This window comes from Kitasatospora sp. NPDC051702, assembly GCF_040681575.1.
Taxonomy (GTDB): domain Bacteria; phylum Actinomycetota; class Actinomycetes; order Streptomycetales; family Streptomycetaceae; genus Kitasatospora.
The window spans coordinates 1-42,674 of the sequence record NZ_JBFAZB010000064.1 but is presented as its reverse complement, the minus strand read 5'-3'; the positions used below and the strand labels follow the sequence as shown (position 1 = coordinate 42,674).

At 73.2% G+C, this 42,674-nt stretch carries 37 protein-coding genes and 3 pseudogenes; 23 read left to right on the top strand and 17 right to left on the bottom strand.

What is annotated here, in order from left to right; genetic code table 11:
• Both AB0N04_RS35190 and AB0N04_RS35185 read right to left on the bottom strand, forming a co-directional pair.
• The coding region (locus tag AB0N04_RS35190) for a DEAD/DEAH box helicase (protein ID WP_360218826.1) at positions 1-848 on the bottom strand (848 nt) is incomplete at its 3' end.
• Between the two features lie 376 nt (positions 849-1,224).
• Positions 1,225-1,428 (bottom strand): cold-shock protein, encoded by a 204-nt coding sequence (locus tag AB0N04_RS35185; protein ID WP_030916923.1) that lies wholly within the window; start codon positions 1,426-1,428, stop codon positions 1,225-1,227.
• A 408-nt stretch (positions 1,429-1,836) separates the two neighbouring features.
• Here AB0N04_RS35185 and AB0N04_RS35180 point away from each other — a divergent pair, with 408 nt between their 5' ends.
• On the top strand, positions 1,837-2,049 hold the full coding sequence (locus AB0N04_RS35180) for a hypothetical protein (RefSeq protein WP_360218823.1): 213 nt from the start codon (positions 1,837-1,839) through the stop codon (positions 2,047-2,049).
• A 48-nt stretch (positions 2,050-2,097) separates the two neighbouring features.
• Here the strand turns inward: AB0N04_RS35180 and AB0N04_RS35175 are convergent, their stop codons facing one another.
• Positions 2,098-3,147 carry an aldo/keto reductase gene (locus AB0N04_RS35175; RefSeq protein ID WP_360218820.1) on the bottom strand — a complete coding sequence of 350 codons (1,050 nt, stop codon included), beginning with the start codon at positions 3,145-3,147 and terminating at the stop codon, positions 2,098-2,100.
• A gap of 123 nt (positions 3,148-3,270) precedes the next feature.
• Between AB0N04_RS35175 and AB0N04_RS35170 the strand changes: the two genes are divergently transcribed.
• From AB0N04_RS35170 to AB0N04_RS35145, 6 genes are all read left to right on the top strand, one after another.
• Complete coding sequence (locus tag AB0N04_RS35170) at positions 3,271-3,741, top strand: MerR family transcriptional regulator (protein ID WP_360218817.1); 471 nt, start codon at positions 3,271-3,273, stop codon at positions 3,739-3,741.
• 262 nt (positions 3,742-4,003) lie between these two features.
• Positions 4,004-5,542: a site-specific integrase gene (locus tag AB0N04_RS35165; RefSeq protein ID WP_360218814.1), complete on the top strand. Its 1,539-nt coding sequence runs from the start codon at positions 4,004-4,006 to the stop codon at positions 5,540-5,542.
• Positions 5,539-7,425, top strand: coding sequence for a hypothetical protein (locus AB0N04_RS35160; RefSeq protein ID WP_360218811.1), 1,887 nt, complete (start codon positions 5,539-5,541; stop codon positions 7,423-7,425). The genes AB0N04_RS35165 and AB0N04_RS35160 overlap by 4 nt, the downstream gene beginning before the upstream one ends.
• Positions 7,422-9,575, top strand: coding sequence for a site-specific integrase (locus AB0N04_RS35155; RefSeq protein ID WP_360218808.1), 2,154 nt, complete (start codon positions 7,422-7,424; stop codon positions 9,573-9,575). Before AB0N04_RS35160 ends, AB0N04_RS35155 begins: the two co-directional genes overlap by 4 nt.
• Positions 9,572-9,997, top strand: coding sequence for a hypothetical protein (locus AB0N04_RS35150; protein ID WP_360218805.1), 426 nt, complete (start codon positions 9,572-9,574; stop codon positions 9,995-9,997). Before AB0N04_RS35155 ends, AB0N04_RS35150 begins: the two co-directional genes overlap by 4 nt.
• 78 nt (positions 9,998-10,075) lie before the next feature.
• Entirely contained in the window at positions 10,076-10,636 is a 561-nt protein-coding gene (locus AB0N04_RS35145) for a S1 RNA-binding domain-containing protein (RefSeq protein ID WP_360218802.1), read from the top strand.
• A gap of 56 nt (positions 10,637-10,692) precedes the next feature.
• Here the strand turns inward: AB0N04_RS35145 and AB0N04_RS35140 are convergent, their stop codons facing one another.
• The 3 genes from AB0N04_RS35140 to AB0N04_RS35130 all read right to left on the bottom strand — a co-directional run bounded on the left by AB0N04_RS35140 (position 10,693) and on the right by AB0N04_RS35130 (position 13,248).
• Positions 10,693-11,181 (bottom strand): DUF4265 domain-containing protein, encoded by a 489-nt coding sequence (locus AB0N04_RS35140; RefSeq protein WP_360218799.1) that lies wholly within the window; start codon positions 11,179-11,181, stop codon positions 10,693-10,695.
• Between the two features lie 7 nt (positions 11,182-11,188).
• Complete coding sequence (locus tag AB0N04_RS35135) at positions 11,189-11,479, bottom strand: hypothetical protein (protein WP_360218796.1); 291 nt, start codon at positions 11,477-11,479, stop codon at positions 11,189-11,191.
• A 263-nt stretch (positions 11,480-11,742) separates the two neighbouring features.
• A complete protein-coding gene (locus AB0N04_RS35130) occupies positions 11,743-13,248 on the bottom strand; it encodes an FAD-dependent monooxygenase (protein WP_360218793.1) in 1,506 nt (501 codons plus the stop codon).
• 156 nt (positions 13,249-13,404) lie between these two features.
• On the opposite strand from AB0N04_RS35130, the gene AB0N04_RS35125 reads away from it, so the two are divergent.
• From AB0N04_RS35125 to AB0N04_RS35115, 3 genes are all read left to right on the top strand, one after another.
• Complete coding sequence (locus AB0N04_RS35125) at positions 13,405-14,391, top strand: AsnC family transcriptional regulator (protein ID WP_360218790.1); 987 nt, start codon at positions 13,405-13,407, stop codon at positions 14,389-14,391.
• 597 nt (positions 14,392-14,988) lie between these two features.
• Positions 14,989-15,684 (top strand): hemerythrin domain-containing protein, encoded by a 696-nt coding sequence (locus AB0N04_RS35120; RefSeq protein WP_360218787.1) that lies wholly within the window; start codon positions 14,989-14,991, stop codon positions 15,682-15,684.
• A gap of 982 nt (positions 15,685-16,666) precedes the next feature.
• Entirely contained in the window at positions 16,667-17,311 is a 645-nt protein-coding gene (locus AB0N04_RS35115; protein ID WP_360218784.1) for a GAP family protein, read from the top strand.
• A gap of 188 nt (positions 17,312-17,499) precedes the next feature.
• On the opposite strand, the gene AB0N04_RS35110 is transcribed toward AB0N04_RS35115, so the two are convergent.
• A complete protein-coding gene (locus AB0N04_RS35110) occupies positions 17,500-17,655 on the bottom strand; it encodes a hypothetical protein (protein WP_360218781.1) in 156 nt (51 codons plus the stop codon).
• Positions 17,652-18,257 (bottom strand): TetR/AcrR family transcriptional regulator, encoded by a 606-nt coding sequence (locus AB0N04_RS35105; protein WP_360218778.1) that lies wholly within the window; start codon positions 18,255-18,257, stop codon positions 17,652-17,654. Before AB0N04_RS35105 ends, AB0N04_RS35110 begins: the two co-directional genes overlap by 4 nt.
• Positions 18,258-18,610: 353 nt before the next feature.
• On the opposite strand from AB0N04_RS35105, the gene AB0N04_RS35100 reads away from it, so the two are divergent.
• From AB0N04_RS35100 to AB0N04_RS35090, 3 genes are all read left to right on the top strand, one after another.
• The gene (locus tag AB0N04_RS35100) at positions 18,611-20,707 is read left to right on the top strand and encodes a PQQ-binding-like beta-propeller repeat protein (protein ID WP_360218775.1); all 2,097 of its coding nucleotides are present in this window, start codon (positions 18,611-18,613) and stop codon (positions 20,705-20,707) included.
• A gap of 48 nt (positions 20,708-20,755) precedes the next feature.
• Positions 20,756-21,166, top strand: coding sequence for a hypothetical protein (locus AB0N04_RS35095; RefSeq protein WP_360218772.1), 411 nt, complete (start codon positions 20,756-20,758; stop codon positions 21,164-21,166).
• Between the two features lie 200 nt (positions 21,167-21,366).
• Complete coding sequence (locus AB0N04_RS35090; protein WP_360218769.1) at positions 21,367-25,077, top strand: WD40 repeat domain-containing protein; 3,711 nt, start codon at positions 21,367-21,369, stop codon at positions 25,075-25,077.
• Between the two features lie 95 nt (positions 25,078-25,172).
• On the opposite strand, the pseudogene AB0N04_RS35085 reads toward AB0N04_RS35090, so the two are convergent.
• Positions 25,173-25,525: pseudogene (locus tag AB0N04_RS35085) on the bottom strand (ornithine decarboxylase); the annotation flags it as partial.
• A gap of 431 nt (positions 25,526-25,956) precedes the next feature.
• Between AB0N04_RS35085 and AB0N04_RS35080 the strand changes: the two are divergent.
• Positions 25,957-26,316, top strand: a complete 360-nt coding sequence (locus AB0N04_RS35080) for a hypothetical protein (RefSeq protein WP_360218766.1) — start codon at positions 25,957-25,959, stop codon at positions 26,314-26,316.
• A 556-nt stretch (positions 26,317-26,872) separates the two neighbouring features.
• Complete coding sequence (locus AB0N04_RS35075) at positions 26,873-27,034, top strand: hypothetical protein (protein WP_360218763.1); 162 nt, start codon at positions 26,873-26,875, stop codon at positions 27,032-27,034.
• 178 nt (positions 27,035-27,212) lie between these two features.
• Here AB0N04_RS35075 and AB0N04_RS35070 read toward each other — a convergent pair whose 3' ends face one another.
• Complete coding sequence (locus AB0N04_RS35070; RefSeq protein ID WP_360218761.1) at positions 27,213-28,430, bottom strand: YbdK family carboxylate-amine ligase; 1,218 nt, start codon at positions 28,428-28,430, stop codon at positions 27,213-27,215.
• A gap of 150 nt (positions 28,431-28,580) precedes the next feature.
• Between AB0N04_RS35070 and AB0N04_RS35065 the strand changes: the two genes are divergently transcribed.
• Entirely contained in the window at positions 28,581-28,925 is a 345-nt protein-coding gene (locus AB0N04_RS35065) for a hypothetical protein (RefSeq protein ID WP_360218759.1), read from the top strand.
• 79 nt (positions 28,926-29,004) lie between these two features.
• Positions 29,005-29,535, top strand: a complete 531-nt coding sequence (locus tag AB0N04_RS35060; protein WP_360218757.1) for a DUF6328 family protein — start codon at positions 29,005-29,007, stop codon at positions 29,533-29,535.
• 41 nt (positions 29,536-29,576) lie between these two features.
• Here AB0N04_RS35060 and AB0N04_RS35055 read toward each other — a convergent pair whose 3' ends face one another.
• Positions 29,577-30,107, bottom strand: a complete 531-nt coding sequence (locus AB0N04_RS35055; protein ID WP_360218754.1) for a MarR family winged helix-turn-helix transcriptional regulator — start codon at positions 30,105-30,107, stop codon at positions 29,577-29,579.
• 62 nt (positions 30,108-30,169) lie between these two features.
• On the opposite strand from AB0N04_RS35055, the gene AB0N04_RS35050 reads away from it, so the two are divergent.
• Positions 30,170-32,299 (top strand): MMPL family transporter, encoded by a 2,130-nt coding sequence (locus AB0N04_RS35050; protein WP_360218751.1) that lies wholly within the window; start codon positions 30,170-30,172, stop codon positions 32,297-32,299.
• A gap of 84 nt (positions 32,300-32,383) precedes the next feature.
• On the opposite strand, the gene AB0N04_RS35045 is transcribed toward AB0N04_RS35050, so the two are convergent.
• The 6 genes from AB0N04_RS35045 to AB0N04_RS35020 all read right to left on the bottom strand — a co-directional run bounded on the left by AB0N04_RS35045 (position 32,384) and on the right by AB0N04_RS35020 (position 36,032).
• Positions 32,384-32,671, bottom strand: a complete 288-nt coding sequence (locus AB0N04_RS35045; RefSeq protein ID WP_360218748.1) for a hypothetical protein — start codon at positions 32,669-32,671, stop codon at positions 32,384-32,386.
• Positions 32,668-33,414 (bottom strand): SDR family NAD(P)-dependent oxidoreductase, encoded by a 747-nt coding sequence (locus AB0N04_RS35040; RefSeq protein ID WP_360218745.1) that lies wholly within the window; start codon positions 33,412-33,414, stop codon positions 32,668-32,670. Before AB0N04_RS35040 ends, AB0N04_RS35045 begins: the two co-directional genes overlap by 4 nt.
• Positions 33,415-33,524: 110 nt before the next feature.
• Positions 33,525-33,809, bottom strand: coding sequence for a hypothetical protein (locus AB0N04_RS35035; protein WP_360218742.1), 285 nt, complete (start codon positions 33,807-33,809; stop codon positions 33,525-33,527).
• Positions 33,810-34,060: 251 nt separating this feature from the next.
• Positions 34,061-34,231, bottom strand: coding sequence for a hydrophobic protein (locus tag AB0N04_RS35030; RefSeq protein WP_360218739.1), 171 nt, complete (start codon positions 34,229-34,231; stop codon positions 34,061-34,063).
• A 124-nt stretch (positions 34,232-34,355) separates the two neighbouring features.
• Positions 34,356-35,276, bottom strand: a complete 921-nt coding sequence (locus AB0N04_RS35025) for an NADP-dependent oxidoreductase (protein ID WP_360218736.1) — start codon at positions 35,274-35,276, stop codon at positions 34,356-34,358.
• Positions 35,277-35,459: 183 nt separating this feature from the next.
• A complete protein-coding gene (locus tag AB0N04_RS35020; protein ID WP_360218733.1) occupies positions 35,460-36,032 on the bottom strand; it encodes a hypothetical protein in 573 nt (190 codons plus the stop codon).
• A 193-nt stretch (positions 36,033-36,225) separates the two neighbouring features.
• Between AB0N04_RS35020 and AB0N04_RS35015 the strand changes: the two are divergent.
• From AB0N04_RS35015 to AB0N04_RS34995, 5 genes and pseudogenes are all read left to right on the top strand, one after another.
• A pseudogene (locus AB0N04_RS35015) lies at positions 36,226-38,012 on the top strand (thiamine pyrophosphate-requiring protein).
• Positions 38,013-38,036: 24 nt separating this feature from the next.
• Positions 38,037-38,243 (top strand): annotated as a pseudogene (locus AB0N04_RS35010) (glycoside hydrolase family 15 protein); the annotation flags it as partial.
• Between the two features lie 143 nt (positions 38,244-38,386).
• Positions 38,387-40,570, top strand: a complete 2,184-nt coding sequence (locus AB0N04_RS35005; RefSeq protein WP_360218730.1) for a catalase — start codon at positions 38,387-38,389, stop codon at positions 40,568-40,570.
• 261 nt (positions 40,571-40,831) lie between these two features.
• Positions 40,832-41,551: an RNA polymerase sigma factor gene (locus AB0N04_RS35000; protein WP_360218727.1), complete on the top strand. Its 720-nt coding sequence runs from the start codon at positions 40,832-40,834 to the stop codon at positions 41,549-41,551.
• Positions 41,548-42,597, top strand: coding sequence for a CU044_5270 family protein (locus AB0N04_RS34995; RefSeq protein ID WP_360218724.1), 1,050 nt, complete (start codon positions 41,548-41,550; stop codon positions 42,595-42,597). The genes AB0N04_RS35000 and AB0N04_RS34995 overlap by 4 nt, the downstream gene beginning before the upstream one ends.
• Positions 42,598-42,674: the final 77 nt, after the last annotated feature.

Here is a 42,674-nt window from a genome sequence, read left to right as displayed (position 1 = left end):
ACGTGGTGCTCCATGGTGCTGACCGCAGCCGCGGACGGGTCCACCGAGTGCGTGACCGGGTCCTTCAGGAAGCGCCGCACCAGGCGGTCGACGTTTCGGTCCAGGGTGGCGGAGAAGAGCATCGTCTGCCCGTCCGCGGCGACCTGTTCGAGGAGTTCGGTGACCTGGGGCAGGAAGCCCATGTCGGCCATCTGGTCGGCCTCGTCGAGCACCGTGATGCCGACCTCGTCGAGTCGGCAGTCGCCGCGCTGGATCAGGTCCTTGAGCCGGCCGGGGGTGGCCACCACGACCTCCGCCCCGCGGTTCAGCAGCCAGGCCTGGCGGCTCATCGACGTCCCGCCGACCACGGTCGCCAGCCGCAGGTGGACGGCCCGGGCGAACGGGCCGAGGGCGTCGGTGACCTGCTGCGCGAGCTCGCGGGTGGGGACCAGCACCAGGGCCAGCGGGCGGCCGGGTTCGGCCTTCCGGCCGGCCGTGCGGGCCAGGACGGCGAGGCCGAACGCGATGGTCTTGCCGGACCCGGTGCGGCCGCGGCCCAGCACGTCGCGTCCGGCCAGCGAGTTCGGGAGCGTCGCGGCCTGGATCGGGAACGGCGCCGTGACGCCCTGCCGGGTCAGGGTGGAGAGCAGGGCCTTGGGCATCTCCAGCTCGTCGAACGCCTCGACAGCCGGGAGCGCCGGAGTGGTGCTCACCGGCATCGAGAACTCGCCCTGGGGGGAGCCACCTTGACGGCTGCTCCGGCCGCCTCCGGAGGGCCGGTCCCCGTAGAAGGAGCTGCCGCGGGAGCGGGAGTCGGCGTTCTGGTACGAGGAGCGGGTTGAGCGGGTGGGACGGCCGGAGCGATTCATGCGGTTCATGCGGAACCTTCCTCAGGGCGGCGCGTCACGAGGAAGGCTCCGTGGCGCGGGGCGCCGGTGGAGACCGCAAGGGAACGGGCCGGGAGTGTGACGGGCTGGGCCTGGACGGTGGAACCGTGCGGCACGTCACCTGCGATCGGCGCCCGCCGAAAGGAGCGGGAGCGGAGAACCCGGACCGTGGACCGCCGCGACGGGGCGCCGACCCGGGCGCGGAGCCGTGCGGCTCGCGAGGGGATGGCGGCGGGTGACGGAGTCAAGGGCTTGAATGGCCGGGGTGCGTCGTGACGCGAATGCCGAGGGGCCCGCACCGGGCATCGTGTACGCGGTGCGGGCCCCTCGCTGCTGGGCGGGTGCCGTGGCAGAAGTACTACAGCGGGCGGATGTTCTCGGCCTGCGGGCCCTTCTGGCCCTGCGTGACGTCGAACTCGACCTTCTGGCCCTCGAGCAGCTCGCGGAAGCCGCTGGCGTTGATGTTCGAGTAGTGGGCGAAGACGTCCGGGCCGCCACCCTCCTGCTCGATGAAGCCGAAGCCCTTTTCCGCGTTGAACCACTTCACAGTGCCATTAGCCATAGAGAAATCTCCTTAGAGGGGCTGTCCGGAGCACGCACGGCGCGTGCTCCGAGTCGCCGCGATGAGCGCCCACCCGGGGAAGAGCCGGGACACAAAAATGCGCCTGCGAAATACATCAGCAGGCGCACACAAAGTTCATGGGAACCACTACTGCAACTGATAACGACTCTAGCAGGCCCGGGCCCGGAACGCGTGGACATTCCACCCCGGGTTCCCGGGAGCCCTCCCCGGCCCGGCCCTCGTCCCGGCCGTCAGGGACCACCCGTCCGTGCCGGCCGGGACGGCGGGGTGGCCGACGCCGGTCCGCGAGCGGTCGGCCTGCCGCGCGACCGGGCTCTCCGGGCCGACCTGCCCCCGGTCACGAACGGACGAGGATCTTGACGGCGCCGTGACGTCAACACGCTGCTGTTGCACCAGGTCTTGGCCGAGCCGAAGTGGGCGGAGAAGCTCAGCGCCGAGGACCGGCGCGGCCTGACTGCGCTGTTCGGGTCCAACGTCAACCCGTACGGCACATTCCGCCTCGACATGGACAAGCGGATCGACTTCGGCCTACGGCTCTCCGTGCCGCACCCCCGTACCCCTGCGGACGCCGGCGACCGGCCCCGGGCGGAGAAGCGATGAGTGCCAGCGCCGCCCGGGTGAGGAACCCGTTCACCACGATCACGTCACTCAGGCCGCGGCGCGTTCAGCGAGTGGGCGGCGCCGCAAGGCGGTGTCGGTCAGTGATCGCGGAGGGAGGGAGGCGTACGGGTTGTACAGGTTCACCCCGGGCGGCACGATCTCGTCAATCCGGTCGAGCGTCGCGTCGTCGAGGGTCAGCGCGGCGCCCTTGAGGAGACCCTCCAGCTGCTCCATGGTCCGCGGCCCGATGATCGCCGAAGTGACGGCCGGGTGGGCCACGGTGAAGGCCACGGCGAGCTCCGGAAGGGTGCAGCCGATGCTCGTCGCGAGTTCGACGAGCTGCTCGACTGCGTCGAGCTTGGCGGCGTTCGCCGCAATCGCGGGATCGAAGAGTGCCGGCCGGATCGCGGCACGGCCGGTTTCCAGGTCGATCGGCTGGTTCTTGCGGTGCTTGCCGGTGAGGAACCCGAAGGCGAGCGGACTCCAGACGAGTGCGCCCATGCCGTGGCGCGCGACGGCGGGCAGAAGCGAGGCCTCGATCCCGCGGGCCAGAATCGAGTAGGGCGGCTGGGCGGTGCGGAAGCGCCCGAGGCCGCGCCGCTCGGAAACGTGGTGTGCTTCGACGATCTCATCGGCCGGGAAGTTCGAGCAGCCAAAGGAGCGGATCTTCCCCTGGCGCACGAGGTCGCTGAGAACGGACAGCGTCTCCTCGATGTCCGTGGTGTGGTCGGGGAAGTGGACCTGGTAGAGGTCGATCCAGTCGGTGTTCAGACGCCTCAGGCTGTCCTCGACCGCCTTGAGTATCCACCGCCGCGAGTTGCCACTGCGGTTACGGCCCTCGCCCATCGAGAAGTGCACCTTGGTGGCGAGCACGATGTCGTCACGGCGCCCCCGCAGCGCCTTCCCCACGATTTCCTCCGACTCGCCCTGTCCGTACATATCGGCGGTGTCGACGAAGTTGATCCCCTGGTCGAGGGCGGCGTGGATGATGCGGACACAGTCGTCGTGGTCGGAGTTACAGCCGTCCTGGAACATCATCGTCCCGAGGCAGTGGACGCTGACCTCGATACCGGTTCTGCCGAGGGTGCGGTAGCGCATGGTGATGCTTCCTTACTGGGTCAACGGATGAGGCGGACCGACAGAGCGTCGATCGCACGAGGCACCCTAGGAACTAGAGTCCCCTCTAGATCAACCCCCGATCCCCCCGGATACCCTGGTGGCATGGTTGCGGTCACAACAACTCTGAGCATCGGAGAGGTCTCCGAGCGCACCGGCTTGAGCGTGCACGCGCTGCGCTTCTACGAGCACGAGGGCCTCTTCATCAACACCGTGCGACGCGGACCTGGCGGGCGCCGCGTCTACGGCCAGGAAGACGTGGCCTGGCTGAACGTGTGCATCATTCTCCGCGCCTCAGGCATGCCCTTGACCGCGCTCCGCCGGTACGCCGACCTCGTCAGAGACGGCGCAGGCAATGAGGAACAGCGACTCGCGCTCATGCGCGAGCACCAGGAGCGCGTCACCACCGAGATCGGCAGGCTCACTGAGTCCCTGGACCTGATCAGGTTCAAGGTCGGAGTGTATGAGGACCTTGTCGACCAAGGCAGCGCCGTCGCCCACCGATGTCACGCCCCATCCCCTTCGGCTCACGAAGAACGCACGCCATTGCTTCGCCACAAAGCAGTGGTCCAGTAAGGGGTCCCAGTAGGAACGGACCGGAGAGTTCGGGTTGATGTCAGAACTTTTGACGCTCCGTCATCCCGTCGGCCAGGATGCCCTGGTGAGCGATGACCCGACGATCGGTTCCTGAAGGCGGACGTGGCCCGGTCCTGCGCCGGCCTGGACGAGCTGGCTCCGGCGGGCAGCGCGAAGCCGTAGCGGCCCAGCTTCTCTAGCCATTTCGGGTGTTGCCGCATGTCGTGTTGCAGGTCGTGCAGGCTGCTGACGCTACGTTGTGGTGGTGATCACCGAGGGTGTTTCGTCGGGTTGGCGGGTGTGCTTCGCCGATCCCGGGCGCCGCTGGCCGCAGTTCTCCGATCCCGTCGCGGTGAAGTTCGTCGCCCGGCTGCCGGAGCTGCAGCGCGCGCACGGCCGGCGACCCGGGCAGCCGTTCCTGCTGGGGCCCGGCGGCAGGCCGGACGGGCGGGTGAACGCGTTCTTCACGACGTACCCGATGACGTCGCGAGACCCGGACACCTGGCGCAAGTACGCGTACGCGCTCGGGCTGTGGCTGAACTTTCTGGCGGCGCGGGGGCAGGGCTGGCAGCAGGCGGTGGCCGCCGACGTGGAGGCGTTCAAGTTCTGGCGGATGGCTGACCCAGCCAATCCGCAGCGGGTCGCGGCCGGGACGTTGAAGGGCGACCTGGTGGCGGTGAACGTCTTCTACGGTTGGGCCGCGCGTCACCACGCGGTGGTCAGCCCGGTGGAGATGCGCGAGGTCCGCGCGCCGGCCCCGCGCGGGTCGGTGGAGGAGATCGTGGCCGGGCCGGTGGGGATCCGCAGCCGGGACGTGAAGTGGTTCACCCCGGCCGGCTACCGGCGTTGGCGCGACATCGGACTGCGGGGCCTTGGCCTGGACGGGTTGGAGGACCCGCGCTGGCGTGGGCGGGGAGAGCAACGCGACGGCGCGTTCGCCGACGGTCTCTTCGAGACCGGTCTGCGGCTGAGCGAGTGGGCCAGCGTGCTGGACATCGAGCTGCCGGGCGATGATCCGGACCGCGCCTTCACAACGCGCTGGCTGGCGGACGCCTGCGCCAAAGGTGGCCTCGGCCGGCGCTACTGGCTGCCCCGAAGCGCGCTGCTCGGGGTGCTGTCCTACAGCGAGGGGGCCCGGGCCCGGGCGGTCCGCCGCGCTCAGCGGCAGGACCGGTACGCGGCAGTGCCGGGCCGGGTCGTGGTCGAGCGGGTCCACGCGAACCGGCGCCTGACCGTGCGCGACGCCTGTGGAACCGTGAGTTCGGTGTCGCTGGACACCTTGGACCCGCAGGCTCGGCAGAACCTGTTCCGAGAGGGCGAGGCGGGGTTGGAGCCACTGGCGGTGTGGTTGAACGAGGACGGGTTGCCTCGTGATCCGCACGGCTGGCAGCACACCTTCACCACCGCCAACGCCCGGATCGCTGCCCTGGGGCTGGACGGGTTCTCGTGTTCGGCCCACCGGCTCCGCCATTCCTTCGCCCTGCGCTGGTATTCGGTGGGCAAGCTCCTCTACGACGCCCGGTTCGCCCACCTGGACCGTGAGGAACTGCGTGATTTCCGGGTGCAGTTCGGCGACACCTGGCAACTGGTGCAGACGATGCTCGGTCACCGAAGCGTCACCACCACGATGGACGTGTACTTGGAGCCCTTCCGGCACCTGGACGTCGAGCTGCTGCTGGAGCAAACGGTCGGCGTCCCGGTCGCTGCCCTGCTGGACCAGGTCTGGCACCAGCACCCCAAGGTCGCAGCCGACCCGCTGGCCGACCGGACCGGGCCTGGATTCGCGGAGATGCTTCGATGAGGGGCCGACCGGCCGCGCTGCCGGCGCCCGGCTACCAGGCGCCGGACCGGTTGCTGCTGGACGAGGGCCGCTGCACGGTCAGGTTCACCAGCGAGGACGGGCGCGTCAGCCAGGACTACGACTTCACCTGCATGCCGGTGGACCGGGAGTTGCAGGTCGCCTTCGCCCGGGCCTTCGACCGCCGCACCGGGCCGTCAGGCACCTGCAAGAGCGTCAGCTCCGCGAACGGCTGCTACTACGGGCTGCGGACCTTCGCCCAGTGCCTGGCTGGCCTGCCGTTCCCGCCGAGCCGTCCGGACCAGCTGCGGCCCGCTCACCTGGAGAGCTACCGGACCAAGTACGCGGGACAGCGCACGCTCGCGCAGCGCGTGGGCGGCGTCAAGCGGACCCTGCGGGCCGTCGAGGGCACCGGCGACGCCTTCACCGCGGCGCTTCGCAGCGGCGGGATCACCCGGGACCGCGCCCCGACGGTGTCCAGCTACAGCCCCGAGGAGTTCCGGCGGATCATGACCGCCGCCCGCAGCGATGCCCGCGCCACGGCGGCCCGCATCCGCGAGCACCGCGAACTGGTCGAGCAGTGGCGGTCCGGGATCATTGATCGCGAACTGGATTCGGAACGCTGGCAGTTGGGGCAACTGCTGGACCACGTCGAGACCACCGGCGATGTCCCGCGCATGCACCGCAGCAACGGCAACAGCTACCTGCCCTACGACCTCGCCAAGCGCTGGACGGTGCGTGACCTGATCCCGATGGTGCTTCTCACCTGGCGCGACGCGATGCCGTTCCTTGTCCTGCTGGTCGGTCTGACCGGGCAGAACGGCGGCACGATTATCGACGCCCCGGCGGCGGTGCACCGTCCGGACGGCGGCGCCGGCGGCACGGCGAGCGGCATCGTGGAGCTGGTCAAGCCCCGACGCGGACACCGCAGCCACATGCCGGTCGTGCTGGCAGACCTGCCGGACTGGCTCAGCACCGGCGAGCGCGACGAGGAGAGCGGACCGAGCCTGAGCGCGCGCGACGAACTGCACACCCCGCTGGGCGTCTTCCTCCTGACGCGCGAACTGACCGAGCCCGTGCGGCGGATCACCAGCAGCGACCGGCTGATGGCGGTCCGCGGACGCAAGGGTTTTCGCGTCGGCCGACCGTCCGGCGCCGGTCTGCTCGGCACGGCGGTCGCCGCCTGGAGCCGGCGCGCCGCACTCACCTCCACCTTCCCGGACGGGGCCGAGATGCCGCGCGACGGCGAGGTCAGCCTGCCCCGGCTGCGGCTGACCGTCCTGGAACAGCGGCAGCAGGCCATCGCGCACACCGACCAGGTCCTGGCGAACGAGTACCTCGGACGGGACCGCGGAAACATCACCGTCTACCAACAACTCGTCGCCCGGGTCCTGGACGACCAGGTCGTCCGGGCCAGGGCCAGCGCGCTGATGCCGGTGCTGACCGTCGCCGATCTGGAGCTCGCCCGCGAGCGGCCCGGGGACGTCGCCGCCCGCTACGGAGTGGAGGCCCCGGTCCTCAAGCGGATGCTCGCTGGTGAGCTGGACACCGTGCTCGGGGCCTGCGTCGACCACCGCGGCGGCCCCCATGCGCCGCCCGGTCAGCCCTGCCGGGCCTCGTTCATGCGTTGTCTGGACTGCCCGTGCGCTCGTGCGACACCCCAGCATCTGACGGTGCAGATCCTGGTCCTGGACGGTCTGGAGGCCCATCGCGCCGAGATGCCGCCGGCCCGCTGGGCCCAGCGGTTCGCGCTCCCGCACGCGCAACTGGCCGAACTTGTCTCCCGGCATTCACCCGCCGCCGTCACCCGCGCCCGCGACGAGGCCACCGATGCCGACCGTCGCCTGGCCGAGCGGTTCCTCGCCCGAGAACTGGACCTCACGTGACCGCCGAGTACGCACCTGCGCCGCTGACCTCCGTCGATGGTCTTCCCCACCCGGGGACCCCGGTCCTGATCAACCGGCCGATCAGGCCGGGCACGGACCCCGCCGGCCTGTCGGTGTTCGGCGAGGAGCGCTGGGAGTTGACGCCCGCCCTGTTCGAGGAGCACATCGCGACGACCAGCCTGAACTTTGCCCTGGTCCCCGGACCGCTGCGGCACACCGCCAAGAACTACGTCTGGCAGCTGCTGAACTGCCCGGAACCGCCCGCTCTGCGGCGCTTCACCCGCACCCGCCTGGCCGTCCGCTCCATCGTGTCGCTGTTCTCCTCGCTGACCGTGTTCCTGGTCTGGCTGGATGTCCGCGGCATCACAGCGCTGGCCGATGTCGGCCCCAATGACCTGGACGCCTATCTCGCCGACCTGCTGGAGAGCGGCACATCCCGCGACACCTTGGGCGAGCGGATCATCACCGTCCGACGGCTGTGGGCCTGGCGCGAGATGCTGCCGGCCTACGGCCGGCTCCCCGAGGCACCGCCCTGGCGCGGAGCGGACGCCGACGAGCTGATCGGACGCAAGCGACGCAGTGGGGAGAACCGCACCCCGCGCATCCCGCCGGCGACCATCGACCGGCTGATGCTGTGGTCCCTGCGGTTCGTCGAGGATTTCTCCGCCGACATCCTCGCGATCCGCGACGAATACGCCACTCTGGCTCCGCGAAGCTTCACCGACCGGCGCCGCCACGGCGGACGCCAGGGCCCGCGCACCCCCGAAGTGTTCCACGCTGACCTGCAGTCGCTCCTTCAACGCATGGCCCGCGACCGCACGGCACTGCCGGGCAAGCCCGGCCCCGACGGGCATCCGGTCCTGGACCGGCAGCACCTCGCCCGGCTCCTGAACTGCCCCACTCACTGGCTGAACCGCAACGCGAACAAGGCGGCGCTGGCCGCAAGCGGCCTGCCCATCGCCGACGCCGCCTACCTGAGCGCCCCGATCCGCTGCCAGTTGGGCGGCGAGCCGTGGCGGCCCGGGCCGATCACCTTCGCCGAGGCCCCGCACCTGATCAGGCATCTGTCCACGGCCTGCGCGGTCGTCCTGGCCTACCTGTCCGGCGCCAGACCCGGAGAAGTGCTCTCCTGGCGGCGCGGATGCGTCCGCCACGATCCGACCGCTGACCTGTGGCTGATTCAGGGCCGCAAGTGGAAGGGGGCGATCGACGAGAACGGCGAGAAGAAGCCCCAGGGCGAGGAGCGCACCGATCCGTGGGTGGTGGTGAAGCAGGTCGCCGACGCGGTGGCCGTGCTGGAACGGCTGCATGACCGGGATCTGCTGTTCCCCACGACGCTGTTCGACACCCGGGTCGCTGACGTCCTGGCCCAGAGACGGCTCGGCAAGGCCCGCACGACCCAGGTCCTCGCCCACCACATCGACCTGTTCACCGCCTGGATCGATGACTACTGCACGGCCACCGGCCGCGACGAGCGCGTCCCGCCCGACCCCAGCGGCCGCCAGATCTACCCCGTCCGCTTCCGCAGGACCCTGGCCTGGCATATTGTCAGGCGCCCGCGCGGCTTGGTCGCCGGCGCCATCCAGTACGGCCATCTCCATGTCGGAGTTACTCTCGGTTACAGCGGGACCTATGCCTCCGGCTTTCCCGACGAGCACTCCTTCGAGACCTGGCTGCTGCGGCTGGAGGAACTCGCCGACGCCGAGCACCGCCTGCGCGCCGGCGAGCACGTCAGCGGCCCCGCCGCCCCGACTTACACCCAGCGCGTCCACCAGGCGTCCCGACAGTTCGCCGGGCGCGTCCTGACCAACACCCGCCAGGCCCGTGACCTCCTCGACAACCCAACCCTGCAGATCCACGAGGGCAAGGGCATGACCTGTGTCTTCGACCCGGCGAAGGCCAAGTGCCGCCTGGGTGGCGACGAGCAAGTCCGGCGCACGCCGGACCTGACGGACTGCCAGCCCGGATGCCAGAACATCGCCCGCACCGACCGCGACATCACCGTCCTGCGGGGTCAGATCGCCGAGTTGGAAGTCCTCGTGGCCGATCCACTCAGCCCCAGTCCCCGCCAGGAGCGCGAGCGCCACGAACTGGCCCGGATCGCCGCGCTCGTCGCCGACCACGACCGGACCCGGCCGGTGACACCATGACACCCACCGCCGACGCCGACCGAGACGCCATCCGGGCCGCCGCCGACCGACTGCTCGACGGCACCCCTCTCCGCTCCACCGGCGAACTCACTGTCGTCCAACTGGCCGCCGAGGCCGGAGTCAAGCGCTGGCTGCTGACCCACAAGCACCGCGACCTCGCCGAGCAGTTCCAGGCCCGCGCCCGCCTCCTCGCCGGTGACCCACCGCCGATCGCGGCCCTGAAGAAGAAGATCGGCGACCTCGAAGACGCCAACGCCGAGCTCAGGGCGGCGGACGCCGAGCGGCAGGCGTTGACGGAGTTCTACGCCCATCTCATCAACGAGCTCTCCGTCGAGCTCGACCGCGTCACCGCCGAACGCAATGACCTCCTCGGCAACGTCCGCTCCATCTCCATGGCCCCCAGCCGCAGACCCCTCGACTGAACCCTCCCGAACCCACTTGCCGCTGGCAGCGGCCAAATCCGTCCCCGAAGCGAAACCGGTGCGTGCCATGATCGGCGCATGAGCGAGTACCTCTGGCCCGCCGACGGCATCGAAGTCGGAGCACGGGCCCAGGCGACGTGGTCCGCGACATGCCAGGCACTGCCCCTTGGAACACAGATCACTGGCGAGGTCATCGGCCGCCAGCCCTTCGGTGCCTTCCTCCGCATCGAGCACCACCCAGACGCCGTCGGACTGGCCGAGATCACCGCCATGCCCAGATGCGCGACCCTCCCGCACGTCGGTGAGCAGGTGTCGGGCGAGGTGATCTGGCATGCAGACCACAACCACCAGGTGAAGATCAAGCTCACCGAGTGGACCCTGCACGAAGATCTGCTGCCGCAGTTCGCCGCCCGCATCGGCCAGATCACCACCGGACACGTCACCAAGCTCGCGCCGATCGGAGCGTTCGTCCGCATCGCCGACTGCGTCGAAGGGCTCGTCACCCTCGCCGAACTGTCCGACGAACCCATCGAGGATCCCGCCCAGGCCATTCACGAGGGCCAAGAGCTGTCCGTGAGAATCCTCAACGTCGACCTCGAACGGCGCCGGTTCAGCCTCTCAGCGATCCGAATGCCGTAGTCCGGGCAATGATCCGGGTCCGCGGCGGTCTCACTGAAACACCGCCCGCGCGTCCCTCACCCTGAGGCAGCGGCCTCCCAGGCGGCCGTGACACATCCTTCCTCCCAGTGCCACCACTCCTTGGCCACACCATGCTCCAGGAGCTTCCGAATCCTTGGGAGGTCCGCATCCGGTGGGACGTCCAGCGCGACCATCCGATATTGCTCGATCCCCTCACCCGTCGTGCCGAGTTTGTGAAAGACCTCCAGCACGCTCTGTCGGGCGGCGGCCGAGCCGCCCTCCTTCAGCACGATCAACCGGATCGTGCAGTTCTCCGACGCCTGGACAGTCTCCCCGGCCCAGCGCACGCCCTCCTCGTCGATCTCCACCCGGATGACGTCCTCGCAGGCGATACCGCGCACGAACCAGGGGGTGTTGTCGAGCCGCACCGTCCCATCACCGAGGTCGACTGCCCACAGACTCTCGACACTCGCCGGCGGCCAGCCGTCCTCGTCCACGTCCATCCGGAAGTGGACCTTCACATGGTCGTCGCTGATGTTTGTCACCGCGCCATCATCCAGCCCGGCACGACAACATCTCCACCTCTCGCTGACCCCCGACTGGCACTGGAGACAGCATGATCAACAACACCTGCAGACCGGCGAGAGAACCGTGGAAGTTGATGTGGGCGAACTTCAGCGGGGACAGGCGGGCGATGTCGACGTCGCCGACGTGCAGGCCCTCGGCGCGCATCTCCCGGCGGATCCGGGTGGCCGCCGCCGTGTCCCGGGCGCGGGTCGCCTCTCGCAGGAGCACCCGCAGGTCCGCCAACCGCGCTTCGAGCTCATCGATGGTCTCGGCCATGGGGGAAGCCAGCGCACCAAGTCCCAGGAATTCCAAAGTAATCCAAACTTGCCCGAGATTGGGAGGCGGCCGCTGCAATCCGCGCGCTGCCACCGCCGGCTCTCCCCGGTCGGACACCTCTGTCCAGAGCCGCCCGGGTGCGGCCGGTCGGTCGGCGACGCGAGCTGTCGAGGGGGACGTGGGCGGCGGACTGGGGCCACCACCGCTGATCGACCCTGACCGCCCGGGGTTCCGGGGGCCGGAGCCCTCGGAACCGCGGCCCTTCACCCGGCGGCCGAGGCCCGGTCCGCCCCGAGGCCCGCGCCCAAGTCCGCACCCGCACCTGCGCCCGGTGCGCCGAACCAGTGCGCGAGGGAGCGGCGCAGGCTCTCCGGGCTGCCCGCCACCCAGCAGGCGTACCCGTCCGGACGGACGAGCAGTGGTTCGGTGCCCGCGGCCCGCTCCACGACGTCCACCCGGTCCCGCCAGGGGGCGGCGGCCCCGGCGAGGGTGCCGTCCGGGTCGAGCAGGAGGCCGCGGCCGGTCCGCAGGAGTTCGTACAACCGGGCCGGGCCGAGGTCGGCGTCCGGCACGGGCAGGCCGAGCAGGGGGTGGGAGCCGGCGTCGGGCATCGGGTAGCGGGTGGCCGTGCCGGCCAGCCGGTCGCCCAGGAACCGCTGTACGGAGGGGAGTTCGGCGAGGGCCGCGAAGAGCTCCCGGGTGGCGGCCACGTCCGGGTCGCCGCTGCCCGTCCAGTCCATCAGCAGGCTCTGCGCCTGGACGTCGCGGAGCACGGCGGCCCCGGCCAGGTGACGCTCGGTGTGGTACGTGTCGAGCAGGTGCCGGGGCGCCCGGCCGCGCACGACGGCGGCCAGCTTCCAGCCGAGGTTGAAGGCGTCCTGCATCCCGGTGTTCATCCCCTGGGCGCCGAACGGCAGGTGGACGTGGGCGGCGTCACCGGCCAGCAGGACCCGCCCGTGCCGGTACCGGGCCACCTGCCGGGCCGCGTTGGTGATCCGGCGGGCGTAGCACAGCTCCAGCAGTGCGACCGCGTCGCCGAACACCGCACGCAGGCCCTCGCGGACCTCCTCCTCGGTGACCGGGACATCCCTGGGCAGCGACCGGCCGGGCCCGCCCAGGGCGAGCCGGCGCAGCGGCCTCCCCAGTCCGTCGGTACCGAGGGGGAACACCGCCGCCCAGTGGCCGTCCGCCCCGCGGGTGTGCGGGGCCGGGAGGTCCGCGCCGCTCAGCCGTACGTCGGCGGCGACGGCGGTCGCGGTGCCGGCCCGGCCGGGGAAGGCGGCCTTCAGCAGCGATCGCACGGTGCTGTGGCCGCCGTCCGCGGCGACGAGGTAACGCGCCCGTACGGTACGGCCGTCGGCGAACGTCGCGGTGACCGCGTCGGCGTCCTGGGCGAGGCCGACCAGTTCGTGGCCGCGCCGCACGACCAGCCCGCGCGAGGCCAGGTGCTCCTCGAGGAAGCCCTCCAGCACGGCCTGCGGCACGGCGCGCCAGGGCTGCCGGGCGTGCGCCGAGAAACCGGTCGGCGCGGGGATCCCGGCGAAGTGGCCGGTCCCCGCCGGGTGGTCCCCGCTCGCCAGCAGTGGCTCCAGCAGGCCGCGCTGGTCGAGCGCCTCCAGGGTGCGGGTCTGCACGCCACCGGCCCTGGAGAGCGGGCTGCGCTCCGGCAGCCGGTCGACGAGCACGGTCGCCACCCCCGCCAGCAGCAGTTCGTTGGCGGCCGTCAACCCGGTCGGTCCGGCGCCGACGACGAGTACCTCGGTGTCCATGCTTCTTCTCCCCGGTGGTTCGGTTCGACGGCGCCGCAGGGCGGTCGGCCGCAGGGCCGGCTCCCGGCCCCGGGACCAACGCTCCGGCCGCCGCGGGCTGCGGACCACTGAGCGGCCCGGTCCTGTCGAGATCCGACGCCGACTACCCTCGGCGGAGTGGAATCCGACTTCGACCTGTTGGACCGTCAGCTCGTGCACGCCCTCGCCGTCGACGGCAGGGCCCCGTTCAGCACCATCGCCCGGGTCCTCGGGGTTTCGGACCGCACCATCGCCCGCCGGTACGCCAGGCTGCGCTCGACCGGCGCGGTCCGGGTGGTCGGCGGCGTCGACCCCACGGCGCTGGGCGCGGTGCTATGGCTGCTGCGGGTGCGGTGCGCCCCGTCCGCGGCGGTCGCCGTCGCCGAGGCGCTCGCCCGGAGGCCCGACACCGCCTGGGTGAACCTCACCTCCGGCGGCGCCGAGATCACCTGCACGGTGCGCACCGAGAGCCCGGCCGACACCGAGGCGCTGCTACTGGCCCGGCTCCCGCACACCCCGCGGGTGGAGGGGGTGAGCGCGTACTCCGTCCTGCACACCTTCTACGGCGGCCCGGACAGTGTGATCGGCAAGCTCGGCCCACTGGCCCCGGAGGCCGTCGCGGCCCTGCGGCCGCGCCGGCTCCCGCACCGTCCCGGCCCGGTGCGGCTCGACGACCACGACCGCAGGCTGCTCGCCGCGCTCGCCGCCGACGGACGCGCCGACTACGAGCAACTGGCCGCCGCGACCGGCTGGTCACCGCCGACGGTCCGCCGACGGATGACCGAACTGCGCGAGCGCGGCCTGCTCTACCTGGACATCGACTGCGACGGCCGCCTGCTCGGCATCGGCCCGCGCACCCAGCTCTGGTTCACGGTCGCGCCCGCCCGGCTGGCGGAGGTCGGGGAGGCGCTCGCCACCCACCCCGAGATCGCCTTCGCCGCCGCGACCACCGGTCCGACCAACCTCTACGCCAGCGCGCTCTGCCCCGACCAGCGCACCCTGTACCGGTACCTGACCACCCGGGTGGCCGCCCTGCCGGGCGTCACCCGGCTGGAGACGGGACAGATCATCCGGACCGTCAAGCAGGCGGCGAGCCGGCCGCCGGGGCCGCCGCGGCGGCCGTAGGAGCCCGGGCACGGACGGCGGCGGCGCGCCCGCAGCCCCAGCCGCCGGCCGCCGGTGCTGCGCTACCGCTGCTCGGCGGACGCTCCCGCCCCGGTCAGCTCGTTCGGCGGCTTCCTCCGCCAGGACCTCGAAGCCGTCACCGCGGGCCTCACCCTCGAATGGAGCTCCGGCAGGGTCGAAGGCAACGTCAACCGGATCAGAACGTTCAAGAGAGCCCCGGAGGTCGCTATCTCGTCTGCACCCGGACATCGCACGACGGGCCTGCCTCAGAGCAACTCGAAACCACCAGTGCTGACGAAGCGGCCGTCATGGCAGAACGACTGGTGCACGCCGGCGGCTGACCTCAGCGGCCGAGCCGTGGCATTACGCCCGTTCACGGAACAGCGGTCAGAACCTCGAATTCCCCCGGCCTCGCTCTCAACTCCTCAGACAGTCGCCCGTCGAAGCGAGTGAGGACTTCAGCGAGCAAGGGTGCAGGCGCTCGGCTCGCACCACAGCGGGGGCGACGAGCTCGGCCTGATTGCGGGTAGCAGGGGCGACGTCACTATGCTGCGGCTTTCAGGAATGATCACTGTTCCCTCGCCGAAAAGGACCCTGATGCCCGCCACCGCCCACCCGGCCACCGCCAACGAGCGTCTGGACCCACAAGAGATGGTCGTCCTGCACCGGGTCTTCCGCCGCGAGATACCGCTCCTGGCCGGCCTGATCGAGGCTGCCGTCCCCGGCGACCGGCGGCGCACCGCTGTGCTCGCCGACCACCTCGACCTGGTCCTCGGCGCCCTGGGCGAGCACCACGAGGGCGAGGACGACCTGCTGTGGCCCAGACTGCGCGAGCGCGCCGCTCCCGGCGACGACGTGGTCGCGCGGATGGCCGACCAGCACGAGGCCATCGCCGGCGCGCTCGACACGGCTGCCGAGCTGTCGCGCCGCTGGCGCGCCCGGGCCGACCGTGACACCGCCCTGCGCCTCGCCGAGGCCCTGCGGGTGCTCGACCGGCACGCCGCCGACCACATGGACGACGAGGAGGAGCACCTCCTGCCCCTGATGGCCGACCACATCACACCCGGCGAGTGGTCCGAGGTCGGTGAACGCGGACGTCGCAGCGTGCCCAAGGCCAAGCTCCTGATCTTCCTCGGCGCGATCCTCGAGGACGCGACCGCGCAGGAACGCCGGCTGTTCCTGTCGCAGATGCCCGCCCCGGCCCGCGTGCTGTGGCGCACCGTCGGCACCCGTCTCTACGACCGCACCACCACCCGCGTCCGCCGGAGCGACGCCTTGGCCCCGCAGGTGTAGCGCCGATCCCACGGGTGGGAGGGCGGGGTTCGAGGCCCTCCCATCAGCACGGCGGGGAATCGCGCGGGCAGCTCTGAGGAACACCCGAGCGTGGGGTGGGGATCCTCGACACCGCCCGCACCAACCGGCTCACTGAAGAACCGCGGAAGAGGCCTGCCGGCCGGCCCTCCGCCGCCCGCGCCGACCGTCCCCCAAGCAGACCAGCGGCAAGAGGAGCGCCTCCCCTCCCCGCGAAGCGGACCAGGGCCACCGGCAAGCGCCAGCAGCTTCGCCCGGCGGACGTGGTCGGCCACACCCCGGCGGGCCACACCCCCGGCGCACGCTCTCGGCGTGCGCTGCTACCGTCCCAAGACCCGAGCGACCGGCTCCTGCCGCCAACCCGGCCTACGTCTGCGGACCTTGGCAGACGTGTTCGCCTACGTGCAGGCCGACGGCGTGGTGCTGCGGCAGTCGGCCCCACCCGGGGGTTGACGGGGTGGAGGTGCTCGTGCGGTGGCACTGGCTCCGCGCCGAGCGGGCGCGGGGCCGCGCGCTCAGACGGTGTCGTCGCGCATTCGGCACGCCGGGCGACGGACGGGAGACCGCGGGGTGTCGGCCCCGTCCCCGCGGAGCATGAGCAGCGCGGCGACCGGGTGCTCGCGGACACATACAGGGCGAGATCAGCGGCCGTCGGGCCTCGTGCAGGGAGGTGCGAAAGCTGCAGCACACCCGCGACGACGACGAGGTCGAAGAAGAGTTCGGTCCAGGAGGCGTGCCGCTCCACGCCACCTGCCGACTCGGCGGAGTTCATCAATGTTATGAGGCGATCATCGGTCATGCTCGGCCGCGAACGGGCCGTCGGCGTGGCCTGCTTGACCTGCGGGGTCGGTCCCCGCAGAGTCGGAGCGCGGTGACGTGAGGCCGCGGTGGTCCGCCGCCGCGTCCGTCGAAGCCGCTCCGGGCTTGCCGGGCGGGGTATCGACGTGAGGGAGCGGATGGTCCGGTGGTTGCCGACTTGCTCGTGATCGGTACGGCCATCACCCTCGGACCGTTGCACAACACCGCCTTCATCCTTCTGCTCTCGTCACGGCGCGGCGTCCGCAAGGGCCTCGCCTTCCTGCTGTCCTGGCTGGCCAACCTGGTGGCGGTCATCGCCTGCGTTCTGCTGCTGACCGGTGGGACACCACCTGTCCACCACAGCTCGCCATCGAGTGCGGCCCTCGCCGCGAAGCTCGTGATCGGCGTCGGCCTGGTCCTGTTCGGCGGCTACCGGAGTCGGCAGCCTCCCCACCCCTACCGGCCGCCGAGCTGGACGGGACGCGTTGACAACGCCGGGCTCGGGACCGCCGCCGGACTCGCCTGGCTGCTCCAACCCTGGGCCCTGGTCGGAGCCGGCGCCGCCACGGTCGTCGATGCCGACCTCTCCTCCCTCTCCACCTGGCTCGACCTGACCGGCTACTGCGTGCTGGCCACCCTCAGCCTCCTCGTGATGGAGTTGTACTCCGTCTGGGCCCCGGAAACCTCCCACGCCCGGCTGAGCGCCCTGCGGACCTGGCTCGAGCAGCGCCAGGACCAGCTGATCATCACCCTCTCCCTCCTGGCCGGCCTCTGGCTCACCGCCAGCAGCATCTATTACCTCGTCGCCTGAGCGGCGGACCCGTCAGGCGGCCTCGAGTTCGTCAAAGGCCGACTGACGCAGGCCAGTCCACCCCCGCCGAGCACATGGCTGCGGCACGTCACGCTGAGCTGCGAGATCAAATCCGTTCATTCGCAGCTGAGTTGATCCCCTCAGGGCGTCTCGCCGCAGCGTGGGTCCGACGGCCGCCGTTCCGGTCCCTACGTGGCCCCCGACTCGCGCGCTTCGATCAGGAACCGCAGCGCGGCGGGGCACCGGACGGAGGAGCGACGCAGGTGCCGACCGGACGTCTCGACGGCCGCGACTTCGCGCACGTTCTCCAGCGAACCGACGGCGAAGGACCGTCCAATCGTCACTCTGAAACGATCAGGCAGTCGCGTCGGGGGTACGCCACGTCCAACAGGCCCTGGATGAACCGGTCCAGATCGTCGAGGCCCGCGCTGGCGAGGGTGGCTGGGCCGGCGTCCAGCAGGTGGGGGATGGCGGCGTGCAGGGCGAGGGTGACGGTGGCGGCCCGAAGCGGGGTTACGGGCAGTCCAGCGGCTCGCTGGGCGTGCTGGAGGCCGGCGAAGTCGGCGGCGGCGATCTGGTCGAGGACGGCCGACAGCCAGGGCCGGCGGGCTGCCTCGGCCTGCAGCTCGAGGTAGGCGAGCATTCTGGTCCGGCCTGGTCCGGAGACGTTCTCCAGTAGCCCTCGGAGCATGGCTGCCAGGCCTTCGCGGTCGGTGGGGCGGGCTCCGGAGGCTGCCAATTGCGCCGCGACCGCGCGGTACTGTTCCGCACATCGCTCGGCGACCGCGCCGAGTAGGGCGTCGCGGGTCGGGTAGTAGTTCTTCGTGGTGCCCAGCGGCACCCCGGCCTCGGAATCGACGGCCCGGTGGGTCAAGCCGCGCCCGCCCGCCCCGGCCAGTACCTCGATGGCCGCGTCGCGAAGTCGATCTCTTCGGTGCTGATTCACAGTCAGTTCTCCCTGCATGAAAGCTACTTGTCCATTCTACCCCGGCCGTGGTACCACATCTGTGGTGGCCCGAGCGGCGGGGGCGGGCAGTCCGGGGAGGTGCTGTGGCCGGAGTCGTCGCCAGCGGCGGACCGGGGGCGGCGCAGCGGTCAGGTCGCGGGCAGCGGTGCGCTCGAGTTGCCGGCGTGCTGCTCCAGCGGGCGGCGAAGGGGAAGCGGTGGACACACGTCTCGGCGGTCGCCGGAGAATCGGCCGGCCGACCCTGCCCGAGCATGACGGTATGTCGGCACGTGGTCTCGAGGGAGTGCTCGGGTGGCAGCTTCGCGGTGCAGTGATCGACCAGGGGTGAGGCGATGATCCGCATGGGGGTGGGCGAGCCGAAGCGGCTGGGGCCGTACCGGCTGGTGGGGCGGTTGCCCGACGGCCCGCTGGGCGGCCCGGTCTACCTGGGCCGACGTCAGGGAGGCGTCCAGGCGTCCGTCATGGTGGTGCCGGTGGCGCTGGCGCGGGACCTGCGGTTCCGAGCGGACGTGGGTTCGGCCCTGGCGCTCACCGGCGCGGGCCTTGCGCCGCTGCTGGGCGCCGATCTGGACGGTCCCGTGCCATGGCTTGCCGATACCTTCCTCCCGGCGGTGACGCTTCGTCAGGCGGTCGAGCAGTACGGCCCGTTGCCGTGGTCGAGCCTTTCGGTGCTGGCACCGGGGCTCCTGGAGGCACTCGCGACCGTGCACTCGGCCGGGTTCGCGTACGGCCTGCTCACTCCTGGCACGGTCCTGCTCGGGGTACGCGCGCCGGTCCTGGCGGCCCGGGTGTCGGGGGCGGCGGCGCAGGCGGACGACGTGCCGGATCTGGCGGCCGTTCTGGAGTTCGCGGCCGGTGGGTACGTCGCACCGGCGAGCGTCCTGCTGCCGCTGCTGGAGGAAGCCGTCGACGAGCTCCGGTCCCATTCCGGTCCGGAACCGCTCGAGCGGGCCGCCGTCGGGCGCCTGGTCGACCTGCTCGGCGGTCCCGTCGCCGCTCCGGGTGGCGACTGGCTGCCGGCGCCCGTCGCCGCGGCGGCTGCAGCTGTCGCGAGGGTCCCCGGGCCAAGCCGTCGTACGTTGCTCGTGGGTGCGGTGGGCGGGGCCCTGGCAGTGGGCGGCCTGGCGACCGCGCTCGCCTGGCCGAGCGGCTCCGGGGACGGTGCACCGGCGCCCGCGCCCGTCGACGCGTCCTCGGGAGGCTCACCTTCGGGCGCGTCGCCTTCTCGCGGCTCACCTTCGGGAGGCTCACCTTCGGGTGGGTCGCCGGTAGGGTCGCCGTCCACGGCCAGGGAGGTCCGGGTCGACCTGGCGGGCGTGCAGCCGGCCACGGCCTGGCAGGTCGTCCTCCAGGACGAGCCCAGCGACCTGGCGGCCTCGGACACGGTCGTCGCCCTCGCCTCGCAGAAGTCGACCCTGTTCGTCGACCGTGACGGCAGGCAGGTGTTCAGCCCGCACTCCCTGACCGTGTTCCCGACGTCATCCGGACTGTCGCGGATGACGTCCGCCGACGGGGTGTTCTACGTCCTGGGCGACGTCCGCGGCCGAGAACCGGCCCTGGCCGCGCTGGACGCGCGCACCGGAGACCCGAAGTGGGCGATGTCGCTGCCGGCCCTGCTGGGCGCCGAGAACCGGCCGGCCGCCGTAGCGGTGGCGGGAAGGACGGTGTACGTGGCCGCGGGCAAGCTCTCGCTGGGCGCCGACATCAACACCCCGTCCACCTACACCGGGGTGCTCGCCGCGTTCGACGTCGCCGACGGCACGATGCGGTGGAAGACCACCGGCACCGATCTGAGCAACATCCTGGTGCCGCCGAGCGGGAACCTGCTCCTGGCGGCCAGCGCCGTCGACAAGCCCGACGGACAGGTCGTCATGCTCGACGCGGGGGCGAGCGGTGCCCGCGGCTGGAAACAGACCGTGCCGAACGGCCGGTGGTACTACCAGCCTGGCCCCGCGATGACCTGCTACGCGGGCGGTCTGTTCGTGTTCGGCGCCGACCGGATCGTCGCGGCCGACCCGGCGACCGGAAAGCAGGTCTGGGACCTGCGGGCCGACGAGCAGCCCGACGTCCGCTTCGGCACTCCCTTCGCCAGCCCGGACGGCAGGAGCGTCTACGTCCCGGTCGGCCAGGACCTGGTCGCCCTCGATGCCGCGAACGGCAAGGCCAGATGGGTGGCCACCCTCCCCAAGCACGTCCTGTGGACGGCCGGCCTCTCCCTCAACGGCGTCCACGCCCGGTGTTCGGCCGACACCGTCATCGCCACCGACTCCCAGCGGAACCTGTGGGCGATCGACGCGGACACCGGACGGGCCCGGTGGAAGTACAACGACCCGGCCGCCCCGCCGGTCGGGTTCCGCTGGACCGTCGCAGGCGACCGGGTCTACGTCTCCTCCAACCTCACCCTCACCGCGATCGCCACCCACGGCTGAAGCTCGGCCGAAGGCGCCCGCACCACCCACTCGGAAGGGACACCGCACATGGTCGACCTCGCACTGGCCGCACTGGCCGCAGCGGCTGCCGGCAAGCTCGTCGAGCTGCTGACCACGGACGGCTGGGAAGCAGCCAAGGCGTCGGTCCCCGCGCTGTGGCGGCACGCGCGTGCCGAGCAGGTGCACTCGGACCTCACCGACACCCGGCTTGCCCTGACCCAGGCCACGGACGAGGGCACCGCGGTGCAGCTGCGGGTCCAGCTGGCGCAGGAATGGCAGGACAGGTTCGCCCGCCTGCTCGCCGACCGGCCGGAGGCCGCCGAGGAGGTGCGCCGGGTCGTCGACGCGCTGAACGCGCCGGCCGCGCCGCAGGTCACCATGCGCATGGACGTGTCCGGCGGGGGCGACGGCTACATGGCCGCCCGAGACATCACGGTCAACCGGCGCGACCAGACGTGAGCGACCCGGACCGACCGACACCGGATCCCCCGCCCGGCGGCCCCGCGGCCGACGGCGGGGAAGGGCCTGCCACACCGCCGGCCGGCCTGCACCTGGAGGTCACGCACGGACGCGACGGCTACCTCGCAGGCCACGACATCGTCGTTCAACACTTCGGCACGGGGGCCCGTCCTGCGTTCCGGACGGGCCGGGACTCAACCGTGTGCCCCTACCCGGGCCTGGCGCCGTTCGGCGAGCAGGACGCACGGTGGTTCCACGGCCGGGCCCACGCGGTGGAAGCCGTCTGCGCCCGGCTGGAGGCCCGGACCGGCACCGCCACCGGCCCGCTCGTCGTGATCGGCCCGTCGGGCTCGGGCAAGTCCTCCCTGCTCGCCGCCGGCGTCCTGCCCGCGCTGGCGGCCGGCCGGCTCGCCCGTACCGGGTCACGCGACTGGGCGCACGCCACGCTGACGCCGACCGCGTCCCCCGCGCTCGCCCTGGCCGCCGCCGCCGGGCTGGACCCGGAGGAGGCCCGGTCGGCGGCAGCCGACTGGCTCGGCGACGCCGAGCGGTGCGCCCGCGAGTTCACCGCGCGCGCCGGCTCGACCGGTCCGACGGCGCCGGGCGGCCTCGTGGTCGTGGTGGACCAGCTGGAGGAGCTGTTCACCCTGGGCGCGGACTACCCGGAACGCCAGTGGTTCATCGACGTGCTGGACCTGCTGTCCCGGCCCGCCGCCGGCCGGCCCCGGGTCCTGGTGCTGCTGGCCGTACGGGCCGACTTCTTCTCGGCCTGCACCGACCACCGGCAACTACGCACCGCTCTGCGCGCCGACCCCGTCCTGCTGGACCCCATGACGACGGACGAACTGGCCGAGGCCATCCGCAGACCCGCCGCGGACGTCGGGCTCGCCGTCGAGGACGGCCTCGTCGACGTCATCCTCGCCGAACTCGACGGCGCAGCGGCCCCGCGCGACCCGAACAGCACCTGGAACACCGCGGCCCGGACCAGTCGACTGCCGCTGCTCGCCCACGCACTCTGGGCCACCTGGTTCGCCCGCGACGGGGACGTGCTGACGATCGGCGGCTACCGACGCACCGGAGGGATCACCGGAGCCATCCGCGACACCGCCGACGCACACTACCTGGGGCTGTCGCCGAAGGCGCGGGACATCGCCCGCCTGGTGTTCCGGCAGTTGGTCATCGTCCGGATGGACGCCGATGACGCCCGGCGGAGAATGCGCTACCAGGACCTGCTGGACGTCCTCCCGGACCCCGAAGCCGGCGCCGAGGTCATCGAACTCTTCACCAACGCCAGGCTGCTGACCCAGGACCAGGACCACGTCGTCCTGACCCACGAGGCCCTGATGCGGGCCTGGCCGACCCTGCGCCAATGGATCGAGGACGACCGGGCGGGCGCACTGGTCCGCCAGGACCTGGAGGAGTCCGCCGCCGCCTGGGCGCGTGAGGGACGGGAACGCGCGGCTCTGCTCCGGGGCACCCGGCTGGAGGCGGCCGACACCTGGTCGACCGCACACCCGAACGAGCTGAGCCCGGGCGCGCTCGCCTACCTGAACACGGCCCGGCGGCAGGAGCGCCGCGCCCGAACCCTGCGGCACGCCGCGGTGGCCGTGATCACCGCACTGGCCGTCCTCGCCTCCACAGCAGCCGTCGTCGCCATCCGGCAGGACGCCGGCGCGCGAGCGGCCGCCGCCCGCGCCCTCAGCGAGCGGAACCGGGCTGTCGAAGCCCAACTGGCCGCCGAGACCCTCCAGTACGCCGCCACCGACACCGCACAGTCCTCGCGACTCGCACTCACCGCCTACCGGCTCTTCCCCACGGCGCAGAGCGCGTCGAGGCTGCTGAGCACGCAGAACACTCCGACGTCCACCAGGGCACGGGCGCCCGGGGCGAGGGACTCCGTCAAGACGGTCGCCTACAGCCCGGACGGCCGGACCATGGCGGCCGGGAACCTCACGGAGCCGACGGTGCGGCTGTGGGACGTCACCGACCCGGGCCGGGCCGTGCAACTGGGGGAGCCGCTGCCCGAGGATCCCGGCGTGGACTCGATCCGATCGGTGGCCTTCAGCCCCGACGGCCGCACCCTCGCCGTCGGCGGCCACAGCGGCGACCACACACGCGACGGCATCACCGGCGAAGGCGTCCTCGACCTGTGGGACGTGAGCAACGCCGCGCACCCCCATGCCCTCGGCACGGTCCAGCAACTGCCCTGGGGGGCCGTCGAGTCGGTGGCGTTCAGTCCGGACGGGCGCGTGCTGGCCGCGGCGGACTCCGGCGGACAGGTCCGGCTCTGGAACCTCACCGGCCCCGGCCGACCCGAGCCGATCGGCACCCCCCTGTCCGGCCCGGAGCATCCGGTCCGGTCCGTGGCGTTCGGTCCGGACGGGCGCGTGCTGGCCGCGGCGGACTCCGGCGGACAGGTCCGGCTCTGGAACGTCGCCGATCCCGGCCGACCCGCACCGGTCGGCGTTCCCCTGGCCGGCCCGGAGTCCGCGGCGACCACCGTGGCGTTCAGCCCGGACGGGCGCACCCTCGCCATCGGCGGCACGGACGCCGCCGTCCGGCTCTGGGACGTCACGGAGCCCGGCCGAGCCGCGCAGATCGGCGCACCCCTGACCGGCCCGGCGAACGCGGTCCTGTCGGTCGCGTTCAGCCGCGACGGGCGCACCCTGGCCGCCGCGAGCGCCGACCACGCCGTCTACCGGTGGAACGTGGCCGCGCCCAAGCGGGCTCTCCCGCTCGGACAGCCGCTGGCCGGCCCCGGCGGCGCCGTCCTCTCGCTCGCATTCAGTCCGGACGGACACACCCTGGCGGCCGGCAACATCGACGGCGCGGTCGACCTGTGGCACCTCCCGCCGACCCTGCTGGCCGGTGCGGGCGGCAACGTCAACGCCGCGGCGTTCAGCCCCGACGGCCGACTGCTCGCGGTGGGCAGCCAGAGCGGGACCGTCAACCTCTGGAGCCTGGCCGAGCGGGAACGCCCGGCTCCGCACGGCAAGCCGCTGACCGGTACCACCGCGGCCGTGGACTCGCTGGCGTTCAGCCCCGACGGGCGCCTCCTGGCCGCCGGCGACGGCGACGGCACGGTACACCTATGGGACATGTCCGACGAAGCCGGGCCCACCGCGATCGGAACCCCGTTGTCCAACCCCGGCGGACGAGCGATGTCGCTCGCCTTCACCCCTGACGGCCACACCCTCGCGGTCGCGGCCAACGGCACCTCGCTCACCGGCGTCAGCCTCTGGAACCTGTCCGACCCCCGCAAGCCCATCTCCTCCGGCGGTATCACCACCGACGGCACCCGGAGCGTCTTCACCGTCGCGTTCGCCTCCGACGGACACACCCTGGCCACGGGCGGCGACAGCAGCAGCAGCCAGATCGGGCTGTGGCGGGTCCGCGACAGCGAGTCCGTCCGCCTCGGGCAGCCCCTCCAACAGCCCGCCGGATCGGCGCTGTGGGCGACCTTCAGCCCCGACGGCCGCACCCTCGCCGTAGGCAGCAGCCAAGGTGTCGTCACCCTCTGGAACACCGCCGACCCCGACCACCCGGTCCCGCTCGCCAGCCCCCTCACCACGACCGGACCCGTCTGGGCCGTCGCATTCAGCCCCGACGGCCGCACCCTGGCGGCCACCCTGCACGCCGCGACCGGCGCCCTCGTCCGCTGGGACATCAGCGACCGGACCCGGCCCACCCCGATCGGCGATCCCCTCACCACCAGCACCGGGCCACTCACGGTCACCGCCTTCAGCCCGGACGGCCGTACCCTCGCCGCCACCACCGACGGCGGCGCGGTAGGTCTGTGGAGCCTCGACGCCGAGCAGGTCGCTGCGCAGGTCTGCGCGACCTCCGGCCCCCTGGACGACCAGCAGTGGGCGCACCTGGTGGCCTCCCTGCCGTACACCAGCACGTGCTGATTCATCGGGTCCCGCCGTGGCCGGAGTGGACAGTCCGGAGCGGCCTCGGAGATCCCAGGGGCGCGGGCGGGTACGACCTCGACGTGGTCAGGGGTGTCCCACTGCTGTTCGACCCGGACCGGCCGGATGCCGGCCAGGATGAGGCCCGCGATCACCGCCTTTGCGCGTCCCGGCCTACCAGCAGTTTCTCGTGCGGTCCGGCGACGGCCAGCATCGCGGCCTTGACGGACAGGGAGCTGCCGCAGGTGGAGAAGAACGTGTGGTCGGCGCCGACGGCCTCCGCCATCAGCTCCTGCGCGTGCCGGAGGATGCCGCGGGAGTCGGTTCGGTCGTCCAGTCCGCCGGTGGCCAGCACGTCTGCGCGGAAGACGTCCGCGCCGAGCGTCCGCAGGACGCGGGGATCGCTGCCCCGGCCCTGCTTGTGGCCCGGTGGGGTGAACACCGTCAGCGGGTCGGCGTGGAAGGCCGCGAGGGCTTCGAGTGCCGGTGCCTGGGACTGGTCCGTGCCGGCCGCGTCTGCCCGGCGGCCCGAGCAGGAAACGGCGGTAGCGGCGGCCCTCGCCGTCTCCTGCCTGCCGAGCCCGCGGGCTCAGGAACCGGGCTCCGGCTCGGGCTCGTCGGACGTGTTCGGGCGGACCGTCGGCCGAGGCGCCCCGGCGCCGCAGCGCGGTGCCCGCTGCCGCACCGCTCCCACCTGCGTCGATGCCGGTGAGGGCGGGGGCGCGTTCACGCACGAGGATCCGCCGCTGTGTCCGGGTGTTCCCGCGGGCCGGGGGGAAAGACGCCTCAGCGGGTGGCAGCAGCGGGGAGAGGAGTGCGGTGGGTATGGCCGGCAGGCGGAGAACACGTGGCCCGCGGCGGCACTCGCGGCCGCCGGGGATGGACGACGCGACGGTGGCGGCCCTGGGGCTGCTGTCCGAGGCACTGGAGACGACGGAGCGGGCACGCGGGCGCCTGTACGACTTCCACCAGCTGACCGGCGGCGCGGACAAGGCGGTCGGAGAGGCGGTCCGGCTCCTGCGGCAGGCCGGCCACGGCACGGAGGCCGACCTGGTCGAACGCGAGGTGCGGGGCGCCGACGTCCTGCCGGGGATGTGGACGTTCGAGATCGTGGAAGCCTACGACGACGGCTACCACCAGCGGTTCCTCGAGGTCGAGCAGCAGGTCCGCGAAGCCCTCGCGGGGGATCGCGACCACATCGCGGAGGCCGAGATGAAGCAGCGCCGCGAGACGACCTGAGGGGCCCGCCGGCTCGGCTCTGCGGCGAGGCATGGAGCTCCGAACGTGGGCGCGCTGAGGCCGACCGCGTGCGGGCGGACGTCACCTCCGGGCGGTTGCCGCCGGTGTCCGGCGCTGCCGGCGCCCGGCGCCGGCGGTACGGCGTCCTACCGGGCCGCCCGAGAGCCGTCGCCGCAGCCGGCGCAGGGCCCACGTGGCCAGCACGGCGCTCCACGGGCCCGGGACGAGCCCGAACGGCCTGAGCGCGATGGTTGCGAGTCTCACGACGCCGGCCTCCCTTCGGTACGAGGCGAGCACGAGTCCGCTGCTCGGCGCGTGCCCGGCAGTCGGAGCGGCAAACCGCTGGGTCCCGTTCGGCCTCCGGCGCCGAGGTCACGCCGTCGGTGCCGTACGTGGCGACGCTGACCGGCCGCACCTCGACCACGGCGTGCGTCGGGTCGCGGAACACGGGTACACGCGTGGGCCCGGCGGTGCGGTGGAGGGCGGACGCAGCCGCCGGCACCGCTGGTGGCCGCGCATCACAGGGCCGGCCGAGTCGAGGGAAGGGAGCCCCACCATGAGCGTGTTCCTGGCGTTGACCTTGATCGCCGTCGTCCTCGGGCTGGTAGGTGTCGTCGTCCACGGAGCGCTGTACCTGCTGTTCATCGGCATCGCGGTGTTCGTGGCCGGCGTGGTCTACCTCGGCTTCGCGGCCTCGCGCGGGCGCTCTGCCCGGTGACTGTCCGGACCGCCCCGGCCGGCCCCGGCCGGTGGTAGGGCGGTGGAATGGTGGGGCAGCCGGGGCGGCGTCCCGCGCGCTGATCGATGCCGGGCGACCCGCGGGACGGGCGGCCCGGGCAGCGGGTCGGTCCGCGCTCGCGGAGGCTGCCCGGTGCGACGGCCACCGTCGTCCCCGCTCAGACGATGACCGCCTTGCTGCCGGGGCGGCCGGTACCGGTGGCGACAGAGGGAGCCGCGACGGTACCCGGGTCGGCGGTGCGCTGGGCGAGGTCGTCGACGACGTCGGTCAGCGCGCGGCGGTGGGCGAAGACGGCGCGCTGCCGGTCGGCGCCCGTGCCGGCGGTCAGGCGCGCGTGGACGAGCGGGCGGGCGAGTTCGAGGTCGCCCGAGCCGGCCAGGGCGGGTGTGGCCAGGTCCAGCAGGTCGCCGACGAGCACGGGCATCGGCAGGCGGCATCCGGTGGACGGGTGCGTGCCGGTGCCGGTGAGCCCGCCGAGCGCGGCCTGCCGGTGGGCCTCGCGCAGGACCGCGCCGGGCATCCGCGGCGGAGGTTCGCCGTGCCGGTGCGCGGACAGGAACGTGCGGGCGAGGGCGCGGAGCAGGACGGCGAGCAGGAGGGGGGTCGTCACGTCGGCGTTCGTGTCGGCGATCCGTACCTCCAGGGTGGGCAGGTGTTCGGAGGGCCGGGCGTACCAGTACAGCATTCTGCGGTCGAGGATGACGCGCCGCGCGAGCAGTCGCTCCACCGTGCGCTCGTAGCCGTCCGGGTCGAGGGCGGGTGCGGGTCCGCAGGTCGGCCAGGCCAGGTAGCGGCCGGCGCGGGCGCTCGCGGCGCCGTTGTCCCGGCCTTCGCAGAACGGCGAGTTGACGCTGAGCGCCTGCAGGACGGGCAGCCAGGGTCTCAGGTGCGCGCTGATCGCCAGGGCCTCGGTGCGGTCCAGGTCGCCGAGGTGGACGTGGCAGCCGCAGATCTCGCCGCCCCGTTGGTCCGCGGCCCGGTTCACGTGGAGGGCGACGCGCTGGTAGCGGTCGGTGGGAGTGACCGACAGCGGGTGGCGGCTGGGCAGGACGGGGGTGCCGGTGGCCACCAGGCGGCACCCGGCGTACTCGGCCGCCGCCCCCATGGCCCGGCGTGCGGCGACCAGCTCCGCGAGGAGACCGGCGGCGCTGGTGACGGGCCGGGTGCACGCCTCGACCTGCGTGGCCAGGAACTCGTGCTGGGCCCGGGCGCCGAGCGTCCGGGCGGCGTGGGGCACCACGAGGTGCGCGCGGGGTGAGGTGGTCCGGGTGGCCGGGTCGACCAGCAGGAACTCCTCCTCGACGCCGAACTTGAGGACGGGGGCCGCGGCGCCGTCCGACCGGGCCGTGCCGTGGGCGGAGCAGGTGTGCGTCATGAAGCTGCGCTCCCGGGACAGGGGCTGTCGCCCCCGCGTATGTCCTGCGGGGGCGAGCGGAAACTGCCGGAGCCCCGGCCGGGGCGTCGTCGCTGCGCCGTTCGCCCGCGTCCGGCGGCGCGGGCGGGCGCCGCGGCGTAGGTTGCGGGCATGACCAGTGACGAGACGGCGGCCCCGGTCGTCGGGGTCCGCCCGCTGGACGAGGTGTTCGAAGCGATCGAGGCCGCCAACGGCTCACCGCAGCCCTGGTCCGGTTTCGAGCACGGCGTCCTCGGCGCCTACCGCTGGGCCGTGGGGGCTCAGGTCGCGGCGCCGGCCACCGCCGCCACGGCGCTCGGGGCGACCGGGCCGTGCCGGGCGCAGCTGCTGGCCGAGTGCCAGGCCGTCGCCCTCCGTCTGCGGGAAGCCGTGAGGACCGGTGCGGACACCGCATGCACCCTGGGTGCCTACCAGGCGCTGGCCTGGCTGTGCGGCCACCACGAAGAACGCCCCTGATCCCGACCGACCCCGGGGGGTATCACTCCGTGCCCAGCCCCGACAGCCGGCCCGCCGCCCGTAGCCGGGAGGATCCGTGATGAACGACGACGGTGGCCCCGGCCGGGACGAGACGCCCCAGGAGCGCGCCGACCGCCTGTGGACCGACATGCTCCAGGAAGTGCGCGTGTGCCAGACCGGCGCGCAGATCCTCTTCGGCTTCCTGATCGGCGTCGCCTTCACCCCGCGCTTCGCCGCCCTGCCCGCCTTCGACACGAACCTCTACACCGCCACCGTGGTCCTGGGCGCGGTCGCCACCGGCGCCCTCGTCGCCCCGGTGGCCTTCCACCGCCTCTTCGCCGGCCACGACATGAAACCCGAACTCATCCACGTCGCGGGCCACCTCATCGCCACCGGACTCGTCACCCTGGCTCTGACCATCGCCGCCGCGCTCCTGCTCCTGCTGCGCACCGCGACGGGCAACCCGACCGCTTCGTGGATCATCAGCGCCGCCGTGCTGCTGTGGTTCACCACCACGTGGCTCGTCCTGCCGCAGGTGGTGCTGCGGCGTACGGCCGCCCGCCAGGCGGCCGCGCGCGGCCGCGGAGGGGTGGGCGGCGACCCGCGGTGACAGCCTGCCGGACACCGCCGCAGGGCGGGTGCCCCGTGCTGCTACCCGGCGTCCTGGGCCAGGTAGCTGCGGTAGGCCGCGGACACGTTGTCGAGGTAGCGCTTGGCGGCCGCGCGCTCGTCCTCGGTGAGGTCCGTGGACGCCTCGTGGAGGAGGCCCAGCAGCGGGGCGAGTTCGCCCATCACGTGGGTGAGGCCGCTGTCGGTGACGTCCAGGACCTGGCGGCGGCGGTCGCTCGGGTGGGGGCCGCGGGTCATGTGCCCCTCGGCGACGAGCCGGTTGACGGACTGCGTCCCGGCGGCGCTGGTGACGCCGAGGCGGCGGGACAGCTCGACCGGGCCGATCGGCTCGTCCGCGCCCCTGGCCATGACCACGTGCTCGACCGCCTCGACGTTGGTGAGCGGCATGCCGAGGCGCTCGGCCAGGACCGCGCGGGCGAGCTGGGTCAGGGTGAGCACGTCGCGCAGCGCCCGGGAGAGGTCGTCGCCGGGCGGGGCACCGTGCGGGCGTGCGGTTCCGCGCAGGCCGGAATCCGAATCCGGTGCGGCTCCGAAGGGCTGGTGTTGCGCCATGCGCATCAGTCTGACACGGTAAGGATCGCTAAGTTACTTAACGACTTCGAGGGTGCGTTCCCGTGTCCCCTTCCCTGACCCGGCACGCCGGGCCGCCGTCCACCGATCGCCCGGCTCCGACCGGCCGTCCGCTCCGGAGGCCGCGGGCAACCGCCTGGCTGGTCCTCCTCCTCACACTCGTCGGGCTCGGCGCCGCGTTCGCGCTCGGCCCCCGAGACGCCACCACCACCAAGGCGACCGGGACCGGCCTGCCCGCCTCCTCGCAGTCCGCCCGGGTCGCCGAGATCCTCAAGGGCTTCCCGTCCGGTGCCGCCGCCCCGGCTATCGTGGTCTTCAGCACCACCGACGGCAGCCCCCTGACCGACGCCCAGCGAGCCGTGATCGACCGACGCGCCACGCCGCTGGGCACCCTGGGCCTCGCCCCGGAGGCCGCGACGCCCCGACTCGTCGACGGCAAGGTCGCCACCGTCGCCGTGCTGCTGCCCACCGCCGCCGGGGACGCCGCCAACACCGCCGCGATCGACCGGATCCGCAGCACCGCCACGCAGGACCTGCCCGCGCCCCTGCGCGCCGAGGTCACCGGAGGACCCGCGTTCCGCGCGGACATCGGCAAGGTCTTCGCCGGCGCCGACACCAACCTCCTGATCGCCACCGCCTCGGTGGTCACCGTGCTCCTCCTGCTCACCTACCGCAGCCCGATCCTGTGGCTCGTCCCGCTCCTCGTGGTCGGCGCCGGCGACCGCGTGGCCGGCATCCTCGTCGGCGTCCTCGCCCCGCACGCCGGCGTCCAGGTCGACGCCTCCGCCGCCGGGATCCTGTCCGTGCTGGTCTTCGGCGCCGGCACCGACTACGCCCTCCTGCTGGTCTCCCGCTACCGCGACGAGCTCCACCTCACGGACGACCGGTTCACCGCGATGGCCCGCGCCTGGCGCGGCACCGCCCCGGCCGTGCTGGCCAGCGGAACCACCGTCGTCCTGAGCCTGCTCACGCTGCTCGCCGCCGAACTCACCGGCAACCGCGGACTCGGCTTCGCCGGCGCCGTCGGCATCCTCACCGCGATGCTCTTCGGCCTGGTCGTCCTGCCCGCGGCCCTGGTCCTGCCCGGACGCCGGATCTTCTGGCCGCTCGTGCCCCAGGTCGGTGACCCGGTCACCGCCGACCGGCGCGGACCGTGGTCGCGCATCGGGCGGACCGTCGCCGGGCGCCCCGGCCGGGTCGCCGTCGGCGGCACCGCCGTCCTGCTGCTCCTCGCCTCCGGCGCGCTCGGCATCACCACCGGACTGGCCCAGGCCGACTCCTTCCGCAGGACCCCGGAGGCCGTCCTCGGACAGCGCACGCTGGCCGCCGTCCAGCCCGCCGGCACCGCCGACCCCCTCACCCTCCTGTCCACCACCACCGCGGCCGACCAGGTCGCCACCGCCGCGCGGCAGGTGCCCGGCGTCGCCGCCGTCACCCCGGCCGGCCGCACCGAGCACTGGGCGCGCGCCGACGTCGTCCTCGACGCCGCCCCCGGCACCGCCGCCTCCGACCACGCCGTCGAACAGCTGCGCCGCACCGTCGCCGAGGTGCCCGGCGCCGACGCGCTCGTCGGAGGCGCCACCGCCGAGGCCTACGACACCGCCCGGGCCAACGCCCACGACACCCGCGTCGTCGTCCCGCTGGTCCTCGCGATCGTCCTGGTCGTCCTCATCGCCCTGCTCCGCGCGCTGGTGGCCCCGCTGCTGCTGGTCGCCACCGTCGTCGCGTCCTACTTCGCGGCGCTGGGCGCGAGTTGGACGATCTTCCGCACCGTGTACGACTTCCCGGCCCTGGACACCAACGTCCCCCTGCTGTCCTTCCTGTTCCTCGTCGCCCTCGGCGTCGACTACAACATCTTCCTCATCGCCCGCACCCGCGAGGACACCGTCGCGGGCCACGACACCCGTACCGCCGTGCTGCGCGCCCTCGCCTCCACCGGCGGCGTGATCACCAGCGCCGGCATCCTGCTCGCCGCCGTGTTCGCCGTCCTCGGGGTCCTGCCGCTGATCACCCTCACCCAGATCGGCGTCATCGTCGGCATCGGCGTGCTCCTGGACACCCTGCTGGTGCGCACCGTCCTCGTCCCCGCGCTGGTCCTGCTGACCGGCCGCCGCTTCTGGTGGCCCGGCCGGCCCGAGGGAGCAGGGCCCGACGCCCGGAGCCGCTCCGCGTGAACCACGCGCCGGGGCGTGACCTGACGGCGCGCCCCGGGAGCCGCGCGCGTCCTGACGCGCCGTCGGGGTCGTGGGGTTGGCGCCTCACGGCCGGCGCCCGCGCGAAGGCGCTCCGGGCGGTCGGCCGGGCCGCGGCTTCGCGACGCGTGCGGCCCGCGCCCCGACCACGCGGGCGGCACCCCGCGCCGGGCGAGCCCTCGGGGTGGCCGGGCTCATCGCCTCGGTCAGCCGCTGCAGCATGGCCCCGTCGGCGACCACCTCCAGGACCGTCAGCAGGACCTCGACCAAGGCGCCGTCCCCCGCGGCCACCGCGCGGCGGATCAGCTCCACCAGATCGGCGGAGCCCTGCCGCCGGGCGCGGGCGGAACTCATCGGACGCCCCCGACGGGGTGCGCGGCCCCCGAGGTCGCCGGCAGGACCGTGGGACGGCCGTCCGCGGCGTCGGGCCCGAGGACGAAGGCCCCGTGGAGCAGGGCGTCCAGCAGCGCCGACACCCAGGTGTCCAGGTCCGCACCGGGCGGCAGGGGCGGCGGCACCCCGGTGACGGCGCGTCGCGCGAATCCGGTGTCCAGATGCGGCAGGCGTGCGTCGAGAACGGTGATCCGCTCCCGGCGGCACTCCGCCCGGACCGACTCGAGCCATGCCGACAGCGCGGCTTTGGACGCCCGGTACGCGGAGGTCAGCGGGAAGGGGCGGTCGACGACGGCGCCGGTGACCGCGGCGAGCGCACCGCCCGGCCCGACGACGGGAAGAGCTCCTTCGAGGACGGCCATGGGGGCAAGGGCGTTCACCGTCATCAGGTGCTCCTGGACCGCGAGCGGCACATGTCCGGTGCGGCCGAACGCGATCGCCCCGAAGGCGAGGAGCACCGCGTCCAGGCCGCCGGATCCTTCGGCCGCCCGAGCCGCGAGCGCCCGGCAGGATTCCAGGTCGTAGGCGTCGAACAGCTGCCCCGGCGCGGCGCCCGCGCGGTCGGCCGCGCGGGCCAGGCGCTCACGGTCCCGCCCGGCCACCGCCACCCGGGCCCCACGGGCGGCTGCGGCCGCCGCCACCTCACCGCCGATCACCCCGGTGGCTCCGACCACCAGCAGGCGCAGCCCCTTGATGTCCACCATCGTCTTCTCCCTGGCAGAGCGCGTCCGGCGGTGCTGCGCAGCAGCGGCGGAGGCAGGGAGCCGGCTCCGCGGGCCGGCCGCAGCGACCGCCGGGCGGCACGATGATCAGGTCACCCGGCGTTCTCGCCCGGGTGGTCCGGCCAGGCGCCGCGAGGACTCCTCACCTGGCCCCGGGCTTCCCTCTCGTACCCGGCGAGGGCCAGGCCGAGCCCGAAGAACGTGGGTGCCCATTCGCCGACGAAGATGCCCCACCGGTCGGCCCGTTCGACGCCGGCCTGTTCGGCCTTCATCGACGCGAGCCAGCTGAGCAGGGACAGGCCGACGGATCCGAAGGCCGCCGTGTAGGCGTGTTCGCTGGTGATTCCGGCTTCGTGGAGCCGACGGACGATGTTCATGGTCTCTCCGGTGGTCCGTGCCGTGATCGTTCCTGTTCCTCCAGCCTGCGAGCGGCACGCGCGAAGCGGCAGTCGCAGCGTTGCCGCATCGGATCGGCGGGTGGGGGGCTCGTCGCGGGGACCGACCGCACGCGACAGACGCTCGCGCGCACCGCGGGCGGGTACCCGCTCGGCACGTGCTCCGTCTGGATCCTGCACGTGAGCGGGCCGCCGACCCCCACCGGGTCGGCGGCCCCTCGTCGCATCAGCGGCTACCAGCGGTACCAGCGTCCGCGGCTCCCGGCGGCGGTGTTGCCACGGGCGATGAAGCCGAGGAGCCAGATGACGAGGACGGCGAGTGCGATCCACCAGAGCACTTTGACGGCGAAGCCGAGTCCGAACAGGAGGACGGCGAGCAGCAGGACCAGGACCAGAGCGAGCACGGTGCGGACTCCTCACGTACGGCGACGGGTACGGGTCTGCTGCTGCCCCGGTTTCGCCGGGTCATGCCAGCCCGTTCTCGTGCCGCCGGGTCCGCCGTGCGGGCGGGCCGCGGGGTGCGGAGGGTCAGGGCACGATGACCAGCTTTCCGCGGGTGTGGCCGGTCCGACTGGCGTCGAAGGCCTCGGCCGTACGTTCCAACGGGAAGGTGCCGGCGACCTCGACGGTCAGCGCGCCCCGGTCGGCGGCGGCCGCCAGCTCGGCCAGCTCGGCGCCGTCCGGGCGCACCCAGATCCAGTGGCCGCCGTGCTGCTCCACCCGCGGATCGGCCACGGAGACGTGGCGCCCGCCGTCGGCGAGCACAGCCAGCGTCGTCTCCAGCTGGCCGCCGACGAAGTCCGCGACCCCCGACACCCCTTCGGGCGCGAGCGCGCGCACCCGCTCGACGAGGCCGTCCCCGTAGCTCACCGGTTCGCCGCCCAGCTCGCGGACGAACGCGTGGTTGCGCTCCGACGCGGTGCCGATCACCCGGGCCCCGCGGTCGCGGCCGAGCTGGACGGCGAGGCTGCCGACGCCGCCCGCGGCGCCGTGCACCAGCAGCAGGTCGCCGGGGCCGACCGCGAGCCGGTTCAGGCTGCGCAGTGCGGTCAGGCCGACCAGGGGGAGTCCGGCGGCCTGCGCCCAGTCGAGCGAGGCGGGTTTGCGGGCCACCGCGGGGGCGGCGACCGTGACGTACTCGGCGAACGTTCCGGCCTGCACCACGTCCTTGCGGGCGTAGGCCATCACCTCGTCGCCGGGCGTGAACTCGGGCGTGTCGGGGCCGACGGCGGTGACCACGCCGGCCACGTCCCAGCCGGGGACGACCGGGAAGACCGTGTCCATCATGCCGTCCAGGCCGCCCGCCATGACCTTCCAGTCCACCGGGTTGACGGCCGCCGCGCGGACCTGGATCAGCACCTGGCCGGGCCCCACCTTCGGGTCGGGCACCTCGCCGTACTGCAGCCGGGAGTTGTCCCCGGCGTACGAGTCGTAGGTCACCGCGCGCATGAGCCACCTCCGGGGAGCCACCGTCGACGTCGCGCGCCCTGCACCGGACGGACCGGACGGGCACTGCCGGCCACGCTATGCCGGGGGCGGGCGCTCGGCCCCCGTACCGACCCGTCGGAGTGACGGCCGTCCGGCCCGCACCCGGCCGGGCCCGTGCCGGCCCGCACCGCCCGGCCGGCGCGCCTACGCGTCGATGCCGGTGAGGGCGGTGAGGTGGGTCCACAGTTCCCGGCGGGTGGCGGGGCTGTCCGCCGCGGCGCCGAGGGTGTGGGTGGTGGGCCGGGGCCGGCGGTCGTGCCAGAACAAGCCGGTGCACCGCACGGCTTCGGGGGCCGCGCCGAGCCAGACCACGGTGTCCGCGCCCTGTTCCGGGGTGCGGATGACCGGGCGGGTCAGCGCGCGGAAGACGGGCAGCCACTGCCGCACGCCCTCGGTGTCCGCCCACCCGGGGTGCATCGCGTGGACGTGGACCCCGGTGCCGTCGAGCCGGCGCGCCCACTCCTCGGTGATCACCAGCTCCTGGCGCTTGGTGCGGGCGTAGACCTTCTTCGGCCCGTACGGGGTCTGCCGGGACTCGAGGTCGCCCGCGGGGATCCGCTGGCCGTACGGGCCGCCGGAGGTGACGTTGGCGACGCGGCTCGGCGCGGACCGCCACAGCAGGGGCGCGAGCACGGCGGTGAGGATCCACGGGGCGAGGACGTGCGTGGCGAAGCACAGCTCGACGCCGTCCGCGGTGGTCCGCCTCTCCGGCGGCATCACACCGGCCGGCCCGGGGCCCGGTGCGGAACGGCTGCCCGTCGGTGGCGCTCCGTGCGGCGACGGCCACCCGGATCCGGGCCGGCACCGGCCGGTGTGCCCGGCGGCGGTTTCAGCACGACCGGAGCGGTTAGCCGTGCTGCGGGCCCGTGAACGTCCGGCGGCCCCGTACCCGGTGTGGAGGAGTGCGGTGATGAAGGTTTCCGACTACGTGCTGGAGCGGCTTCGCGACTGGGAGGTCGAGCACGTCTTCGCCTACCCCGGCGACGGCATCAACGGGCTGCTCGCCGCGTGGGGCCGTGCCGAGGACCGGCCGCGGTTCGTCCAGGCCCGGCACGAGGAGATGGCAGCCTTCGCGGCCGTCGGGTACGCGAAGTTCTCCGGCCGTACCGGCGTGTGCGCGGCCACCTCCGGGCCCGGGGCGATCCATCTGCTCAACGGTCTGTACGACGCGAAGCTGGACCACGTGCCGGTGGTGGCGATCGTCGGTCAGACCGACCGCAGTGCCATGGGCGGCTCCTACCAGCAGGAGGTCGACCTGCTCTCCCTGTACAAGGACGTGGCCTCGGAGTTCTGCGAGATGGTCACCGTCCCGGCGCAGCTGCCGAACGTGCTGGACCGCGCCATGAGGATCGCCACCACGCGGCGCACGGTCACCGCGCTGATCATCCCGGCGGACGTGCAGGAACTCGACTACGAGCCGCCGGCGCACGCGTTCAAGCAGGTTCCCTCCAGCCTCGGTGTGCCGCACTACGCCCCGGTCCCGGCCGAGGAGGACCTCGCGAGGGCCGCGGCGGTGCTCAACGCGGGTGAGAAGGTCGCCATGCTGATCGGGCAGGGCGCCCGCGGTGCCCGCGCCGAGGTCGAGCAGGTCGCCGACCTGCTGGGCGCCGGCGTCGCGAAGGCCCTGCTCGGCAAGGACGCCCTCCCGGACACCCTGCCGTACGTGACCGGCTCGATCGGCCTGCTCGGCACCCGGGCGTCCTACGAGATGATGCGCGACTGCGACACCCTGCTCGTGGTGGGCTCCAGCTTCCCCTACACCCAGTTCCTGCCCGAATTCGGCCGGGCCCGCGCCGTGCAGATCGACCTCGATCCGTCCATGGTCGGGCTGCGCTACCCCTTCGAGGTCAACCTGGTGGGCGACGCGGGTGAGGCGCTGCGCCGGCTCGTCCCGCTGCTGGAGCCCAAGGAGGACCGCACCTGGCGCAAGACGGTCGAGGACAACGCCGCCCGGTGGTGGGAGGTGATGGAGCGGCGCGCCGAGGTGAGCGCCGATCCGGTCAACCCCGAGTACGTGGTCCACGCCCTGGACGCACTGCTGCCCGACAACGCGATCGTCGCCGCCGACTCCGGGTCGGCGGCCAACTGGTACGCCCGCCACCTGCGCTTCCGCGGCGGTGCACGCGGTTCGTTGTCCGGCACGCTCGCGACCATGGGGCCGGGGCGCCGTACGCGATCGGCGCGAAGTTCGCCCACCCGGACCGCCCGGCGATCGCGATCGTCGGCGACGGCGCGATGCAGATGAACGGCCTCGCGGAGCTGATCACCGCCGCGAAGTACTACCGGGAGTGGTCGGATCCGCGCTTGGTGGTGGCGGTGCTGAACAACCACGACCTGAACCAGGTCACCTGGGAGATGCGGGCGATGCAGGGCGCCCCGCAGTTCGAGGCCTCGCAGAGCCTGCCCGACGTCCGGTACGCCGACGTCGCCCAGCTGTTCGGCCTGTACGGGGCCCGGGTGGAGCGGCCCGAGGACGTGGAGGTGGTGTGGCGTCAGGCACTGGCGGCGGACCGGCCGTTCGTCATCGACTTCCGCACCGACCCGGCCGTGCCGCCGATCCCGCCGCACGCCTCCTGGGACCAGATCAAGGCCGCCGCCCGGTCGGTGCTCAAGGGCGACAGCGACCGCGGGGCCGTCGTCCGGCAGGGAGTGAAGGCCAAGATCCAGGAGTTCCTGCCCGGCAGCGGAGGGAAGTGACCGATGGGGGAGAGCCGGAAGACGGCCCTGGCCGAGCACCAGCAGCACGACGACGTGGAGGCCGCGCGCTGGTTCGAACGCAACCGCGCCGCGTGCGGGCCACCGGGCCTGTACGCCGAGGAGTTCGACGTCGCCCAGCGCCAGCTCCGCGGAAACCTCCCCCAGGCGTTCGTCCACGCCGTGATGCTCGAAACCGCCGCCCGGCTCGCGTCCGGCCCCGCGGAACCTTGACGGCGCCGCCGGGACGGGACGCCGTCGGGAGATCTGTACGGTTTCGTCCCGTTTGGGTGCCGCGCTGCCGGGCAGCCGACCGTCGGCGGGCGCCCGCAGACCGGCCTCCGCCCCGTCGACCGTCGCTGGAAGGAGCACACGGCATGACCGCCAACCCCGGCCCGCCCGAAGGCCGCCCCCACACGCCCCCGGTCACCGGCGCCCCGGACCCGGGCGCCAACCCCGGCCCGCCCGCCCACCACGGGCGCGACGCCAAGGACACCGCGCTCGACGCCGCCAGGGCCCCCGATCAGGACGGGCCGCTCACCACCGACCAGGGCGTGCGCGTCGACGACACCGACAACTCCCTGACCGTCGGCGAGCGGGGCCCCACCCTGCTGGAGGACTTCCAGCTGCGCGAGAAGCTCACCCACTTCGACCACGAGCGCATCCCCGAGCGGGTGGTGCACGCCCGGGGCGCCGGCGCCTACGGATTCTTCGAGCCGTACGCGTCACTGGCCGAGTTCACCTGCGCCGACTTCCTCCAGGAGGCCGGCCGGCGCACGCCCGTCTTCGTCCGCTTCTCGACCGTCCAGGGCCCGCGCGGCTCCGCCGACACGGTGCGCGACGTACGTGGCTTCGCCACGAAGTTCTACACCCGGCACGGCAACTACGACCTGGTCGGCAACAACATGCCCGTGTTCTTCATCCAGGACGCGATCAAGTTCCCCGACTTCGTCCACGCGGTGAAGATGGAGCCCCACAACGAGATCCCCACCGGAGGTTCCGCGCACGACACCTTCTGGGACTTCTGCTCCCTGCAACCCGAGTCCACCCACATGCTGATGTGGGTGATGTCGGACCGGGCGATCCCGCGCAGCTACCGGATGATGCAGGGATTCGGCGTGCACACCTTCCGCCTGGTGGACGCCGAGGGCCGGGGCACCTTCGTCAAGTTCCACTGGAAGCCGAAGCTCGGCACCTGTTCCCAGGTCTGGGACGAGGCCCAGATCACCGCGGGCCGCGACCCGGACTTCCACCGCCGCGACCTGTGGGAGGCGATCGGGGCCGGTGACTTCCCGGAGTGGGAACTGGGCGTGCAGCTGGTCCCCGAGGCCGACGAGTCCTCCTTCCCCTTCGACCTGCTGGACCCGACCAAGCTCGTCCCCGAGGAACTCGTGCCGGTGCGGCCGGTGGGGCGGATGGTGCTGGACCGCAACCCGGAGAACTTCTTCGCGGAGACCGAGCAGGTCGCCTTCCACACCGCCAACATCGTGCCGGGCATCGACTTCACCAACGACCCGCTCCTGCAGGGCCGCAACTTCTCCTACCTGGACACCCAGCTGATCCGCCTGGGCGGCCCCAACTTCGCCCAGCTGCCCGTCAACCGGCCGCTTGCCGAGGTGCGCACCAACCACCGCGACGGCCACGGCCAGCACACCGTCCACTCCGGTACGAGCTACGCGCCGAACTCGGTGGGCGGCGGCTGCCCGTTCGGCCTGGGCGGTGGCCGCCTGCCGGACGGGGTGTTCGAGCACTACCAGGAGCGCGTCGACGGCGCCGCGATCCGCCGCCGCAGCCCGAGCTTCGCCGACCACTACAGCCAGGCCGCGCTGTTCTGGCGCAGCATGGCCGGCTGGGAGCAGGAGCACATCACCGCGGCGTTCTCCTTCGAGCTCGGCAAGGTCGGCGACCGGGCGGTGCGGCGCCGGATGCTGGCGAACCTGACCCGGGTGGACCAGGAGCTGGCCGCCGAGGTCGCCCGGCGCATCGGCGAGCCCGTGCCCGAACCGTCGCCCGTGGACGGCGCGGGCGACGGGGGCGAGGGCGGCGGCCGCGGGGCCGGGGTGCGGGTCTCGCCCGCGCTGAGCCTGGAGAACCAGCGCGGCGAGGGCGTCGGCACCCGCAAGGTCGCCGTCCTGGTGACGGACGGTGTGGACACCGCCCAGGTGCAGGCTGCGCGGGCCCGGCTGCAGGCCGAGGGCGCCACGGCCGAGACCCTCGCCCCGCACGGCGGAACCGTGACCGGCCGCGACACCGTCGACGTCGCGGTCGACCGGGCGATGCCGACCACCGCCTCCGTGCTCTACGACGCCGTGGTCGTGCCCGACGGCACGGACGCGCTCGCCGACGATCCCGACGCCGTACGGTTCGTCACCGAGGCCCTGCGCCACGGCAAGCCGATGGCCGTCCTCGGATCCGGCACCGCCCTGGGCGAGGCCGCCGGCAGCGGCCGCCCGGAAGCGGTGGCAGGCATCGCGGTCCGCGGGAGCGACGCGCAGGCCGACGCCGCGTTCTGGGACGAGTTCGTCGCGCTGGTCGGCCGGCACCGGTTCCCGGACCGCTGACCTCGCCGTCCGCTCCGCGCCGGCCCTGCTGCCTCCCGCACGCCATCCGGTCGTCCGTGCGGTGCGGGGCCGCGCGCAGTGCCTTCCGTTCCGGCGGGCGGTGGTCTGCCGCAGGACCGTCGATCCGCCGGACTCCTCTGTCGCACTCCGCCGGGGGCGCGGGTGGCCCCGGCGTCCGGACGATCATGGAGAATGCCGGTTCCGCCGCCGCAGTGACGCGGTTCACAGGGAACCGGGAGGGGTGAGCGGACAGGGGTGGGCATGGAACTGTCACAACGGGCGCGGCTGCGCGCCGGGGACGAGCGCGCCCTCGGGGAGCTCTACGACGCCAACGCCCAGGCGGTGTACGGCTACGCGCTGCGGACCCTGGGGGACTGGGCGGCCGCCGAGGACGTGGTGTCGCTGACCTTCCTCGACGCCTGGCGCCTGCGCGGCAAGCTGCACGAGGGGGACGGCGACCTCCGGCCCTGGGTGTTCGGGATCGCCACCAACGTGCTGCGCAACACCGCGCGGGCGACCCGTCGGCACCGGGCGGCGATGGCGCGGCTCGGCGAGCGGGAGGCCGCGCCGGACTTCGCCGAGGAGCTGGTGGCACGGCTCGACGACGGTGCCCAACTGGCCGCGGTGCGAAGGGCGTTGCCCGGCCTGCGCCGGGCGGAGCGCGAGGTCTTCCGGCTCTGCGTCTGGGTGGGGCTGGACTACGCCTCGGCCGCCGAGGCCCTCGGCGTCCCGGTCGGCACCGTCCGCTCCCGACTGTCCCGCGCCCGCACCCGGCTGCGCTCGCTCGCCGAGCAGGAGCTTCGGAACGGCCGGGAACACCGGGAACGCCGGGAAGCTCGGGAATCCTCCGAAAGCCGGGAAAGCCGGGAAAGCCGGAAGAGTCAGGAAAGTCAGGAAAGTCGGGAACTCGCGCCCGTGGCCGGACAGGTACGGGGTGGCGGCCACGAGGCCGTCCGGTCGATGCAGGGGGACGTCCGATGACCAACACGCCCGAGCTCCTCCCCGCCGACCGCCAACGGTTGCTGAAGGAACACCTGATGAGTGAGATCGCCCTGGGGGAGAAGGCGCCGCGCCCGCGGCGCAGGCTGGTCTGGCTGGTCGCGTCGCCGCTGGCGGTCGGCGCGCTGGCGGCGGTGACCCTGGCCGTGCCGTCGGGCCGGGACGGCGGTGCCGCCCCGGCCGCCCCCACCACGGCGCCGCCCACCACCTCGGCCACCTCCGCCCCGGCCACACCGGCGCCCGCGGCGACGGACGCCGCCGCTCTGCTGTCCCGGGCGGCCAAGGCCGCCGCGGGCCGTCCGACCCCGGACGCCGGCAACCACCGCTTCACCTACCAGCGCATGATCGAGGACGGCGACCTGGAGTCCCGGCACGAACGCTCGATGTGGTTCCCGGTCGACGGCCGATCCGCCGGCATGATCGCGGACCCGACGGTGTCCGGCGCGGACGCGAACGGTCGGATCAGCTGGCCCGCCACCATCGGCGCGGGCCACGGCGCCCCGCAGCACGCGGACTTCTCCTCGCCGACCTACGAGTTCGTCGCGGGGCTGCCCACCGACCCGGACCGGCTGCTGCAGCAGCTGGTCTCCGCCGACCGCTCCAAGTCGGTCGTGGGGATGCCGGTGACGCCGAAGCTGAGCAGCCAGCTCGCCTTCGGCGACGTCCAGAAGATCTTCATGAACGTCACGGCGCCGCCGGCCGTCGCCGGAGCGCTGATGACGGCGGCCGCGAAACTGCCCGGCACGGCCGTGGTCGCCGACGAGGCGGACGCCGCCGGGCGGCACGGGGTCGCGGTGGTCGGCACGAACGGCACGCAGCGGGTGTCGCTGGTCTTCGACCCGGCGACCGGCGCCTTCCTCGGTGTGCGGGAGGTGCTGCTGACGGACCTCCCCGCCGGCGGCCCGGGCGACCTCCCGCCCACCGGCAACCCCGGCCCGGGCGCCGGGAACGGCAAGGGGTACACCTTCGCCACCGCCGTCCTGGAGAGCGGCGTCGTCGACCGTGCGGGGGACAGGCCGAAGGGCTGAACCCCCGGGGGACCGACGAAGCCGATGATGCCGCTGACCGCGACGGCCGCGGCGGTGAGCAGCGCGACCACGGTGAT

Coding starts and splice junctions, on each gene's coding strand:
- AB0N04_RS35185 (WP_030916923.1), bottom strand. CDS start 1,428: ATGGCTAATGGCACTGTGAAGTGGTTCAACGCGGAAAAGGGCTTCGGC.
- AB0N04_RS35175 (WP_360218820.1), bottom strand. CDS start 3,147: ATGCGCTACCGCACCCTCGGCAGAACCGGTATCGAGGTCAGCGTCCAC.
- AB0N04_RS35170 (WP_360218817.1), top strand. CDS start 3,271: ATGGTTGCGGTCACAACAACTCTGAGCATCGGAGAGGTCTCCGAGCGC.
- AB0N04_RS35160 (WP_360218811.1), top strand. CDS start 5,539: ATGAGGGGCCGACCGGCCGCGCTGCCGGCGCCCGGCTACCAGGCGCCG.
- AB0N04_RS35150 (WP_360218805.1), top strand. CDS start 9,572: ATGACACCCACCGCCGACGCCGACCGAGACGCCATCCGGGCCGCCGCC.
- AB0N04_RS35145 (WP_360218802.1), top strand. CDS start 10,076: ATGAGCGAGTACCTCTGGCCCGCCGACGGCATCGAAGTCGGAGCACGG.
- AB0N04_RS35135 (WP_360218796.1), bottom strand. CDS start 11,479: ATGGCCGAGACCATCGATGAGCTCGAAGCGCGGTTGGCGGACCTGCGG.
- AB0N04_RS35130 (WP_360218793.1), bottom strand. CDS start 13,248: ATGGACACCGAGGTACTCGTCGTCGGCGCCGGACCGACCGGGTTGACG.
- AB0N04_RS35120 (WP_360218787.1), top strand. CDS start 14,989: ATGCCCGCCACCGCCCACCCGGCCACCGCCAACGAGCGTCTGGACCCA.
- AB0N04_RS35100 (WP_360218775.1), top strand. CDS start 18,611: ATGATCCGCATGGGGGTGGGCGAGCCGAAGCGGCTGGGGCCGTACCGG.
- AB0N04_RS35095 (WP_360218772.1), top strand. CDS start 20,756: ATGGTCGACCTCGCACTGGCCGCACTGGCCGCAGCGGCTGCCGGCAAG.
- AB0N04_RS35080 (WP_360218766.1), top strand. CDS start 25,957: ATGGACGACGCGACGGTGGCGGCCCTGGGGCTGCTGTCCGAGGCACTG.
- AB0N04_RS35075 (WP_360218763.1), top strand. CDS start 26,873: ATGAGCGTGTTCCTGGCGTTGACCTTGATCGCCGTCGTCCTCGGGCTG.
- AB0N04_RS35070 (WP_360218761.1), bottom strand. CDS start 28,430: ATGACGCACACCTGCTCCGCCCACGGCACGGCCCGGTCGGACGGCGCC.
- AB0N04_RS35065 (WP_360218759.1), top strand. CDS start 28,581: ATGACCAGTGACGAGACGGCGGCCCCGGTCGTCGGGGTCCGCCCGCTG.
- AB0N04_RS35060 (WP_360218757.1), top strand. CDS start 29,005: ATGAACGACGACGGTGGCCCCGGCCGGGACGAGACGCCCCAGGAGCGC.
- AB0N04_RS35055 (WP_360218754.1), bottom strand. CDS start 30,107: ATGGCGCAACACCAGCCCTTCGGAGCCGCACCGGATTCGGATTCCGGC.
- AB0N04_RS35045 (WP_360218748.1), bottom strand. CDS start 32,671: ATGAGTTCCGCCCGCGCCCGGCGGCAGGGCTCCGCCGATCTGGTGGAG.
- AB0N04_RS35040 (WP_360218745.1), bottom strand. CDS start 33,414: ATGGTGGACATCAAGGGGCTGCGCCTGCTGGTGGTCGGAGCCACCGGG.
- AB0N04_RS35035 (WP_360218742.1), bottom strand. CDS start 33,809: ATGAACATCGTCCGTCGGCTCCACGAAGCCGGAATCACCAGCGAACAC.
- AB0N04_RS35025 (WP_360218736.1), bottom strand. CDS start 35,276: ATGCGCGCGGTGACCTACGACTCGTACGCCGGGGACAACTCCCGGCTG.
- AB0N04_RS35020 (WP_360218733.1), bottom strand. CDS start 36,032: ATGCCGCCGGAGAGGCGGACCACCGCGGACGGCGTCGAGCTGTGCTTC.
- AB0N04_RS35005 (WP_360218730.1), top strand. CDS start 38,387: ATGACCGCCAACCCCGGCCCGCCCGAAGGCCGCCCCCACACGCCCCCG.
- AB0N04_RS35000 (WP_360218727.1), top strand. CDS start 40,832: ATGGAACTGTCACAACGGGCGCGGCTGCGCGCCGGGGACGAGCGCGCC.
- AB0N04_RS34995 (WP_360218724.1), top strand. CDS start 41,548: ATGACCAACACGCCCGAGCTCCTCCCCGCCGACCGCCAACGGTTGCTG.